This is a genomic window from Sphingopyxis sp. PET50 (assembly GCF_025244705.1).
Classification (GTDB): domain Bacteria; phylum Pseudomonadota; class Alphaproteobacteria; order Sphingomonadales; family Sphingomonadaceae; genus Sphingopyxis.
The window spans coordinates 2,757,692-2,815,362 of sequence record NZ_CP104207.1 but is presented as its reverse complement, the minus strand read 5'-3'; the positions used below and the strand labels follow the sequence as shown (position 1 = coordinate 2,815,362).

Below are 57,671 nucleotides of genomic sequence, written 5' to 3'. Positions count from 1 at the left end.
CCAAGGACCCGGACTGGATCGCCAATTCGGTGACCATGCCGTCGCGCCGGATCGAGCCGAACAACTGGCAGACGGGCTCGACGGTCAACGGCACCGCGTCGAACAGCAACGCGACCGTGGTGGCCGACTGGTCGAATGTGAGCCCGTCGCAGACGATTTCGAACAAGAACAGCACGACCTGCCCGCAGACCACCAAGGCCAATTCGACGGCAACGACGAGCGGATCGTCGACCACCACCCAGACCAGCCAGACGATCAACAGCAGCGGCGAACGCGTGACGACGAACGACGTCAAACAGAACTACCGCTATTATGAATATCGCTATGTCTGGGTGTCGAGCAACAGCACCTGCCGGCTTCCAGAGCCGGACGATGGAATATACGCGCACGACGCCTCAGACGATCACCCAACCGCCGACGCGCTACAATTATCTGAACCGCAGCTTCGACGTCACCAGCGCGAAGTCGGGCGGCGAGCTGGTCACCGATACGGGCGTCAACGGGACCCAGGAATCCCATTATTGGGGCGGGTGCATCTTCGAGCGCAAGACGACGGCCTTTGCGGCGAACGCGACGGCGCCATCGACCGCGCTGGACATGGATATCGATTCGAAGCCGGGCACCAGCGACGACAGCCGCTGGAAGGTCATGATCCCCGAGATCGCCTATGCCCGCGCGCAGCAGGTTGGCAGCAAGCCGTCGACGACGGGGACGCTGAACGTCAATGTCGGCAACGTCAAATATTCGAACAACAATCCGCCGATTCCCCTCTATATGAGCTATCAGGCGAACTGGCCGAGCGGCTGGGGGGTCTGCCCGGCGGCTGCAATGAAACTGACCGAGTTCGACGCGGACGACCGCACCGAATTCGACGATTATATCAAGTCGCTGCAGCCGGTCGGCGGTACCTATCACGATGTCGGCATGGCGTGGGGCGCGCGCCTGCTGTCGCCGACGGGGCTGTTCTCCGACGAGAATCAGACCGCGGACAACGGCCGCCCGATCGACCGCCACATCATTTTCATGACCGACGGCGCGATGTCGGCGAACATGGGCAATCTGACCTTTCAGGGATATGAATATCTCGACCAGAATGTCAGCGGCTCGATCGACACCAGCGACGCGACGCTGACCTCGCTCCACAACAACCGCTTTGCGCAGCTGTGCCAGGCGGCGCGCGACCGCAACATCACGGTGTGGGTGGTGGCGCTGAGCGTCAATCTCAACACCAGCCTGACCAACTGCGCGACGCCGGGCAAGGCTTACCAGACGCTGGTCAAGCCCGACGGGACCAAGGTGACGCTGAAGGACATCTTCTCGTCGATCGCCGGGCAGATCTCGCGCCTGAGGCTGTCGCAATGACCCGCCGCCAGACCCTCGTCCGCCGCCTGCGCCGCGACACGCGGGGCACCGCGCTGATCGAATTCGCGCTGACGGCGCCGGTGTTCCTGCTGCTCTTGATGGGCATTTTCGACTATTGCTGGCAGATGTATGCGCAGCAGGTGCTGCAGGGCGCGGTCAGCCAGTCGGCGCGCCTCGCAACGCTCGAGAACAATGCCGAGGATCAGAGCGACCTCGACGACAATGTGAAGGCCAGGGTTCTCGACGTGTTCAAGAACGCCGATGTCACCTTCTCCCGCAAGGCCTATGAAAGCTATGACCTGGTCGGCGAGCCCGAACCGCTGTCGGACAAGAACGGCAACAAGGTCTGGGACACGGGCGAGTGTTTCGAGGACATGAACGGCACCGGCAGCTGGGAGGCCGATCGCGGCGCCAACGGCAATGGCGGCGCCGAGGACGTCGTGCTCTATACCGCGTCGATGAAGTTCAACCGCATCCTGCCGGTTTGGCGGATGCTGGGCCAGCCGCAGGAAACGACGCTGCGCGCGCAGACCGTGCTGCGCAACCAGCCCTATGGCACCAACACCGCGACGCGGGTGGTCATATGCAACAAGTGACCCGCATCCTTCGCGGCGCCAGCATGGCGCCGAAGCGGCTGGCGCGCCGGGTGCGGTTGCTGCGCGAGACGCGCGCGTCGGTGATGATCGAAATGGCCTTTTGCATCCCGCTGCTGGTGCTTGTCGGCTTCGGCGGGCTGGAAATGGCCAATCTGACGCTCGTCAACACGCGGATCAGCCAGATCGGGCTGAGCACCGCCGACAATGCCTCGCGCATCGCTGTCGGGTCCAGCCTGTCGCTGCCGCGCGTGCGCGAAGTCGACATCAACGAAGTGTTCACCGGCGCCGACGAACAGGGGCGCGGGCTGAACCTCGCGACGCGCGGCCGCATCATCCTGTCGAGCCTCGAACGCAATCCCGAGGACGGCCAGTGGATCCACTGGCAGCGCTGTTTCGGCGCGCTCGACGCCGCTTCGAGCTATGGCGTCCAGGGCGACGGCGCGACCGGGGTCGATTTTCCCGGCATGGGCCCGGAGGGCAGGGAGGTCACCGCGCCGCCGGGGTCGGCGGTGATGTTCGTCGAGATCTTCTATGAATATGACGCGCTGCTCTATGGCAAATGGCTCGGCCCGCGGCGGATCCACTCGACCGCGGCGTTCAACATCCGCGAGGGCCGCGACCTGACGCAGGTCTATCAGGTATCGGGCGTGACGCCTTCGACCTGCACCTGAACCCGCCGCCGCGCGGGACAATCAGCCATTTATCGCGGGCCGCGCGGCTGCTATCGCGCAGGCCGATGACGACCGCCCCGCCTCCCGACAGCCAGATGCGCGGTCTCGTCGCGCTGCTTCCCGCGATGGCGCGGCCCTATGCCCTGCTCGCGCGCTTCGACCGGCCGATCGGCTGGTGGCTGCTCTATTGGCCCTGCGCCTTCGGGCTGGCGCTCGCGGGCGGCGCGGCGAGCCATTGGCCGCTGTTCCTGTGGCTGCTGCTCGGCGCGATCGTCATGCGCGGGGCGGGCTGCGTCTATAACGACATCGTCGACCGCGACCTCGACGCGCAGGTCGCGCGCACCGCGTCGCGGCCGGTGGCGAGCGGCGCGGTGACCGTGCGGAACGCCTGGCTGTGGACAATATTGCTGGCGCTCGCCGGGCTGCTGGTGCTGCTGCAACTGCCGCTGCGCGCGCAGCTGATTTCGCTGCTCAGCCTGATTCCGGTCGCGGCCTATCCCTTCATGAAGCGGCTGACCTGGTGGCCGCAGGCGTGGCTGGGGCTGGTGTTCAGCTGGGGCGCGCTCGTCGGCTGGGCCGCCGTCGGGCCGCCGCCGGCGCTCGCGCTGCCCTTGCTCTATGCGGGCTGCATCGCCTGGGTGATCGGCTACGACACCATCTATGCGCTGCAGGATATCGAGGACGACGCGCTGGTCGGCGTGAAGTCGAGCGCGCGCGCGATGGGGCGGCACGTGAAGGCGGGGGTGGGGCTTTGCTACAGCCTGGCGCTCGCGGGATGGGCGGGGGCTTTGTGGTCCGTGCGGCCCGATCCTTTGGTGTTCGTCGCGCTGGTGCCGGCGGCGCTGCACCTGACCGGCCAGGTCGTGACGCTCGACCCCGCGAGGGGCGAGGATGCGCTGGCGAAATTCCGCAGCAACCGCTTCGCGGGGCTGCTGGTGTTCGCGGCGATGCTGGTGGTGGGGGGCGCGCCCTAGACCGGCGTGCGTTAAATCTGCATCATTACCCAAACCCGTTCGTGCTGAGCTTGTCGAAGCACCGCCCTTCTCTTCGACGCTGAAAGAAAGAACGGCCCTTCGACAAGCTCAGGGCGAACGGTTCATATTTAACGCACGCCGCCCCAGAATTTATCCTGTTCAGATTGAACCGTAGCGCTGAGCCCGCGGTGAAGAGCCGACCAATTTCCCCTATTCCGCCGCGAGCAGTTCCTCGGCGCCGCCGAGGTCGACCGAGACGAGGCGGCTGACGCCCTTTTCGATCATCGTCACCCCGAACAGCCGGTGCATGCGCGCCATCGTCACCGCATTGTGGGTGACGATCAGATAACGGGTGTTGGTCTCGCGTGTCATCCGGTCGAGCAGGTCGCAGAAGCGCTCGATATTGGCGTCGTCGAGCGGCGCGTCGACCTCGTCGAGGACGCAGATCGGCGCGGGGTTGGTGAGGAAGAGGCCGAAGATCAGCGCGACCGCGGTCAGCGCCTGCTCGCCGCCCGACAGCAGGGTGAGCGTGCCGAGGCGCTTGCCCGGCGGCTGCGCCATGATTTCGAGCCCGGCTTCCAAGGGATCGTCCGAATCGACGAGTTCCAGATGCGCCTGGCCGCCGTTGAACAGCGTCGCGAACAGGCGCTGGAAATGCCCGTTCACCGTCTCGAAGGCGGCGAGCAGGCGGACGCGGCCCTCGCGGTTGAGGTTGCCGATCGAGCCGCGCAGCCGGTTCACCGCCTGTTGCAGCTCCTCGATCTCGGCGGCGCTCCTTTCGCGCTCGGCGTCGAGCTCGGCGAGTTCGTCGGCGGCGACGAGGTTGACCGGGCCGAGCCGCTCGCGGTCGGCGATGAGCCGGTCGTGCTGCGCCGATTCGGACGCCGCGTCGCCGACGCTCGCGCTTTCGAAGCCGGCCTTTTGCGGCAGCAGCGGCGGCGGGCATTCGAAGCGTTCGCCCGACAGGCGGCCCATCTCGATGCGGCGCAGCTCGGCGTTTTCGGAGCGCGCGGCGGCGCCGGCGCGGGTTTCGCGCGCGCTGGCGAGCGTCTCGCGGATCGTGCCGAGCGCGGCCTCGGCCTCGCGCAGCGCGGCTTCGGCGGCGCGTTCCTGTGCTTCGGCGGCGGCCGCCGCTTCGCGCAATTCGGCCTGCCGCGCCTCGGCCCCGGCGCGTTCGGCGGCGAGCCTTTCGGGGATGTCGGCGAGCGTCTCGGCTTCGGCGGCGAGCGCCTCGGCGCGCCTGTCCATTTCGGTGACGCGCCGCGCGGCCTCGCCGGCGCGGGCTTTCCAGCTCTTGATTTCGGCGGCGACGACCGCCTGGCGTTCGCTGAGCGCCGCGAAGGCGCGTTCGTGCACCGCCTGTGCATCGCGGGCGGCGGCAGCGTCGGTACGCGCGCGCTCGGCGGCGGCCTCCTGCGCGTCGAGCGCGGCGCGCGCGATGGCGTCGTCGGGGAGCGCGGCGAGCGCCGCCTCGCGGTCGGCGAGCTCCTTTTGCGCTTCGGCGGTGGCGACGGCGAGTTCTTCGCGGCGGCGGTCGAACAGGCTCGCGGCATCGCGATGGCGGTCGAGCGCGGCCTGCGCCTGGTCGGCTGCGCGCAGCGCGGCGCGGCGGCGTTCGTCGGCTTCGGCGAGCGCGCGGCGCGCGGCGGCGACCGCCCCGGTGGCTTCGGCGAGCGTGGCGGCGGCGGCGGCGCGGCGGTCGCCGAGCTGCATGACGCCGAGCTCGACCTGCGGGCGCTGCGCCGCGAGTTCGTCGAGGCGGTTCCGGCGGACGAGGCGTTCGGTCGCGGTGGCGCCGTCGCCGCGCGCGACGAACCCGTCCCAGCGGCGCATCACGCCGCCCTTCGTGACGAGGCGCTGGCCGACCGCGAGCGGCTGGCCGCCGTCGCTGTCGGCGACCGCGATCTGGGTCAGGCGGCGGAGCAGCGCGGCGGGCGCCCGCACGACGTCGGCGAGCGCGGTGGTGCCGGCTGGGAGCGCGGGGTCGCGCGCGTCGCGTTCGGCGCCGCGCCAGCTGCGCTGCGCCCCGGTATCGGTGCCGGCGTCGAGGTCGTCGCCGAGCGCCGCGGCGAGCGCGGCTTCGTAGCCGGGGGTGACGCGGAGCTGGTCGAGCACCGGATTGGCGTCCGATTTCGCGGCGGCGAGCGCGCGGGTCAGCGTCGCCGCCTCGCCCTCCAGCGCGGCGAAGGCGGCGCGCGCCTCGGCGAGGCCCGCCTCGATTTCGGCGAGGCTGGCGGCGCCCGCTTCGCGGTCGGCCTCGGCGCCCTGCAGCGCGGCTTCGGCGGTACCGATCGCGGCTTCGGCTTCGGTCGCGGCGGCGGTCGCTTCGGCCTGCCGCGCGGCGAGGGCGCCGCTGTCGCCGAGCGCCGCGACCTCGGCCTCGACGCGCGCGCTGTCGGCGGCGAGACGGCGGAGCGCGGTCTCGGCGCTGTCGCGCGCCGAGACCGCGATGCGGCGGTCGGCGGCCTCGCTCGCGGCCTGCGCGCGCGCCTGCGCGAGCGCGACCTCGGCGTCGCGGAGCAAGGCCTGCGCCGCCTGGCTGGCCTCGACGAGCGCGGCCCTGCCCGCCTCGTGGTCGGCGAGCTCCTGCGCGAGGCTTTTCGATTCGGCGTCGAGAGCGGTGAGCGCGCCATGCGCCTCGCGCGCGAATTCGCCCTCGCGCGCGCGGTCGTCGGCGAGGCGCGCCTGCTGCGCAGCAAGGTCGTCGAGGCGCTGGCGCGCGGCGCGTTCCTCGCCGGCGAGGCGGACCTGCGTCGCGGTCGCCTCGGCGAGCGCGTCGCGCTGCGCCTGCGCCCTGCCGCGCGCCTCGGCGACGCGCGCTGCGACCTCGGTTTGCGCCCGCGCGAGCGTGTCAAGCTCGTCCTGCGCGGCCTTCACCGCGGCCTCGGCGGCGTCGGCGTCGCGCTTCGCCTGGTCGGCGGCGGCGGCGGCATCGCGCCAGCGCGCGTAGATCAGCCGTCCCTCGGCGACGCGGATCTGCTCGGTCAGTGCCTTGTAACGTTCGGCGGCGCGCGCCTGGCGGCGCAGCGCACCCGCGCGCACCTCCATGTCGGCGACGATTTCGGAGAGGCGGGCGAGGTTGGTCTCGGTCGCGCGGAGCTTCTGCTCGGCATCCTTGCGGCGGACGTGCAGGCCCGCGATGCCCGCCGCCTCCTCGAGCATCGCGCGGCGGTCGGTGGGCCTGGCGGCGATGACGTTGGCGATCTTGCCCTGGCTGACGAGCGCCGGGCTGTGCGCGCCGGTCGCGGCGTCGGCGAAGATCAGCGCGACGTCCTTGGCGCGCACGTCGCGGCCGTTGGCGCGATAGGCGCTGCCCGCGCCGCGTTCGATGCGGCGGATGATCTCGAGCTCGCGGCCCTCGCTGGCGTCGGCGAGGCCCGCGACGATATCGCCCTCGGTGTCGCAATGGATCGCGACCTCGGCGAAATCGCGCGGCGGGCGCTGCGACGTCCCCGCGAAGATGACATCCTCCATGCCGCCGCCGCGCATCGATTTGGGGCTGGATTCGCCCATCACCCAGCGGATCGCCTCGAGCAGGTTCGACTTGCCGCAGCCGTTGGGGCCGACGACGCCGGTCAACCCGGGTTCGATGCGCAGTTCGGTGGGTTCGACGAAGCTTTTGAAACCGGTCAGGCGCAGGCGTCTTATCTGCACGGGCGGGTCCCGCGCAGCCGGTCGAATCGGCGATGGTGCAACCTTGGTGTCACAAAACCCCCTGACGCGTCATGCCGCGCGGGCAGGGGAGTCGCAAGGGGGCATGGCCCGCCCTGCAGGAGATGCCACGCTCCTAGAGCGGCGTGCGTTTAATCTGCAACGCCCCTTGCCCGTTCGTGACCCTAATGCCCCATATCCGCCATCGACGCCTTCTCGGTCCCCGGCTTCGGCGGGCGCAGCAGCAGCACCAGCGGCACCGACGCCAGCGTCACCCACATCATCAGCCAGAAATCGTCGATATAGGCGACCATCGCCGCCTGCCGGTTGATCTCGGCATTGACCATCGCCATCGCCGTGTCGCCCGCGATGCCGAAGCGGTCGGCGGTCGACGGATCGAGCAGGCTCGTCGAGCTGTTGGTGACATGCGCGACCAGATCCTCGTGGCTGCGCTGAATGTTCGCACCGAGCAGGGTCGTGACGATCGAAATGCCCACCGACGCGCCGATGCTGCGGAACAGGTTCAGCAGGCTCGACCCGTCGGTGCGGAAATGCGGCGCGATCGTCGCAAAGGCCATGGTGTTCAGCGGAATGAAGACCAGGCCCATGCCAACCCCCTGGATCATGCCGCTGACGATCACCGGCTGCATCCCCATTTCCAGCGACCAGTGGCTCATCTGCCACAGCGAATAGGATGCGATCAACAGGCCGATGCCGACCATCCAGCGCGCGTCGATCGTGTCGAGCGTGCGGCCCGCGAACCACATGCTGGCGAGGATGCCGATCCCGCGCACCGCGAGCACGACGCCGGTGTCGATCACCGGCCAGCCGAACAGATTTTGCAGCATCGGCGGCAACAGCGCCATCGATGCGAACATCACGATGCCGATCACGACCAGAAAACCCATCGCGGTGACGAGGTTGCGGTCGGCGAGCATCGCGCGGTTGAACAATGGCGCGCGCGCGGTGAACATATGGACGACGAACATCCACAGGCACGCGATGGCGACCCCGCATTCGATCCAGATTTCGATGCTGTCGAACCAGTCCTCATGCGCGCCGCGGTCGAGCATCAGCTGCAGCGACGCGAGCCCGAGCGCGAGCATCGAGAAACCGAACAGGTCGAATTTGCGGCCCGCCGCCCGCGTCGCGGGCAACAGCGCCCACATCATCGCCAGCGTCAGCAATCCGACCGGCAGGTTGACGTAGAAGACCCAGCGCCAGTTGACGCTTTCGGTCAGCCAGCCGCCGAGCAGCGGCCCCATGATCGGCCCGATCATGATCCCCATGCCCCAGATCGACATCGCGCGCGCCTGCCGCTCGGGCGGATTGATGTCGAGCATCACCGATTGCGACAGCGGCGCGATGAAGGCGGCGCTGATCCCTTGCAGGAATCGGAATACCACCATCTGTTCGAGCGACTGCGCGGCGCCGCACGCCATCGAGGTGGCGATGAAGCCGGCGATCGCGCCCAGGAACAGCTCGCGCCGCCCGATCCGGTCGGCGAGCCAGCCGGTGATCGGCATCGCGATCGCGCTGGCGAGGATATAGCTGGTCAGTACCCAGGTCACCGTCTCGCTCGTCGCCCCGAGCGCCGACTGCATGTGCGGGATCGCGACATTGGCGATGGTCGTGTCGAGAATCTGCATGATCGACGCGCCCATCACCGCGACCATCAGCAGCCCGCGAAAACGCACACGCTCGTGCAGCGGCACGCCGTCTTCGGCGGGCGGCGCAGCGGCGGAGCGGCGAGGGAGGGAACGGGAGGCCATCAGCCTGCCTTTGCCCTCTCCCCTTCAGGGGAGAGGATACGCAGGCTTGCGAGCTTGCTCGCTAGCCGGAGTTGGAGAGGGGATCGAAGGCCGAGGCCCCCTCTCCAAGCTTCGCTAGTCCCTTGGCAACAAGCTTCGCTATCCTCTCCCCTGAAGGGGAGAGGGCGGGTAAGTGACTCGACGGTCACCCCTACTTCCCCGCCACCGCACCGCCGTCGGTATAAACCCGTACATCGGCCGACAGCCCCGCGATCATGTCGCGCGAGGGCTTTTCGTCGAAGGCGATCTTCACCGGCACGCGCTGCGTCACCTTGACCCAGTTGCCGGTGGCGTTCTGCGCCGGCAGCACCGAAAATTCGCTGCCCGTGCCCGCGCCGATCGACAGCACATGGCCGCGGATCTTCAGCCCCGGATAGGCGTCGAAGCTGATCTCGGCGCGCTGGCCGATGCGCATATTGGCAAGGTCGGTTTCCTTGAAATTGGCCTCGACCCACGGATGCGCGGTATCGACGATCGTCACCGCGGGCAGGCCCTGCACCATCATCTGGCCGATCTGCAGACGGTCGGCCTGCGCGACGCGACCGGCATAGGGCGCGCGCACCTCGGTACGGCTGAGGTTCACCTGCGCCTGCGCGCGCTGGACGCGCGCCGCCTCGACCTGCGGGTTGATCCCGCTTGCGGGGCCCGCAGCCAGCTTGACGCGCGCTTCGGCGGCGGCGGCTTCGGCCTGGCGAACGCGCTCGCGCGCCTGTGCGACCGCGTGGCGCGATGCGTCATAGGCCGCTTTGGTCGTAAAGCCCTTTTCCATCAGCGCCGCCTGGCGGCCAAAATTGACCTCGGCGAACTTCACATCCTCGCGCGCCGCGGCGATGTCGACCGCGCTGGTGTTCGCGCTCGCCGACAGATTGCCGACCTCGACCTCGGCGGCGTCGATCGCCGCCGTTGCCTGCGCGACGCTCAGCCGATAGGGCTCGCCGTCGATGCGGAACAGCAATTGCCCCGCCGTCACATTCTGCCCGTCCCTGACCGCGACTTCGGTGATGCGGCCACCGACTTCGGCGGCGACCGACACCTTGTCCATCTGGACATAGGCATTGTCGGTCGACACCGACCCGCCGCTCGTCAGCCACCAGACCGCCCCGCCCGCGATCATCAGCGCGGGCAGGCCGAACAGCAGCAGCCGTGTCCGCCACGTCGGCTTCGCGGCGGCTTCGGGCGCGGCCGCCACCTGCGGGGCGGGCACGGGGTCGGCCTTGGGCGCCACCTTCGGCGGCTTGACCTCTTCGGCTTTCGGCGGGGTGGCGGCGGAGAGCTGGGGCATCAGATCGTCTCTTTTTCTTTTTGGCATTCGCGGCGGGACAGGTTGGCGCGGACGCGCTCGACGAGTTCGGAGAGCATCTCGCGTTCGGCCTCGCTCATCCCTTCGGTGGCTTCGGCGACGACCGCCCTTGCGGTCTGGCGCAGATGGTCGAGCAGCGGTTCGGCCTGCGTCGTCAGATACAGCTGCCAGGCGCGGCGGTCGGTCGGGTCGGCGCGGCGCTCGACCAGTCCGCCTTCCTCCAGCCGGTCGATCATGCGCGACAGGGTGATCGGCTCGACCTCGATAAGTTCGGCGAGCGGTCCCTGCCGGATTCCGGGGTAGCGCGCCAGATAGGTCAGCACGCGCGACTGCAGCGCGGTGATCCCGCTGTCGCGGGTGCGCGCGTTGAAATCGCGGCGAAACATCCGCGCCGTGTCGTTCAGCAGGAACCCGATCGTATCACTCATGGCATGTGATATAATAGCAATTGCTACTATATGCAAGATTGCGCCGCTCGGCACTTTCGACAACTTCCGCGACATGCGCGATGATCGACAAATTGCGCCCAGCCGCTAAACTGCCGCCATGACCCTCACCGCCGACCTCTTCTGGTCCTTCCGCTCGCCCTACTCCTATCTCTGCACCGGCCGCTACCGCGCGCTCGCGGCTAGCCACCGTGTCGAAATCAACCTGCGCCCCGTTTACCCGCTCGCGATCCGCCAGCCCGACTTCTTCGAACGCAACCATCCGAACTGGCTGAGCTACACGATGCGCGACATGATCCGCGTCGCGCAGTTTCACGGCATCCCCTTCGGCCCGCCGCGCCCCGACCCGATCGTCCAGAATGTTGCGACGCGCGAAATCGCGGCGGACCAGCCGTACATCTACCGCCTCACGCGGCTCGGCCAGGCGGCCTCGCGCCGCGGCCGGAGCCTCGCCTTCGGCCACGAGGCCGCGCAACTGATCTGGGGCGGGGCGCAGGACTGGCATCTCGGCGATCACCTCGCGGGCGCCGCGCGCCGCGCCGGGCTCGACCTCGCCGAGCTCGATGCCGAGGCGGAGCGCGATGCCGAGGCGCTCGACACCGAAATCGCCGCCAACCAGGTGGCGCTCGAAATCGCGGGCCACTGGGGCGTGCCGACGCTCGTGTTCGACGGCGAACCCTTTTTCGGGCAGGACCGCATCGAGATGGCGCGCTGGCGGATGGAACAGAAGGGGCTGCAGCCGCGATGATCGAACCGCGCTTTTTCGACGCGCGCGACGGCACCCGCCTCGCGTGGCGCGAGACCGGTGCCAGCCTAGCCGGTCGTGCTGCTCCACGGCCTCTTTTCCAGCGCTGAGGTCAACTGGATCAAGTTCGGCACCGCCGCGGGCATCGCCGCCGAGGGCTTTCGCGTCGTCATGCCCGACCTGCGCGTCCACGGATCGAGCGACGCCCCGCACGACGCCGCGCTTTATCCGCCCGATGTGCTGGTGAACGATTTCGCGGACCTGATCGCCCATCTCGGCCTCGACGATTTCGACCTCGGCGGCTTTTCGCTCGGATCGCGGACCAGCGTGCGCGCGGTGGTGGCCGGGATGCGGCCGCGCCGCCTGATCCTCGGCGGCATGGGCCTGTCGGGCCTCGCCGGCTGGCAACGGCGCGGGGAATTCTTCAAGCGAGTGATCGCCGAATATGAGAGTGCGAAGCGCGGCGACGACACCTGGCTGTCGATCCAGTTCATGAAGACGATGAAGATCGACCGGATCGCCGCGGGCCATCTGCTCGACAGTTTCACCGATACCTCGCCCGACGCGTTGAAGGTGCTGACGATGCCGGTTCTGCTCGTCTGCGGCGAGCAGGATCACGACAATGGTTCGGCCCCCGAACTCGCGGCGGCGCTGCCCGACGCGCGGCTGGTGACGATCCCCGGCACCCATATGTCGAGCGTCACCCAGCCCGAAATGGGCGAGGCGATGGCGGCCTTCCTCGCCGCTTGACCCCGTTCGCGGGCGGGTCCAAACTGGTGTCATAGCGCCATAGAGCGCCGCCACCAGGACCCGAGGATCGCACCCCCATGAAAGCCATGATTTCGACGCTGTCGCTTGCCCTGTCGCTCGCGCTTGCCGGCCCCGCGCTGGCGGCGGACAAGGCGAAGGAAGCCCCCGCCCAGAGCGCCAAGCCCACCGCCGCCGATGCCGACGCCTTCGTCGCGGCGGCCGAAAAGGACCTGTTCGACTATACGGTCGAGTCGAGCCAGGTGAACTGGGTCAATGCGACCTATATCACCGAGGACACCGACGCGATGGCGGCGCGGATCAACGCCGTCGGGACCGAGAAAGCCGTCAAATATGCGCTTGAGGCGGCCAAATATGCGACCGTTCCGGGGCTCAGCGCCGACACCAGGCGCAAGCTCGACATATTGCGCAACGGCCTTGTCCTGCCCGCGCCGACCAAGCCCGGCGCCGCGACCGAGCTCAACCAGATCGCGACCAATCTGCAGTCGCAGTATGGCAAGGGCCGCGGCACGCTGAACGGCAAGGAAATCTCGGGCTCGGACATCGAGGCCGAGATGGGCAATCTGCAGCATACACCCGCCGAATATGCCGAAATGTGGACGAGCTGGCACGACAATGTCGGCAAGCCGATGGGCAAGGACTATGCCCGCATGGTCGCGATCGCCAATGAAGGCGCAAAGGAGCTGGGCTTCGCGGACACCGGCGCGATGTGGCGCTCGGGCTATGACATGCCGCCCGAGGACTTCGCCAAGACCACCGAGCGCCTGTGGCAGGAAGTGAAGCCGCTCTACCTGGCGCTGCACACCTATGTCCGCTGGAAGCTCAACGAGAAATATGGCGACGCGGTGCAGCCCAAGACCGGCCCGATCCGCGCCGACCTGCTCGGCAATATGTGGGCGCAGGAATGGGGCAATATCTATCCGCTCGTCGCGCCGCCGGGCGCGGGCGACCTCGGCTACGACATCGGCGACCTGCTCACCGAAAAGGGCAAGGGGCCGCTCGACATGGTCAAGGCGGGCGAGAATTTCTATTCGTCGCTCGGCATGGAGCCGCTGCCCGACACCTTCTGGAAGCGCAGCCAATTCACCAAGCCCGCCGACCGCGAAGTCATCTGTCACGCCTCGGCCTGGGATATCGACAACAAGGACGATATCCGCATCAAGATGTGCATCAAGGTGAATGCCGACGACTTCGTCACCATCCATCATGAGCTCGGCCACAATTATTATCAGCGCGCCTACAAGGACCAGCCGCTGCTCTATCTCAACGGCGCCAACGACGGCTTCCACGAAGCGATCGGCGATTTCGTCGCGCTGTCGATCACGCCGCAATATCTGGTCGATATCGGCCTGCTGGGCGCCGACAAGGTGCCGAGCGCCGACAAGGATATCGGCCTGCTGCTGCGGCAGGCGATGGACAAGGTCGCCTTCCTGCCCTTCGGCCTGCTGATCGACCGCTGGCGCTGGGGCGTGTTCGACGGCACGATCAAGCCCGCCGACTACAACAAGGCGTGGACCCAGCTCCGCACCCAATATCAGGGCATCGTCCCGCCGGGCGTGCGGCCCGCCGACGCCTTCGATCCGGGCGCCAAATATCATATCCCGGGCAACACGCCCTACACCCGCTATTTCCTCGCGCGCATCCTGCAGTTCCAGTTCTACAAGGCGGCATGCGACCAGGCGGGGTGGACAGGGCCGCTTCACCGCTGTTCCTTCTATGGCAACAAGGAGGTCGGTGCGAAGCTCAATGCGATGCTCGAAATGGGCGCGTCGAAGCCGTGGCCCGATGCCTTGGAGGCCTTCACCGGCGAGCGCGAGATGTCGGGCAAGGCGATGGCCGAATATTTCGCGCCGCTGAAGGAATGGCTCGACGAACAGAACAAGGGCAAGCCGTCGGGGTGGTGAGCGCCGCTGCCGGATGAAAAGCCGATGGCCGGGGAAGCGATTCCCCGGTCCTTTTCATTGCGCCTCGACGCTCTGCTTGAACCGCGCCAGCCGGGCGGTCGCGGCGGCGGCGTGGGGGCCGATCCAGCGGTCGTGAATATCCTGGATCGGCATCGCGTTGAGATGATTCCAGCGCTCGCGGCCGCGGCGTTCGGCGATGACGAGCCCCGCCTCTTCCAGAACCTTCAGATGCTGCATCACCGTGCAGCGGTCGATGTTGGCGAAGTTGCCGCACAGCGTGCCGGTGGTCAGCGGCTGATCCTTGAGCGTGTCGAGCATCTGGCGGCGGACGGCCGACGCCAGGGCCTTGAAAACACGGTCATATTCTTCGTGGATTGACATGTTATAAATATATAACATAATGGCGGAGAATCAAGCGGAGAGTGTCATGGAGCTGAAATTCCGGGTGGCGGCGCGAATCGCGAAGCCGGTGCACGAGGTGTTCGAGGCGGTCGCCGACCCCGGCAAGCTGTCCGGCTATTTCACGACGGGCGGCGCCAAGGGCCGGCTGGAGACCGGCGCGACGGTGACATGGGATTTCCACGATTATCCCGGCGCCTTTCCGGTCGAGGTGATCGAGGTGGTGCCCGACGAGAGGATCGTCCTCGAATGGGCGGCCTATGAGGGCGAAGCACCCGGTGTCGAAGGCGGCGCGATGCAGGACGCCCGGTACAGCACGCGCGTGACGATGAGCTTCAAGGCCCTCGACGATGGCCGCACGCTGGTCGAGATCGCCGAAGCGGGCTGGCGCGAGACGCAGGCGGCGCTCGACGGCAGCTATGGCAATTGCCACGGCTGGACGCAGATGCTCTGCGCGCTGAAGGTCTGGCTGGAGCATGGCTTCAACCTGCGCGCCGACTTTTACAAATGACGTCCGATCCGCCTCGCCCGCTGCGGCGCGGGAAGGATTTAATCGGGATATTCCAGCCTGAGTTCGCGTGTGCCCAGCGGCGCGCCGGTGTTGGCGTCGATCACCACCGGGCGGATCGGCTCGCCGGTTTCGACGTCGATCTGGCGCGTCAGCGCGCCGCCGCCATTATGCTTGCGCCCCCAGGCGCCGATCGCGGCGAGGATGGGGAGGAAGTCGCGGCCCTTTTCGGTGAGCAGATAGTCGTCGCGCGGCGGCCGCTGGCTGTAGCGGCGCCTTTCGAGCAGCCCCGCCTCGGTGAGTGCGGCCAGCCGCCGCGCGAGAATGTTCGGCGCGATGCCAAGGCTCGTCCGCATCTGGTCATAGCGGGTGAAACCGCGCTGCACGTCGCGCAGCACGAGCATCGACCAGCGGTCGCCGATCAGCATCAGCCCGCGGTCGATGGGGCAGGTGCCGAAGTTTTTTTCATCGCCGGTCATTGAAGTCATATGGGTCAGTCACTATCATTTTGCAAGTGAACCGTTCGGGGCCAGCAAAGGAGACATACGATGACCGACATTTTCCAGGGAACCGCCCTCATCACCGGCGCCTCGACGGGCCTCGGCGCCGTTTACGCCGACCGGCTCGCCTAGCCGCGGCCACGACCTGATCCTCGTCGCGCGCAACGGCGCGCAGCTCGAGGAGCGCGCGGCGAAGCTGCGTGCCGACCATGGCGTCGCGGTCGACGTGATCGCCGCCGACCTGACCAATGGCGACGAAGTGACGCGGATCGAGCAAAGGCTGATCGACGACGGTGCGATCACGCTGTTCGTCAACAATGCCGGCATGTCGCTGAACGGCGGGACGCTGGAAAACAGCGCGTCGGAAATCCAGACGATCATCGCCCTGAACATCACCGCGGCGGCGCGGCTCGGCATCGCGGCGGGCAAGGCATTCGGCGCGCGCGGCAAGGGCAGGATCGTCAACATCGCCTCGGTCCTCGCGCTCGTGCCCGAGATGTTCGAAGGCGTGTACAGCGGGTCGAAGGCCTTTCTGCTCAACCTGAGCCTGTCGCTGGCGAACGGCCTGCGCGAACAGGGCGTGCAGGTGCAGGCGGTGCTGCCGGGCGCGACGCGCACCGAAATATGGGAACGCTCGGGCAAGGATATCGACGCCTTCCCGGCGGAGATGGTGATGGATGCCGGCGACCTGGTCGATGCGGCCCTGCTCGGCCTCGACCGCGGCGAGGAGGTGACGATCCCGCCGCTCGCCGACGAGGGCCAGTGGCAGGCCTATCAGGCCGCGCGGCTGGCGATGGGTCCGGGGCTGTCGCGGCGCGACGTGGCCGAACGGTACCGGGTGAGCGAGGCGGTTTGAGGTAACGGGCGGGTGGTCGGTTTCCGGGCGGGAGCGGCCATAAAGCCCCCCCTTCAGGGGAGGGGTTGGGGTGGGGTCCATCGGCCTTGCGCAAGGCCGATGGACCCCACCCGCTGCGACTAACCAGCAAGCTGGAAAGTCTCGCTGCCCTCCCCTGAAGGGGGAGGGCGTGATATGATCCAACGTCCGCTCCCCACCCCCTATGTGGTCGTTGACTGCATTGCGTCTCGAGCCGGTGGACCGGAATGGGCCTTCGCCCACCCCGTCCCTCTCAAATCCCGTCGACCGCCTTGCTGACCAGGATATTCACCGCGACGCGGCGGTTCTGGGCCTTGCCCTCCGGCGTGCTGTTGTCCGCCGCCGGGTCGGCTTCGGCCATGCCGGTCGGGGTCAGCATGCGATAGGGCTTCCAGCCGCACGCCTGCTGCAGATGGTTCACCACGCGGCTGGCGCGCTTTTCGCTCAGTTCCTGGTTGAGTTCCTGGCTGCCGGTCGAGTCGGTGTAGCCGACGACGAGCAGCAGGGCATTGTCGGTGCTGTTGGCCTGGTTCGCCACCGCGCAGAGGTCGGCCTTCGCCTGTTCGGACAGCACCGCCTTGCCGGTGTCGAAGTTCACATTGGTCGTGGCCTTGACATTATATTGGTCGATGTCGCCGACGCGGCCGCGCAGCGCCTCGGTCGCCGCGGTCTGCTCGGCGAAGCGCTGGTCGGTGCCGGTGCGGATCATCGACGCGGTGCGCAGATCCTTGGTCTTGAGCGCGATCTGGTTCGCGACGAGGCCGCCGTCCCATTGCAGCGTGTCGATGGTCACCGGCAGGCCGTTGAGCAGCGAATCGGCGGCGAGCTTGTCGCGGTCGAGGCCGAGGAAGCCGCCGCTGCCCTTGATCTTCGTATAGTCGGCGATGGCGACGGTCTGGTTGCTGCCGTCGGCGGTGGTCACCTGCATCCGGCCGTCGGTGCGCGCCGAGATGATGCCTTCGACCTTGGGACCCTTGGTCATCTGATCGGGCGACGGCAGCATGCCATAGACGGTCGCGATCACCTCGCCCTCGGACGAGTCCTGCGGCTGCGCCGAAACGCCGGCTGTCGCGGTTCCGGCCAGCATCGCCGCCAGCAGCAAAATTCCCGGTTTTTTCGAAACGACGCCCATATGCTACTCCTTCAATGGGATCAGCAGGGCCGCCGTGTTTCAGATGACCCCTTCTGGCACAGGAATACTCCCGGCCGGGCCCCGAGTTGCGCGGGTTATCGGTCGCCGTGCACGGCTTACCCCATCATGGCCGCTCAGGCGTTGCGCGCCATCAGCCCGCCATCGACCGGGATCACCGCCCCGGTAATGTAGCTCGCCGCCGGGAGCACGAGGCTGAGCGTGACATGCGCGACCTCCTGCGGCTCGCCATAGCGGCGCAGCGCGGTGCGCCGCTTGGCGAAGATAGCCTTATCTTCCTCGGGCACCTTGTCGGTCATGCCGGTGCGGATCGGGCCGGGGCAGATGCAGTTGACCGTGATTCCCTCCTTGCCGAGGTCGACCGCGAGGCCGCGCGTCAGGCCGGTGACGCCGGTCTTGGCCGCCACGTAAGGCGTATCGCCCGGGGTCGCGCCGAGGCCTTCGGTCGAGGCGATGTTGACGATGCGGTCGGCGTCGCTGCGGCGCAGCCACGGCAGCGCGGCGCGGACCATGCGCTGGTGCGCGGTGAGCATCACCGCGATCGCCCGGTGCCAGATCGCGTCATAGTCGTCCCCGGCGTCGAGCGGGCAGAAGCTGGAGACGCCGGCATTGTTGACGAGGATGTCGATGCCGCCGAAGGCGGCGGCGATGTCCGCCACGACCGCCTTGATGGCGTCGCCGTCGGAGACGTCGAGGGCGAAGGCCCTGGCATGGGGGCCCGCTTCGGCGGCCACTGCCTGGCAGGCGGCGAGGTCGAGATCGGTGACCGCAACCTTCGCGCCTTCGCTCGCGAACAGCAGCGCGGTCGCGCGGCCCATGCCGCTCGCGGCGCCGGTGACGATCGCGACGCGGCCGACGATCGAGCGGGAGAGGGTGGGGATCGAGTTGGTCATGGCTGTCCTATGTCGCCGCCTCGCCTTCGCCGGGGCGACGTTTACCGGAACGGCGGCTCGTTGAACGCGCGCAGTTTGCGGCTGTGCAGCTTGGCGCCCTCGTCGCGCATCGTTTCGCACGCGCGGATGCCGATCTGGAGGTGGGCGGCGATCGCTTCCTCGTAGAAGCGGTTCGCCTGTCCGGGCAGCTTGAGCTCGCCGTGGAGCGGCTTGTCGCTGACGCAGAGCAGGGTGCCATAGGGGACGCGGAAGCGATAACCCTGCGCCGCGATCGTCGCCGATTCCATGTCGATGCCGATCGCGCGCGACTGCGAAAAGCGCAGCGCGCTGTCGGTGTAGCGCAGCTCCCAATTGCGATCGTCGGTGGTGACGACGGTGCCGGTGCGCATGCGCTTCTTGAGGTCCGCGCCGCTGGTCCCCGACACCGCTTCGGCGGCGCTCGCCAGCGCCTGCTGCACCTCGGCGATCGGCGGGATCGGGATTTCGGGCGGCAGGACGCCGTCGAGGATATGGTCGTCGCGGAGGTACGCGTGCGCAAGCACATAGTCGCCGATGCGCTGGCTGGGGCGAAGGCCGCCGCAGTGGCCGATCATCAGCCACGCCTCGGGACGCAGCACCGCGAGATGGTCGCAGATCGTCTTGGCGTTCGACGGGCCGACGCCGATGTTGACGAGGGTGATGCCGTCGCCGCCCTCCGCGATCAGATGATAGGCCGGCATCTGATGCCGGCGCCAGGCGCTGTCGGCGACGAGCGCGCTGGCATTGACCCCCGCCCGGTCGACATAGAGGCCCGCGGCGCCCGCGAGCGCAGTATATTTGCCCTGGCCGACCTGCGACCCCGCCCAGGCGACGAATTCGTCGACATAGCGGTGATAGTTGGTGAACAGGATATAGCGCTGGAAATGCTCGGGCGCGGTGCCGGTATAGTGGCGGAGGCGCGCGAGGCTGAAATCGGTGCGCAGCGCGTCGAACAGCGCGAGCGGCTGCGGCACCGCGGGGTCGAGCCCGAACAGCCCGTCGGCGAGTTCGTCGCCGATGTCGGCGAGCTCGGTGGTCGGGAAGTGGCGCGCGAGTTCGAGCGGGGTGACGCTCCCCATGTCCGACCCGTCGCTGGCGTCGAGCACATAGGGAAAAGGGATCTGCTGCCCGGTGCGCGTCACCTCCAGCGTCACGTCATAATGGCGGACGAGCAGGACAAGCTGGTCGCGCAGATAGTCGGCGAACAGGTCGGGGCGGGTGACGGTGGTTTCGTATATGCCGGGATGTTCGAAGCGGCCGAAGGAAAGATTGTGCCCCTTCTGCCCCTCGCGCGGCTCGCCGGTGGTGACGAGGCGGATCGCGGGATAGTCGAACAGCCCGGTCGCCGCGGCGTCGGCGGGCGGCAGCGTACTGTCATGGACATAGGCGGCGATGGCGGACTTGAGGTTGGCGACCGCGGTGCGGAACTTGCCCTGCAACTGGGCGATGATCGCATCGACGAGGATGGCGGGGTCGGCGGTTTCGGAATTTTGCGATGAGTTGGATGTCATCGCGACGCTGTTGCACGAAATTGTGACAAAAGGGAAGGGGCGAGGACGCTGCTCTCTCCCCTTCAGGGGAGAGATACGGAGGCTTGCCGAGCTTGTCCGGCTAGCCGCAGTTGAGAGGGGGCATGCCGCGCGAGCGCCCCGCCCCTCTCCAAGCTGCGCTGGCTCCTTCCGGAGCAAGCTGCGCTATCCTCTCCCCTGAAGGGGAGAGAGCTTCGTTCGGTCCTACAACTGCTCCAGCATATGGTCGGCGCTCGACACCTTGAACTCGCCCGGCGCTTCGACGTTCAATTGTTCGACGACGCCGTCGTTGACGATCATCGAGAAACGCTGGCCGCGCTTGCCCATGCCGAACGCCTTGCCGTCCATGGTGAGGCCGACCGCTTCGGCGAAATCGCCATTGCCGTCGGCGAGCATCGTCACCGCGCCGCGCGGCTTCGGCGTTCCTGGCCCAGGCGCCCATGACGAAGGCGTCGTTCACCGCGGTGCAGACGATCTCGTCGACGCCCTTCGCCTTGAGTTCGCCGGCCTTGTCGACGAAGCCCGGCAGGTGCTTGGCCGAGCAGGTCGGGGTGAAGGCGCCGGGGACCGAGAAGAGCGCGACCTTGCGGCCCTTGAAATAATCGGCGGTGCTGACCTGCTCGGGGCCGTTTTCGGTCACCTTGACCAGCGTGGTTTCGGGCAGCTTGTCTCCGGTCTGGATCGTCATCGTCGGCATCCTTCTTGCTTTGAGGGGATTGGGATCGGCGCAGACATTGGTTTGCGGCGCGCGGGAGTCAAGCGTCGCGGAGGAATTGGCATGGTGGAGAAATCGGGCAAGGGACTGGACCGCGACGCCCCGGCGAGGCAAGACGGGGCGATGGAAAGTGCGCGCCCCTGGTTCACCGGCCAATTGCTGCTCGCGCTGCCCGGCATCGGCGATCCCCGCTTCGAGCATTCGGTGATCGCGATGATCAGCCATGACGAGGACGGCGCGATGGGGATCGGCATCTCCGACCCGATCGGCGGCATGACCGTCGGCGCGGTGCTCGATCAGCTCGATATCGCGCACGACGGCGATCCGCTCGACGCGCCGGTCTTTCTCGGCGGGCCGGTCGAGCAGACACGCGGTTTCGTGCTGCACAGCAGCGACTGGGGCGGCGAAGGCGCGGTCGAGGTGGCGGGACGCTGGACCGTGTCGAGCTCGCACGACATCTTGCGCGCGATCGGCGAGGGGCGCGGACCGTCGCGCTGGCTGGTCGCGCTCGGCTATGCGGGATGGGTCGGCGGCCAGCTCGAGGACGAGATGGTGCGCCACGGCTGGCACGTGACGCCGGGCAGCGACGCCCTGCTGTTCGACACGCCGCCCGAACAGCGCTGGCAGGCGGCCTTCGCCGAGGCTGGGATCGATGCGCGCTTGCTGACGACCGAGGGCGGCGAGGCATGATCTGCGTTGGCCGGGATTCGCGCCAAGAGAAAATCAAAAAATGGCCGTTCGCCCTGAGCCTGTCGAAGGGCCGTTCTTTCTTTGCGACGGAGAAAGGAAGAATGGTGCCCTTCGACTGCCTTGCAGGCGCTCAGGAGAACCTTCGACAAGCTCAGCACAAACGGCCGATAATTTGGCTTTGATCAGCGCGCCAGCGCGAGCAGCGGGCGGCCTTCGGTCAGATTGGCGAGAGCGGTGCGCGCCGCCCAGCGCGAGTCGACATAGCGGCCGTCCGACAGTTCGAGGTCGTAGCGGATCGGGCTGCCGATCGCCGCTTCATAGGCGGCGGCGGCCTCGTCGGTGCGACCCAGACGGGCGTAAGCGGTGCCGAGATTGATGAGCCGCGAGGGGTCGCGGGCATCGACGGCGGATTCGCCGGTCAGCTTGGCGACGGCGGCGCGATTGTCGCCGGCCTTGAGCTCGGCATAGGCGACCGGCAGCGCATCCGAATCGGCCTGCGGACCCGTGACGACGATGATCGATTGCGCGGCGGCCGGGGTCGCGAAAGCGAGGGCGACGAGCGGCAGCAGAATTTTTTTCATCTCTGGTATCTCCCCGAAAACTTGGGAGGATTTTCCGCCCGGACCCGGGAAAAGTCAATATTTCGAGCTCTTTGTAACACTGATGTCACAAAGACGAATTAGGCTCATCGCCAAGGCGTATTATAAGTCTGGATTTTCAGAATCTTGTCTGCCGGGATTCGCTGTCACATTCGGGGCACGCGGATTGTCACAATTGCGCCTGCCGAAAATTTATTTTCGCCGCTCCGCGATTCCGCGGCGGTTTTCACGTGCCGTTGCGACGGGATTCGCTGGGGCGCCATGGGCCCGCCCTTCGGTTCGACGAAGCGGATTTGCGAACGCGCGCCGCCCCGGCCAGATGCTCCGGACTTGCGATATAAAGAAAAGTTTATATTTGATCGCGGGCGCGCTTTGAGCTAGGGCGCGCACGATAATTTCGTGGCCGCTCGCCTGCGGTCGTACTTGCCAGACTGGAGAATCCCCCGTGGCCACTCTTGCCGCCGACACCCGCGATTATGTCGTTGCCGACATCGGCCTCGCCGATTTCGGGCGCAAGGAAATCAACATCGCCGAAACCGAAATGCCGGGCCTGATGGCGCTGCGCGCCGAATATGGCGCCGCGCAGCCGCTGAAGGGCGCGCGCATCACCGGCTCGCTGCACATGACGATCCAGACCGCGGTGCTGATCGAGACGCTGACCGCGCTCGGCGCCGAAGTCCGCTGGGCGACGTGCAACATCTTCTCGACGCAGGACCATGCCGCCGCCGCGATCGCCGCGACGGGCGTGCCGGTGTTCGCGATCAAGGGCGAGAGCCTGGCCGATTATTGGGACTATGTCGGCCGCATCTTCGACTGGGGCGTCGAGGACGGCACCACCGCCAATCTGATCCTCGATGACGGCGGCGACGCCACCATGTTCGCGCTGTGGGGCGCGAAGCTCGAGGCCGGCGAGACGATGCCGGCGCCCGAGAATGAGGAAGAGATCGAGATGCAGCGCGCGCTGAAGGCGTTCGTTGCCGCCAACCCCGGTTACCTCACCAAGACGGTCAAGGCGATCAAGGGCGTGTCGGAGGAAACGACGACCGGCGTCCACCGCCTCTATCACATCGCCAAGAAGGGAGAGCTGCCCTTCCCCGCGATCAACGTCAACGACAGCGTCACCAAGTCGAAGTTCGACAACCTCTACGGCTGTAAAGAGTCGCTCGTCGACGCGATCCGCCGCGGCACCGACGTGATGCTCGCGGGCAAGGTCGCGACCGTCAGCCGGCTTCGGCGACGTCGGCAAGGGCAGCGCCCAGAGCCTCCGCAACGGCGGCGCGCGCGTGCTCGTCACCGAGATCGACCCGATCTGCGCGCTGCAGGCGGCGATGGAAGGGTTCGAGGTCGTGTCGATGGACGAGGCCGTCCAGCGCTCGGACATCTTCGTCACCGCGACCGGCAACGCCGACGTCATCACCGCCGAGCATATGGCGGCGATGAAGAATATGGCGATCGTCTGCAACATCGGCCACTTCGACAGCGAGATCCAGATCGCGGCGCTCGCCAACTACAAATGGACCGAGGTGAAGCCGCAGGTCGACCTGGTCGAATTCCCCGACGGCAAGCAGATCATCATCCTGTCGAAGGGCCGCCTCGTGAACCTCGGCAATGCGACGGGCCACCCGAGCTTCGTGATGTCGGCGAGCTTCACCAACCAGACGCTCGCGCAGATCGAACTGTGGACGCGCAGCGAGCAGTACAAGAACGACGTCTATGTCCTGCCGAAGCATCTCGATGAAAAGGTCGCGGCGCTGCACCTCGAAAAGCTGGGCGTGCATCTGTCGAAGCTGACGCAGAAGCAGGCCGACTATATCGGCGTGCCGGTCGACGGGCCGTTCAAGCCCGATCATTATCGCTATTGATCGAAGAAGGGGTTCTTGCCCCGTCGTTCGGTCCATCCTCGTCATTGCGAGGACCCCGGACTTGATCGGCGATTATGCCTTTCCGACAAGTAAGCGTTCCCCGGCGAAAGCCGGGGTCCAGATGGGGCAGCGCCATTCCTCGTGGACCCCGGCTTTCGCCGGGGAACAGGCTCTATCCTTGTTTGGAGGGTATATACGCCGACTTGATCCGGGGGACGCGGCAATCCAGAGTGGGCGTAAACCGCCCTGGATTGCTTCCCCCGGCTTTCGCCGGGGTCGCAATGACGATGGGGTGAGACGAAATCTGTGGACGGCGCGCTCATCGGAAGATGTAGCGCGCCGTTTCGCTGTGACATGCGATTGAAACATGACTCCATCGCCTTTACGGCTGGCGATCATGGCACGGGCGTCGGCGGGCAAGCAGCGGGAGCGTGACGGAGGATGAGCGGCACGCTGTCCCCGACCCTGACGTTCGCGCTCGGCGGCTTCGCGGCGCTGTGGCTGATGCTCGGCATCTGGGCCGCCGGGCGCGGCCTCGCGATGCAGCGCCGTTCGGCCTTTGCCGCCGCGCAGACCGAACGGCTCGCGAGCCTGGTCGAGGCTTCTCCCTATCTGCCGGTCGTGGTGCGCGGCGACTGGCGCATCGAGGCGAGCGAGCGGCTCGGGCGCTGGCTGGGTCTCGAGCGCGGCCCGCGCAATTTCGACGAGCTGCGCGGACTGAACGCGGGGATCGAGGCGAGCGAGCATGAGGCGCTGCGCCAGGCGATCCTCGGCGCGCAGCGCGGCGCCAAGCCCTTCCGCATGAGCCTGCGCCCGCAGGGCGGCTCGCGCACCATCCTGGTCCATGGCGGTCCCGCTCCGGCCGCGATCGGCGGGTCGGGCAGCGTGCTGCTGTGGCTCGACGACGCCACCGAAAGCCTGTCGTCGCAGATCGCGCTCAAGGCCGAGCGCGACGAGGCGATGGCTGCGTTCGAGGCCCTGTCCGGATTGATCGAGGTCGCGCCCTTCCCGATGTGGTTCCGCGACACCCGGCTCGAGCTGGCGCTGGTCAACCAGGCCTATGTCAGCGCGGTCGAGGCGAAGAGCGCCGATGCCGTGATCGAACAGGGCATCGAACTGCTCGAACCCGTCGCCGGGGTCAGCCCGGGCGAGGCGGCGGCGGCGGCGCGGGATGCGGGCGCGGCGCAGCTGCGCACCGTGCCCGTCACCATCGCGGGCGAGCGGCGGATCATGCGCGTCGTCGATGTGCCGCTCGCACCGCAGGGCGGGCAGCCGATCGGCGTCGCGGGCTATGCGATCGACGTGCAGGAACTGGAGAGCGAACGCGGCGCGCATCGCCGCTTTGCCGAGACGCAGCGCGAACTGCTCGACCGGCTGTCGGCGGCGGTCGCGCAATTCGGCCCCGACCAGGGCCTCGTCTTCGCCAACCAGCCGTTCCGGCGGATGTTCGACCTCGACGCCGACGGCATCGCCGAGGCGCCCGCCTTTGCGCGATTGCTCGACGCCTGGCGCGATTCCGGGCGCACGCCCGAGGTGCGCGACTTTCCCGAATGGCGGCAGGCGCATGTCGACTGGTTCGCGAAGGCCGAGGCGAGCGAGGAGGAGTGGCTGCTGCGCGACGGCACGCATCTGCGCGTCGTCGGTCAGCCGACCCCCGATGGCGGACTGCTGCTCATCGCCGAGGACCGCACCGAGCAGGTCCAGCTCGCGGGCGCGCGCGACACGCTGCTGCGGGTGCGCACCGCGACCTTCGACAATCTGTTCGAGGCGGTGGCGGTGTTCGCCCCCGACGGGCGGCTGCACCTGTGGAACCAGCGGTTCCGCCGCCTGTGGGGCGTCGACGAACCGACGCTGGCGGCGCATCCGCGCGTCGATGCGCTGATGGGCGGGCTCGCCGACCGGCTGGCAAAACCGAACCAGATCAGCATCGTGCAGGAGGTGATCCGCGCCGCGACGCTCGAACGCACCCAGCGCGCCGGCGAGATCCGTTTCGCCGACGGGCGCCATTTCGACTTCGCCGCGATCCCGCTGCCCGACGGCAACGCGCTGCTCATCATGCTCGATGTGACCGCGAGCCGGAAGATGGAAGGGGCGCTGCGCGAGCGCAACGAGGCGCTGGAGGCGGCCGACAAGGTGAAGACCGCCTTCCTGTCGCGGATGAGCTACGAACTGCGCACGCCTTTGACGTCGATCGGCGGCTTCGGCGAGATGCTGCAGGCGGGCTATGCAGGCAAGCTCAGCGAGCAGCAGCGGGTCTATGTCGATGCGATCATGGATTCGGTCGGCGTGCTGGGCCGGCAGATCGACAATGTGCTCGACCTCGCGCAGGGTGAGGCCGGAACGCTGGCGGTCGAGCGCGCGCCGGTCGATGTCGCGAATTTGCTGACCGGCGCGCTCGACGAAGCCAGACCCTTTGCGACGGCGGAAGGGGTCGAGCTGGTCGGAAATCTGTCGGCGGACCTCGGCAGCATCGCAGGCGATGCCGCCCGCCTGTCGCGTCTGGTGGCTAGCTTGCTCGACAATGCGGTGCGCTACACCGCGCCGAGCCGCAAGAAGGGCGGGCGGGTGCTGCTGCACGCCGATGGCGACGCAAGGGGCGTGGACATCATCGTGTCCGACAATGGCCCCGGCATGCCCGACGCGGTCGCGGCGGTGACGAAGGGCCAGCAGGCCGGGACGCAGAGCGGCGGCATCGGCCTCGCCCTCGCGCGCCAGCTCGTCGCCGCGCACGGTGGGACGATGGAGGTGGTGAGCGAGAAGGGGCAGGGGACGCTGGTGCGCGTGAGCCTGCCGCGGGGTGGATGAAGATGCCCTATGTTTCGCTTTGCCGCGTGCGTAGAACAGATTCGCGCAGAGGCGCAGAGGACACGGAGAAATGGATTGGGTTCACGCGGAGACGCGGAGGCGCGGAGATGTGGCGCCCGCCGCGAAGCGGTTTTCTATCTGCGACGTCGCATCCTGACGACAGCTTCAAGATGGAATGGGACCTATCGGCCCAAGAGTCCTTCTCCGCGTCTCCGCGTTTCCGCGTGAACAAAAAATCTCTGCGCGCTCTGCGCCTCTGCGCGAATCCCCTCCGCGGTTCCGGCTTAGCAATCCCGCATATGAATGTCACCATTCCCTACACCCTGGCCGAGGCCGAACGGATCGGCGCGGCGATCGGCGCGGCGCTGATGCCCGGCGATGTCGTGCTGCTGTCGGGCGACCTCGGCGCGGGCAAGACGACGCTGGCGCGCGCGATGCTGAAGGCGCGCGGGCTGGCGGGCGAGGCGCCGAGCCCGACCTTCGCGATCGTCCAGCCCTATGCCCCGCCCGAGGTCGATTTGGCCGTAGCGCATGTCGACCTCTACCGGATCGAGGAGGAGGACGAGCTGATCGAGCTCGGGCTCGACGATTATCTCTACGACGGTGCGCTGCTGATCGAATGGCCCGAACGGCTGGGGACGCAGGGCTGGCCCGACGCGCTGTCGCTGACGATTTCGGGCAGCGGCGGCACCCGCATCTTGACAGCCGCGGTGCCGGCGTCTTGGGGGAGCCGATGGCCGCTCCGATGATTCCGCCCGCGCATGCGCCCGCCTTCCTCGCCGCGCATGGCTGGGGCGGGGCCGATATCTTGCCGCTGGCGGGCGATGCGTCGTTCCGCCGTTATTTCCGCATCGTCGATGGCGACCGCCGCGCGGTGCTGATGGATGCGCCGCCGCCCGAGGAAGACCCGCGGCCGTTCGTCGCTGTCGCCGAATTTCTGTGCGAGCAGGGGCTGAACGCCCCGACGATCCTGGCGCGCGATCTGGAACGCGGCCTGCTGTTGATCGAGGATTTCGGGGATGTGCGGCTGCGCGAGACGGTGGACGCCGCGCTGCAGGATGAAATGCTCCACTATGCCGGGGTGACCGATTTGCTGGTCCACCTTCACGCGCGGCCGCCGATGGCCGGCCTGCCGGTGCACGGGCTGGACCAATGGCTGGACGAGGTGATGCTGTTCAGCGACTGGTATTGTCCGGCGCTGGGGCTGGAGGTCGATCGCGACGCATTCCGCGCGGCGTGGGAGGCGGCGCTGACCCCCGTCGAAAAGGACGGACTGCCGCGCGTCACCGTGCTGCGCGATTTCCATGCCGAGAATATCATGCTGGTCGCCGGCAAAGAGGGCGTCGAGCATTATGGCTTGCTCGATTTCCAGGACGCGCTGGTCGGCCATCCGGCCTATGACCTCGCTTCGGTGCTCGAGGACGCGCGCCGCGACGTGAGTCCGGCGGTCGAGGCGGCGATGCTCGCGCGCTATCAGGGTGCGACCGGGCGGGAGATCGAGCACGCCTATTGGGCGCTCGCGGCGCAGCGCAACACGCGCATTCTCGGGGTTTTCGTGCGGCTGTGGAAGCGCGACGGCAAGCCCGGATACCGCCAGTTCCAGCCGCGGATGTGGGGGCTGCTCGAACGCGATCTCGCGCATCCGGCGCTCGTCCCCGTCCGGCAATGGTTCGATGCCAATGTGCCGGCCGACAAGCGGGCGGAGGCATGGTCGTGACGGCAAAGATCGAGAGCGCGATGGTGATGGCGGCGGGGCTGGGCAAGCGGATGCGGCCCTTGACCGCGACGCGGCCCAAGCCGCTGGTGCGCGTCGCGGGCAAGCCGCTGATCGACCACAGCCTCGACCGGATCGAGGCGGCGGGGATCGGGCATGTCGTGGTCAATGTCCATTATCTCGCCGATGCGCTCGAAGCGCATCTCGCGGCGCAGAAACGATCGTTCACCATCGTGACTTCGGACGAGCGCGCGCAATTGCTCGAAACCGGCGGCGGGATGGTCAAGGCGCTGCCCCTGCTGACCGGCGACCCGATCCTGATCGTCAACAGCGACAATATCTGGACCGACGGGCCGCAGGACAGCATCGGGCAGCTCGCGCGCCACTGGGACGGCGACCGGATGGATGCGCTGTTGCTGGTGATCCGCCAGGCGAGCGCGACGGGACATGGCGGCAAGGGCGACTTTCACATGGATCCCGTTGGCCGAGCTGTCGCGCCGCAGGCCGGGACGGATCGCGCCCTTTGTCTATACCGGCATCCAGCTCGTTTCGCGGCGTTTCCTGAAAGACGCGCCCGAGGGGCCGTTTTCGACGATGATATTGTGGGAACGTTCGATCGCGGCGGGGCGGCTGTTCGGCCTGTCGCACATGGGCCAGTGGTTCGATGTCGGCACCCCCGCGAGCATCGCGCCGACCGAAGCCGCGCTGACCGATGGCTGACGCCAAACCGGCCATCTTCTCCATCCCGGTCCACCGGGCGTTCGCCGATGCGCTCGCCGCGGGGCTGATCGCGCGCTTCGCCGACGGTGCCTTGGGGCTCGCCGAGGGGCTCATCCTGCTGCCGAGCAACCGGGCGCGCAGCGCGGTGCAGGCGGCCTTCGTGCGCGCGGGCGGGCAGGGCCTGCTGATGCCGCGGCTCGCGGTGATCGGCGACGCCGACCTCGACGAAGAGGTCGCGCTGGCGCTCGACGCGATCGACGATGACCAGCCGTTGCCGCTGCGGCGATCGACCCGCTGCGCCGCCGGCTGATGCTCGCCGCGCTGATCGAGCGGTTCACGCCCGAAGGTCAGGCGCCGATCGCGGGCGCCGCGGCGTTCCAGCTTGCCGACGGGCTCGCGCGGGTGATCGATCAGCTTCATTACGAGGAAGTCGCCGTCCCCGAACTCGTCGATCTCGATCTCGGCGCCTTTGCCGGTCACTGGCAGGCGTCGCTCGGTCGGCTGCGGCTGCTCGTCGATCATTGGTCGCAGCGGCGCTGGCGGGGACGGGCGCCATCGATCGGGCGGAACGGCGCAACCGCCTGCTCGACCGCGTGGGCGCGGCATGGCGCGCGGCGCCCCCGGCGCGGTTCGTCGTCGCGGCGGGCGTGACGGCGGCGGCGCCCGCGATCACGCGGCTGTTGCGTGACGTCGCCGATCTGGAGCGCGGCATGGTCGTGCTGCCGGGGCTCGACCGGGCGATGAGCGCGGGCGAATGGGAGGCGCTCGGCCCGTTGCGTCCCGATCCCGACGATCCGGCGCGGCCGCTGGAAACGCATCCGCAATATCATCTGAAACTGCTGCTCGATCGTATGGGCGTGGCGCGCGGCGAGGTGGCCGAGTGGGCGGCGGCTTCGCCCTTCGACGGGCCGGAGGCGCGCACGCCCTTCGTTTCGCTGCTCTTCGCGCCCGCCGACTATAGCGTCGAATGGCAGGCGGCGGGCGACCTGTCGGAGGCGCTGGCCGGGATATCCGGCGCGGTCTTCGCCGACGACGGGCAGGAGGCGCAGGGCATCGCACTCCTGATGCGCGAGGCGATCGAGACGCCGGGCCGGACCGCGGCGCTGGTGACCCCCGATCGCGCGCTTGGCGAGCGCGTCGCGGCGGCGCTGACGCGCTGGGGCATATCGGTTGACGACAGCGCCGGTCAGCCCTTGTCGCGGACGCCGCCCGGCGCGCTGCTGCTGCTGCTCGCCGAGCTGGCGGCGGCGTTCGATCCGGTGGCGCTGGTCGCCTTGCTCGGGCATCCGCTGGTCCGCGCAGGCGGCGAACGCGGCGGCTGGCTCGATCAGGTCCGGCGGCTCGACCTGCTGCTGCGCGAACCGGGGCTGGTGCCCGGCTGGGACGGCATTTCGCAGCGGATCGCGGCGCGAGTGGCGGACCCCAAGGCGCGCGGCCATGGTCTTGCGACACAGATACAACCCTGGTGGGACGAGCTGGCGGCGGCGCTCGGCGAGGCGCTCGCTCCCTTTGCCGCGCCCGCGCCGCCCGCGACCCTGCTCGCGGCCTTGCAGGCGGCGCTCGGCTGGCTCGCGGGCGACGGCGTCTGGGCCGGGCCGGCCGGCCGGTCGCTCGGCGGCCTGTTCGACCGCTGGGCGCTGGCCCGCGGTGACGGGCCGGCGCTCGTCGAGCCGCAGGATTTCCCCGACATGCTGCGGCAATTGCTGGCGCAGGAAAGCGTCAGGCCGCCCTATGGCGGACATCCCCGCCTGTTCATCTGGGGCCTGCTCGAAGCGCGGCTGCAGCGCACCGACCTGATGATCCTCGGCGGGCTCGACGAAGGACGATGGCCCGCCGCGGCGACCCCCGACCCCTGGCTCGCGCCGGGGATCAGGCGGCTGCTGGGCCTGCCCGCGCCCGAGCGGCAGCAGGGGATGGCGGCGCATGATTTCGCCGGGGCGCTCGGCGGGCAAGAGATCGTCGTGACGCGCGCGACGCGCAGCGGCGGCGATCCCGCGGTCGCCTCCCGCTTCTGGCTGCGGCTCGCGGCGCTCGGCGGCGCGCTGCCCGAACCCGCACCGGGCGGGGTGCCGCTGACCCGGCTCGCGGCGCAGCTCGACCTGCCGCCGGGCGATCCGCAGCCCGCCGGCAAGCCGCGGCCCGCGCCGCCCGCCGCCGACCGCCCGCGCAGGATCAGCGTTACGGGAGTCGATAGGCTGGCGCGCGATCCCTTTGCCTTTTATGCCGACCGGATGCTCGGCCTGTCGGCGCTCGACCCGCTGAGCGCCGCGCCCGATCCGCGCTGGTACGGGACGCGGCTGCACAAATTGTTCGAAAATTGGGTGCTGGCCGGGGCGAGCGCTGCGGCCTTCGAGGCCGAGCTCGATGCGCTGGCGCACGACCCCGCGCTCGATCCGATCGCGCGCGCCTTCTGGCTGCCGCGCGTCGAGCCCGCGCTGCGCTGGGCCGCCGAACAGGTCTGGGCGGCGAAAGCGGAAGGGCGCGAACCCGTCGGGGTCGAGGTGAAGGGCGAGCATGTGGTGCGGGGCATCACGCTGCACGGCAAGGCCGACCGCATCGACCGCGACCGCGAAGGCCAGCTGTCCATCGTCGATTATAAATCGGGCGCGGCGCCGGGCGCGAAGGCGGCGTCCGACGGGGTCGACAACCAGCTCGGGCTGCTCGGCCTGATCGCCGAAATGGGCGGGATGGAGAAAATCGACGCCGCCCCGGTCGGCGCGCTCGAATATTGGAGCCTGCGGCCCGACCGCCGTCGCCGGCGGGGCGGGCAGGATTTCGCTGACCTATCATGCGCGCAGCGACCTCAAGAGTGCCGAGGATGCCATAGCGCGGGCCGCCGACGTGCTGTTCGAGATCAGCGCCGACTATCTGACCGGCGAGGCACCCTTCGCGCCGGGCGACGCGCGGGGCTATGGCGATTACGACCAGCTGATGCGGCGCGACGAATGGTTCGGACGGGGCGAGAGCGAATGAGCCGACCGTCCGGCCTCGCCACGCTCGACGCGGGACAGGGCGCCGCCGCGCATCCCGCGGAGCATGTCTGGCTCAACGCGTCGGCGGGCACCGGCAAGACGCAGGTTCTGTCGGCGCGCGTGCTGCGGCTGATGCTCGACGGCGTATCGCCCGAGGCGATATTGTGCATCACCTTTACGAAGGCGGGCGCCGCCGAAATGGCGCATCGCATCCACGAACGGCTCGCCGCCTGGGTGCGGATGGAGGATGGCGAGTTGCGGCTCGACCTGAAGGCGCTGGGCTTCGACCTCGATCTGCTCGGTTACGATGCGGGGGTGCCGAAATTGATGGCGCGGGCGCGGGCGCTGTTCGCGACGGTGATCGACAGTCCCGGCGGCGCGATCCGGGTGCAGACGATCCACAGCTTCTGCCAGACGCTGCTTGCGAGCTTTCCGCTCGAGGCGAAATTGCTGCCGGGCTTTCGCCCGATCGAGGAGGACGAAGCCGCCGCGTTGCAGCGGCGCGTGCTCGGCGAGGTTCTGGCGCTGCCGGGCGAGGAGGGCGCCGCCTTGCGCGCCGCGGCGGCGCAACTCGCGCGGCGGCTGGGGCAGGAGGCGGCATTGTCCTTCCTGTCGCGCTGCGCGGCGGTGTTCGGCGGACCGGGGGCGTCGCTGTCGCCGGGCGCGCGCGACCTGCGCGATGCGTTCGGGTTGCCGGCGGGCGATGCCGATGCCTGGATCGGCGATGAGCTGGCCGCGGGTGCGATCGACGATCGCGATATCGCAGCGGTCGCGGCGAGCGGGGCGGCGTGGGGGACCAGGACGGGCCTCGCGCGCGCCGACCTGATGGCCGCATGGCTGGGGGCCGATGCCGCGAAACGTAGCGCGATGCTCGGCGAATTGCGCGGCTGTTTCCTGACCGGCGCGGGCGACATGCGCGCCGATTTCGCGGGCGACAAGGGCCGGATGCGGGACTGCCTCGACCATGCGGCGCGCATCGTCGCGGCCGCCGACCGCCTGTCCGGCACCGCCGCCGCGATGCGGCTGGCCGACGAACTGGCGGCGGCATGGCGGCTGGGGAGCCGTTTTGCCGAAAGTTATGCGCTGGCGAAGCGCGAACAGGGGCTCGCCGATTTCGACGACCTCATCACGCTGGCGGGGACGCTGCTGCGCGTCAGCAGCTTCGGCGAATGGGTCCGCTTCAAGCTCGACCAGCGCACCGACCACATCCTCGTCGACGAGGCGCAGGATACGAATTTGCGGCAATGGGGGATCGTCGAGGCGCTGGCGCGCGAATTTTTCGCCGGGCTGGGCGCGAAGGAAGACCGCAACCGCACGCTGTTCGCGGTGGGCGACCGCAAGCAGGCGATCTTCGGATTTCAGGGCACCGATCCCGAGGCGTTCGAGCACGCCAGGACGCTGTTCCAGCTGCTCGGCGAACAGGCCGAGCCGGCCGGTGAAAGAGGTCGATCTCGTTTCCAACTATCGCTCGACCCCGGCGGTGCTCGGCGTCGTCGATGCCTGGCTGGCGGCGGGCGGCGCGGCGGCGATGGGCCTCGACGGCGACGAACCGCCGCACTACCCCATCCGCGACGCGCACGCCGGGCAGGTCGAGGTCTGGGCACCCTTGCCGGTCGACAAGGCGCTCGACGCCGGCGCCGAGGAAGCGGGCGAGGACGGAACGACCGGCGATTCGACGGTTCCCGCGAGCGATCCCGCCTCGATGCGGCTCGCGCGGGCGATCGCCGACGAAGTGCAGCGCTGGATCGCCAACGGCAAGGACGGGCGGCCGGTGGCGCCGGGGGATATCATGATCCTCGTGCGCCGCCGCCGCGACCTGGCGGCGCGGATCGTCGCGCGGTTGCAGGCGCTGCATGTCCCGGTCGCGGGTGTCGACCGCTTCGCGCTGACGCAGCCGCTGGCTGTGCAGGACCTGATGGCGGCGATGCGCTTCGCGGTGCAGCCGCTCGACGACCTCAACCTCGCGTCGTTGCTCGTTTCGCCGCTGATCGGCTGGACGCAGGACGAGCTTTATGCCCGCACGCACCGGCGCGGCCGCGCGGCCCTGTGGGAGCATCTGCGCAGCGCCGAAAGCGATATGCCGGCCGCGACGATGGACGCGCTGCGCCAGTTGCTGCGCATGGGCGATTTCACGACGCCGTTCCGGTTCCTGGAAGCGGTGCTGTCGGGGCCGATCGACGGGCGCCGCAAACTCTATGCGCGGCTGGGGCGCCAGGCGCGCGATCCGGTCGACGAATTGCTGAGCCAGGCGCTGGCGTTCGAGCAGCGCGAGACGGTGTCGCTGCTCGGCTTCCTGACGCAGATCGAGGACAGCCGCAGCGACGTCAAGCGCCAGACCGAAGCGCGCAGCGACGTCGTGCGGGTGATGACGGTGCACGGGTCGAAGGGGCTGCAGGCGCCGATCGTCATCCTGGCCGATGCGACCGACGATCCGGGGGTCGGGCATCGCCCGTTCAGCGTCGATATTGCGGGCTGGGAAAAATTGCCCGTCTTCGCGGTGCCGACCGACGAACGCCATGGTGCGATCGCCGCGGCCTATGAAGCGGCGGCGAAGGCGGCGTCGGAGGAACATTGGCGGCTCTTCTATGTCGCGATGACCCGCGCCGAGGAAATATTGGTCGTCGCGGGCGTGACGAAAAAGGCCGACCTGACGGTACCGGAAGACAGCTGGCACGCCGCCGCCGAGCGCGCGCTGCTAGGCATGGGAAGCGACGTCGAGCCGGCAGGCGGCGATTGGGGCACGCGGCGCGTCCATCGCGCGAACGCCGGAAAATGGGCGCCGCGCGCCGGCAAGGCGGCGGCGGTCGCGCCGCCGCCCGCCGCGCTCCCCGAATGGGCGCATCGTCCCGCGCCGGAGGAGGCGCGTCCGCCGCGTCCGCTGGCTCCTTCGGCGCTGGGCGAGGACGATGTCGCGGTGCCGCCGCAGGGGTCGGGACGCGCGGCGGCGGTCGAGCGCGGGGTCTTGCTGCACGCCTTGTTCGAACGCCTGCCGCCGGTCGCGCCCGGGCGGCGGCACGCCGCGGCGCTGCGTTGGCTGGACGCGCAGGCAGCGGGGCTGGACGCCGCCGCGCGAACGGCGATGGCGGACGAGGTCCTCACGGTGCTGGACGATCCCGCCCATGCCGCGCTCTTCGGGCCGGGCAGTCTCGCGGAGGTGCCGCTGTCGGCGGTGGTCGACGGCGCGGTCGTTGCGGGCATCGTCGACCGGCTGCTGGTGACCGACGATGCGGTGGCGGTGATCGACTACAAGACCGGGCGGCATGTGCCCGGGCGCGCCGAGGATGTCGCGCCGGCGTACCTCAGGCAGATGGCGGCCTATCGCGACGCGCTCGCGGTGATCTTTCCGGGGCGGCAGGTTACGGCCGCGTTGCTCTACACCGCAGGGCCGAAGCTGATCGTGCTGGATGATGCGACGCTGGCGCCGCACAAGCCGGGCTTGCCGAGCAACCAAGGCGAATTTGCCGGGTTCGGGGCTTGAGCCGGGCGCGCCGACTGCCTAGCTAGGAACCAAGCAGATTTTCAGGAGACCTTGGATGGGTACCAAAGCGATTACCGACGCCAGCTTCCAGGCCGACGTCCTCGACAGCGACACCCCCGTGCTCGTCGATTTCTGGGCCGAATGGTGCGGTCCCTGCAAGATGATCGGCCCCTCGCTCGAAGAGATTTCGGACGAACTGGCGGGCAAGGTGGTGATCGCCAAGCTGAACATCGACGATCATCCCGAAGCGCCGGGCAAATATGGCGTGCGCGGCATTCCGACGATGATCCTGTTCAAGAATGGCGAGATCGCCGACACCAAGGTCGGTGCGGCGCCCAAGAGCGCGCTCAAGGGCTGGCTGGAAGGGGCGCTGGATGCGCCGGGTGCGCAGACCGCCTAGATCAAATTGCGTGAAATCTGAATCACTCCGTATCCCCGAGCGAAGACGAGGGGCTCGTTCGAGCGAAGCGAGAACCTGCTCACTGCCTCGACTTCGCTCGGCATAGCCCCTCGTCTTCGCTCGGGGAGGCGGTTCAGGTTTAGCGCACGATGCTCTAATTTCTCGCTTTCGAAATAGCGAAGCCGGATATCCCATCGCCATCCCGGCGGGGTGGCGGTCGGAAGTTCTCAGCTCCGGTAATCGGCGTTGATGCTGATGTAGCCGTGCGTCAGGTCGCAGGTCCACACCGTCGCGCGGCCTTCGCCCAGGCCGAGGTCGGCGCCGATGCGCACCTCCAGCCCTTTGAGATGCGCCGCGACCGGCGCCTCGTCATAACCGTCGACCGGCAGGCCCTGTTTGGCGACCCAATGGTCGCCGAAACGGATCGCGAGGCGGTCGCGGTCGGCGGGTTCGCCGGCCTTGCCCACCGCCATCACGACGCGGCCCCAGTTGGCGTCCTCGCCCGCGATCGCGGTCTTGACCAGCGGCGAGTTGGCGATGGCGAACGCGACGCGCTTGGCGCTGTGATCGTCGGCCGCGCCGGTGACCTGGATCTCGATGAATTTCGACGCGCCTTCGCCGTCGCGCACGACCTGGTGCGCGAGGTCGAGCGACACCGCCTTGATCGCGGCATAGAGTGCGTCGGTTCCCGCATCGTCCCAGGATTCGAGTACCGCATTGCCCGCCTGTCCGGTGGCGAAGAGCAGCACGGTGTCACTGGTCGATGTGTCGCTGTCGACCGTGATGCTGTTGAAGCTGCCCCCGGTCGCCTCGGTCAGCATCTGTTGCAGCAGCGCGGGCGCGACCGCGGCGTCGGTGAAGATATAGCCGAGCATCGTCGCCATGTCGGGGGCGATCATGCCCGATCCCTTGACGATCCCCGCGACCTGCACCGTGCGGTCGCCGACGATGGCGCTGGCGGCCGAGCCCTTGGCGAAGGTGTCGGTGGTGCAGATGGTTTCGGCGGCGGCCTTCCATGTGCAGGGCGCCGCGGTGAGCGCGGCCGCGACTCCGGCGCGCGCCTTGTCCTTGGGCAGCGGCACACCGATGACGCCGGTCGAGCTGACGAAAACCTCGCTGGCAGCGCAGCCGAGATGATCGGCGACCTGGCCCATGATCTGCTCGACCGCCTTGCGCCCGCGATAGCCGGTGAAGGCGTTGCTGTTGCCCGCGTTGACGATCAGCGCGCGCGCCGTGCCGTCCCTGACCTGTTCGCGGCCGAGTTCGACCTCGGACGAGCAGCAGATATTGCGCGTGAAGACGCCCGCGACCGCGGTGCCCGGCGACAGCTCGACATAGGTGAGGTCGCAGCGGTCCCATTCCTTGTACCGCGCGCGCGCGATGCGGAGCGTCACGCCGGCGATGTCGGGGAGCGCGGGAAAGGCGGCGGGGGCGAGCGGGGAGCGGGTGGTCATGATGGGGGTGCCTGTAGCGGGTGGCCGTCCAAAGCAAAACCCCTCCCGCAGGCGGGAGGGGCAGTGAGACTTGGGCGCGCGCGCCCTAGTCGCAGCGGGGTGGGCAAGGCGACGTAGCTTGCTCGCTACGCTCGCGCCCACCCCTTAATCCCCTCCCGCCTGCGGGAGGGGAGACCCGGTTATGCCGGAATGCCGCTGATCGCCTTGATTTCCATAAAATCCTTGAGCCCGAACAGACCGCCCTCGCGGCCGTTGCCCGAGGCCTTGTAGCCACCGAAGGGTGCGCCCGGAGCCGGGCCCCAGCTGTTCACCGCGACCATGCCGGCGCGCAGCTTCGGCGCGACGTCGGCGGCCTTCGCCGGGTCGCCCGAGATCACAGCCGACAGGCCGTACTCGGTGTCGTTGGCGATATCGACCGCCTGGTCGAGGTCGTCATAGGCCATCACGGTCGCGACCGGACCGAAGATTTCCTCGTTCGCGATGCGCATGTCGCGCGTCACGCCCGAGAAGACGGTCGGCTTGATATAATAGCCGCGGTTGACATTCGACGGCAGGCCGGTGCCGCCGGTCTCCAGCGTCGCGCCCTCGTCGATCGCCGACTGGATCAGGCCCTGGATCTTGTCGAACTGCGCCTTGTTGACGACGGGGCCGATATGGCCGCCCTCGGCCATCGGATCGCCGACCTGGGTGCCGTCGAACATCGCCTTGATGACGCCGACCGCTTCATCCTTGCGGTCCTTGTGGACGAGGATGCGCGTCGGCGCGATGCAGCTCTGGCCGGTGTTGACGAGCACGCCCTGCACCGTCGGGGGCAGCACGGTTTCGAGGTCGGCGTCGGGCAGGACGAGGTTCGGCGACTTGCCGCCCAGTTCCTGATGGACGCGCTTGACCGTGTCGGCGGCCGCCTTGGCGACGAGGATGCCGGCGCGGGTCGAGCCGGTGAAGCTGACCATCTCGATGCCGGGGTGCGATGAGATCGCGTTGCCGACGGTCGGGCCGTCGCCCTGCACCAGATTGAACACGCCCGGCGGCACGCCCGCGGCGTCGAGAATCTCGGCGAAGATCACCGCGTTGCCGGGGCATTCCTCCGAGGGTTTCAGGATCATCGTGTTGCCGCCGGCGAGTGCCGGGGCAACCTTGAGCGCGATCTGGTTGAGCGGCCAGTTCCACGGCGTGATCATGCCGACGACGCCCATCGGTTCATAGACGACGGTATTCGGCCCGTGTTGTTCCTTGAACTCGAAACTCTTGAGCGCGGCGATCGTGCCGAGAAAGCCGCCGATGCCGGCGCCGACCTGCGCGGTGCCCGCGAAGCTGACGGGCGCGCCCATTTCGGCGGCCATCGACTTGGCGAGATCGGCCCCGCGCTTCTTATATTCCTCGACGATGCGGTTCAGCAGGTCGAGCCGTTCCTCGCGGGTGGTCTGCGAGAAACTCTTGAAGGCTTCCTTCGCCGCGGCGACCGCGTCATCGACGTCGGCCGCGGTGCCGAGCACGACGGTCGAGGCCGCTTCCTCGGTCGCGGGGTTGATGACGTCGTGGAGCTTGCCGCCCTTGCTGTCGACCCATTGGCCGCCGATGTAATTTTGTTTCAGGTGCGTTTCGGTATCGCTCATCGTCTTTCTCCCATCGGCGGTTACGTATCGGATTGCTACCTAATCACGGCGGCGGATGAATCAAGCGCACTCTGGCGCTAAATTTGGCGCGCTCAGCGCTTTTCAGCAGCCAGACGTGACATCAGGATGGCAGCGCGGGTCGCCTGCCGCTCGATGCTCGGCAGGTCGACCGCCTCGCCGGGGGCGTGGTCCCCTGTGCTGTAGGGACCGAGTCCCGCCAGCCCGTCGACATCGGCGGCGACGAAGCTGATGTCGCCCGCGCCGCGCTTCAGCGGGTCGAGCGGCGCCATTTCGGCAAGGCCGAGGTCGCGGTTCACCCCGTTGAGTTTTGCCAGAAGCGCGCGGTTGCCGTCGGTCGGCGCCATCGGCGGATAGCCGCCGGGGTCGAAGGCGAGGGTCGCGCCGGTGCCGGGGGCATGGTCCGCGACGATCGCCGCCATCCGGGCCTTCACGCGCGCCGCCTGTTCGGCCGACAGGGTGCGCAGGTCGCCGCGGGCGATCGCGATGGGGGCGATGATGTTGGTCTTGCCGCTGGCGGTGGCGCGGATGCCGCCGGGGTCGAGTTCGGCCTGCTGACCGCCCGCGATCAGCCCGACGTTGAAGGTGAGGTTCGGTTCGGGAAGCTCGGTGCGGAAGCGCGCGATGATGCGGGTGAGTTCGTAGATGGCGCCGTCGCCCGCCGCTTCGCTGAAGATGCCCGAGCTGTGCGCCGACTTGCCCGTTGCGGTGACCGTCCAGCTTTCCGACGAGCGCCGCGCGACCGAGCCCATGTCGGCTCCATTGTCACGAACCAGCCCCTCGAAATCGAGCGCGACGTCGCTGCGCTTGCCCGCCTCGATCAGGTCGGCGCGCGCTTTCTCGATCGGGTCGCCGGCATCCTCCTCGTCGCCGGTCATGTGGATTTCGATATTGGCGTCCTTCAGCGTCCCCGCCGCCTTCATCGCGCGCAGCGCCGCGACGATGACGACCATGCCGCCCTTGTCATCGCCCGCGCCGGGGCCTTCGCCCCTATCGCCCCTGCGGACGAAGGTCTGGAAAGGCGAATCGGGTTCGAACACCGTGTCGAGGTGCGCGATGAGGAGAAGGCGCTTGTTGCCTTCCTTGCCTTTGTGCACCGCGATCAGATGGCTAGGCGCGCTTCGTCTCGGGAGTCGGTTTCCAGGTGACCGCGAAACCCAGCGGTTCGAGTTCGGCGCGCATCATCGCGCCGACCTTTTCGACGCCTTCGAGGTTCAGCGAGCCGCTGTTCTGGTTGACGAGGCGTTCGAGCAGCGCGACCGAACGCTCCTGCTCGGCGGTCACCGTTTTCGCCATCGCCGTTTCCGCCTTCGACAATTTCGCCTGCGCGGCGGGCGCGAGCACGAGCGAAGCGGCGAGGAGGGCGGCGAGCGGCAGCGATTTCATGAAGGGGGCTCCTGAGCGGGGAGCCACATAGTGGCGCGCGATGCGCGGCGCCGCAAGCCCGGGTCAAGCGGCGTCCTTGACCTCGTCGAAATCGTCGAGCTTTTTCAGCGCCTCATAGGCGATCGCGTGCAGCTTCGCGGTATTGACCGCCAGCCCCTCGGTATCGTGGCCCTTGAGTTCGTCGACGTTGAAGACGACGCGCGTCCTGTCGGGCGCCAGTTCCTCCAGCGTGAATTTCAGCCCGGTGGACACCGCGCCGTCGTCGATGCTGTAAAGGATGTGCATCTCGCGCGGGATTTCCATCGCGACGGCATATTTGACCTTATGGGCGTCGGGCCGCTGTTTCGGGGCGACCGCTCGACCATTCGGGATCGTTCCTTTCGACCACCAGCTCATAAAGCTTGGTCGACCCGCCGTTGGTGACGAGCGGCAGGCCGGTGTCGGTGCCGTCGCCGAACATCCGCGCGAACACTTCCTCGCGCGGGGCCGCGACCGTGCGGGTCTGGCTGACCAGTTCGATCGCCTTGCCGCAGCCCGCGAGGAACAGCATCGCCGCGATCATCGTGAATTTGCGCATCATCGACCGTGCCCCTGTCCGCCGTGCGGCCGCTTTAGCAGCCGCGGGTTAGGAAAGGGTGAGCGACACCTGTAAAGAATGTTTGACAGGCAGTACAGGACGGGTGTAAAGAGTATTTGACAGGCGTGAGGATGGCAGTTGGAAAATCGGGTGCGCGATTATCGTGAGGCGGCGGGATGGAGCCAGGGCGAACTGGCGCGCCGGCTGCGCGTGTCGCGGCAGACGATCAATGCGGTCGAGACCGATAAATACGACCCCAGCCTGCCGCTCGCGCTGCGCATGGCGAGCCTGTTCGGACTCGAAGTGCGCGAATTGTTTATCGATCACTGGATGCCGGAGAAGGAATGATGGGCATGGCGATGACGGCGGAACGCACGGCGAAACTGCGTAAGACGCTGCTGAGCAGCCTGGTCGGCGCGATCGTCGGCGCGGGATGCGTGGCGGGGCTGTTCTGGCTTGCCGGACAGGACCTGCTCGATGCGATGGGGCTGTCGCGGATCGTGCTGGCAGCGATCGGGGTCATCTATCTGCTGATGACGGCGATGATCGGTTTCGGCCTTGCCGCGCCGCGGGCCGGGGCGAAACTGCTCAACGTCGCGGATGCCGAGGAACTGGTCGAGGAGCGTGCCAATCTCGGCATGTCGGCCGCCTTCACGGCGGCGCTCGGGCTGACCCTGATGCTCGTCGCGCTCGCTCGCGCGCCCGGTTTCGCCGCAGGCATCGTGCCGGGCGGGGTCGCCATGGCGGCGGTGCTGCTGCTGTTCGCCGCGGCGACGCTGACCTGGCGCTGGCAGAAACGCTACGACGAACTCAGTCAGCAGCTCGGGCTCGAAGGCGCCTAGCTGGGCCTTGCTGCTCGGCTGGCTGGTCCTCGTTCCGTGGGCGGCGGCGGCGGCTTTCGGCTGGGCCGCGCTGACCGCGATCGACGTGATCGCGGTGCTTGCCGCAACACTGCTCCTCGGCTCCTTCGTCGCGATCGGCAAGCGCGGGATGATGGTGCGCTAAAGTTAGAGTCCGTCCTGTTCAGGTCGAACCCTTCGTTACCGTAGCCCTGAGCCTGTAGAGGGGCGCTTCTCGGCGAGGCGCCCCTTCGACTGTCTTGCAGGCGCTCAGGACAGGCTTCGACAGGCTCAGGGGCCACGGTTCGGTTTGAACAGGACCGACTCCGGCTTCAGGGCTTGATGCCGTAATCCGCATATTCGGCGTCGATCCGCGCATTCTGCAGCCGCGCGAGCGCGAGGTCGCGCTGGCCGCCGTCGCGGTCGTCGCCGCGCAGGCGGAGGATGCCGCGCATGTAGAGCGACGCCGGCATGCTCGGGCTGATCTTGAGCGCGGCGTCGAGATCGGCGCGCGCCTCCTCCATCCGCCCCAGGCGGAAAAAGACCAGTGCGCGGCTGTCAAGTACGGCCGACGATTCGTCGCTCAGCTCGATCGCGCGGGTGCAGTCCTTGAGCGCCGATTCGAGCTCGAACGACCGCGTGCCCTTGAGCCAGCAGAGATTGTTGAGAAGCCCCGGATCGCCCGGCCGCTCGACGAGCGCTTCGGCGAGGAGCGTGGCGCCTTCGGCGGCGCGCCCGGCCTTGCCGAGCGTTTCGGCCTTCAGCCCGACCCAGCCGCGCTTGTCCTTCGAACCTGCCATCTGTTCGTCGGCGAGCGCCAGTGCGTCGTCATACTGCTTGAGCTCGGTCAGCAGATAGACTTTTTGCGCAAAGGCGGTCTCGTCGCCGGGGTCGAGCGCGAGCGCTTCCTCGACGTCGGCGAGCGCGGTTCTGAAATCGCCGATCTGGGCGTGGAGACCAGCGCGGCGCCGGTAGATTTCGGCGTTGGCCTCGTGCTCGATCGCGTTCGTAAGATCCGCGATCGCCGCCTTGGGCTCGAAGATGCCGATGTTGAACGCGGCACGGTTCAGATAGCCGTTTGCCGCTTCGGGATCGTCGTCGATCGCCTTCTGATAGGCGGCGAGCAGCGGCCCGAGGCGCTTTTCCTTCTTTGCGGCGGCGATCTCCTCGACCCGCGTGGGATAGGCGTCGGGCGCGCGAAGGCGGAACTCGCGTTGCCTGGCCGCGGCGACCTGCGCGCGGACCGCGGGCAGCTGGTTGACCGCGACCTCGCTGCCGCTGGTCCAGACCGTCTCGGTCTTTTCGAGCTTCCCGGCGGCGAGCCGCGCCTGGCGGCGCAGCGCAAAGCCGGCGATCATCATGTCGGCCTGCACATCGCCCTCCATGACGAAGCCCGCGCGCTGCGGAAGCTTGAGGCTCATCGAGCGCACGATCAGGCTCGGCGATCCGCCCGACACCGGGATGTTGCGCCACGCCGCCCGCGTCCGGTCGGCCTTGATCTCGAAATCGCTGACCAGCCCGTCGAGCGCGAGATAGGGGCGCGGTTCGTCGCGTATCCAGCGCAAATTGCCGATGCCAGAGGCGTGGATGGTCGTCGTTCCCTTGGCCGCATCGACCTCGATCGAGCGGGTGTGAATCTGGCCGTTGTTGACGAAGTCGCCGAGCGCGCCCTGCGCCATGTCGCGCAATTGTTCGGGCGTCGCCTGTTCCTTCAGCGTCGCGAGCCGCGCCGCGAGTTCGCCGCGCATCGTGAAGCTGAGGTCGAACAGCGGCGGAAAGGCGGTGCCCGCCGACTGGTCATAGGCGATGTGGAGGTCGACGTCGGGCCGCGCGGGTTCGCGCAGCGGCAGCGCGGCAAGCTCGCTTCCCGCCGTCGTCAGCGGCAGGACATGGCGGAAGGGCGGGACGTCGGCCAGATCCTCGACATGGGTGCCTGCGGTCGTGCCGTCGAGCCAATAGTCCATGCCGCCGATCGACGCCTGGACGATGACATGGTCGAAGGCGGCAAGCGTCGGCAGCCGGTCGGGCAGCGCGTCGCCGACGGTCGAATGGACAAGCGTCGGCATCGCCTCCACGCCCAGCCGGTCGAGCACCGCGAGGAGCAGCAGCGTCTTGGCCTTGCAGTCGCCGTACCGCAGCGTCCAGGTCTGCTCGGGAGCCTGCGGCACATAATTGCCGTTGGCGAGACCGTTGTAGAGATAGCGTATCTCGTTCTGGACCAGCGCCAGCGCCGCGGCGGCGCGCGCCTTGGGGTTGCTGTTCGCCTTCGCGATTCCATCGACCGCCGCGGCGAGCGTGCCGCCCTCCTTGATCGTGCCCTGGGTCGCATAGAGCGGTGCGACGGTGCGCGACAGGTCGCTCCATGTCGGAAAAGTCGAAAATTCGAGGCCGGGCGGGCGCTGGAACCGGATCGGCGCGTCCTGTGGCATCTCGTCCTGTTTGACGATCGGCTGCGCCTGGGTGAGGATATGATAGCTGCCCTTCCCGCTTTCGACCGGCGCGATGCCCTTGCCGAACGCCTTCCATTTCACCGGCAGGGTGCGCGGCCACAGGATACGCACCGATCCCTGCGCGATCGCGGCGGGCTTGGCGGCGACATCGACGATCGCCTCGCCATTGCCCGCGAGCACGTCGCTGCGTTCGACGATGGTCGAGGAAAAGCGCACGATATCGCCGACGCGCAGATCCTCGATCGGCGCGGTCGCGGTGAGCAGGCCGTCGATCGTCTTCTGCTCGAAATCCTTTTCGCGGCGCAGCACGGTGAGCTTCAGCCCCTGGGCCAGCAGGTCGATCGTCTCGCCGCCGCGGACGATCTGCAGCTTGTGGACGATCAGGTCGTCGCGGTCGGGCTGCCACACAAATTGCAGGTCGTCCCAGTTGCGCAGCGCATCCGCGGTGGCGATGCGATAGGCGTGATCGGTGAAGGTCGAGCGCTTGTCGGCCTCGATCAGCACCTGCTGGTCGCCGAGCAGCCAGGGAGTCGCGGCGTCGCCCGCGGGCAGCGGGCCGGTGGCTAGGCACCACCCAGTCGGCAGGCGCGCCATAGGCGGGGGTTTCGGCGGCGAAAGCGGGCGTAGCGAGTGCCACGGCGGACGCGGCAAGTAAAACGACGGTGAAACGCAAGATGAAAACTCCCCTGATCGCTTTCATCTAGCTTGGATCGTGCGGGTTACCAACGTCTTTGCGGGAGCGTGGCGGTAAAAAGAGTCGGGGATCGTTCCATTTGCGAATTTAGTGGGGACTGCCGGTATCTGGCGATTGCGGCCATAAAGCCCCTCCCCTTCAGGGGAGGGGTTGGGGTGGGGTCCATCGGCGTTGCGCAGGGCCGATGGACCCCGCCCGCTGCGACTAACGAACAAGTTCGTAAGTCTCGCTGCCCTCCCCTGAAGGGGAGGGCGTGAGGTTGATCGGAACGTCCGCCCCAAACCTCCATCCACTGCCGTCCAACGCAAAAAGGGCGCCCGGTTCCCCCGAACCGGACGCCCTTCTTCGCGTCGCTGATCCGATGGATCAGGCGCTGTAATACATGTCGAACTCGACCGGGCTCGGGGTCTGTTCGAAGCGATAGACCTCGTCCCACTTGAGCTCGATATAGGCCTCGATCTGGTCCTTGGTGAACACGTCGCCCTTGAGCAGGAAGTCGTGGTCGGCGAGCAGGCTGTCGAGCGCTTCGCGAAGCGAGCCGCAGACGGTCGGGACTTCGGCCAGTTCCTCGGGTGGCAGGTCATAGAGATTCTTGTCCATCGGGTCGCCCGGATGGATCTTGTTCGTGATGCCGTCGAGCCCCGCCATCAGCAGCGCCGAATAGCAGAGATAGGGGTTCGCCATCGCGTCGGGGAAGCGGAACTCGACGCGCTTCGCCTTGGCGCCCGCGCCATAGGGGATGCGGCACGAGGCCGAGCGGTTGCGGCTCGAATAGGCGAGCAGCACCGGCGCCTCGAAGCCGGGGACGAGGCGCTTGTAGCTGTTCGTCGTCGGGTTGGTGAAGGCGTTCAGGGCCTTGGCGTGCTTGATCACGCCGCCGATGAAATAGAGGCAGAGGTCCGACAGGCCCGCATAGCCGTTGTCGGCGAACAGCGGCTTGCTCTTTTCCCAGATCGAGATGTGGGTGTGCATGCCGCTGCCGTTGTCGTCCTTGATCGGCTTGGGCATGAAGGTCGCGGTCTTGCCATAGGCGTTGGCGACCTGATGCACGACATATTTGTAGATCTGCATGCGGTCGGCGGTCTGGGTCAGCGTGCCGAAGGTCAGGCCCAGTTCGTGCTGCGCCGCGGCGACTTCATGGTGGTGCTTGTCGCAGGGCAGGCCCATTTCGAGCATGGTCGAGACCATCTCGGCGCGGATGTCGACGGCGCTGTCGACCGGCGCGACGGGGAAATAGCCGCCCTTGGCGCGCGGACGGTGGCCGAGGTTGCCGCCTTCATAGCTGCGGCCGGTGTTGGTGGGCAGCTCGATATCGTCGATTTCGAAGCCCGACTTGCTGTAGCTGGTTTCGAAACGCACGTCGTCGAACATGAAGAATTCGGCTTCGGGGCCGACATAGACGGTGTCGCCGATGCCGGTCGAGGCGACATAGGCCTCGGCGCGCTTCGCCGTGGTGCGCGGGTCGCGGGCATAGCCTTCGCCGGTCGCGGGCTCGACGATGTCGCAGAAGATGACGAGCATCGGCGTGGCCGAGAAGGGGTCGTCATAGACGGCTTCGAGGTCGGGTTTCAGGATCATGTCCGACTCGTTGATCGCCTTCCACCCTTCGATCGACGAGCCGTCGAACATCAGCCCGTCCTCCAGCGCATCCTCGTCGATCACCCCGGCGCACATCGTCAGATGCTGCCACTTGCCCTTGGGATCGGTGAAGCGCAGGTCGACCCATTCGATGTCATTGTCCTTGATGCGTGCGACGATATCCTTGGGCTTCGTAGCCATGATCTGAACTTCCTTCTTGCGATAATGACCGGCTTGGCCGGGGTTGATTGAACTTTGTAGTTTACTGCGTGTCCCCGCGAAGGCGGGGACCCATCATCTGCCCGAGCCACATGGAGCTAGGCCGGAGATGGGCCCCCGCCTTCGCGGGGGAACACGGTTATTTTTCGGATCTTTCTGGCGGCGATCATATTTTAGAGCGCGTCCTCGTTGCGTTCGCCGGTGCGGATACGGAGCGCGGTCTCGACCGGGATGACGAAAATCTTGCCGTCGCCGATGCGGCCGGTCTGCGCGGCGGCGGCGATCGCCTCGACCACGCGTTCGGCGAGGCCATCCTCGACGATGACCTCCAGCTTCACCTTGGGCAGGAAGTCGACGACATATTCGGCGCCGCGATAGAGTTCGGTATGACCCTTCTGCCGTCCGAAGCCCTTGGCCTCGGTCACGGTGATGCCGCTGACGCCGACCTCGTGCAGCGCTTCCTTCACTTCGTCGAGCTTGAACGGCTTGATGATCGCCTCAATCTTCTTCACGCGTCTTGTCCCCCACTTGGGCTATTATCGATGCTCGCGGCCAAAGCCGGACCAGGCCTGCCTGTCCGGTTCGCACCCACCTTGAGTCGCTGCGAGGCCCCGTCATGTTGCACCAATCAAAAGCCGTGCCAATTGCCGAATCGCAAGCTTTCGGTAAGAATTTTGAAAGCAAATTGCGCCGTTGCCCATGGGGTGGGCATTGGGTGGGTGCGGGTGCCTAAAAAAGCGGCAGATTGACATAAAGCCCCTCCCCTTCAGGGGAGGGGTTGGGGTGGGGGCCATCGGCCTTGTGCAAGGCCGATGGCCCCCACCCGCTGCGACTAACGAACAAGTTCGTAAGTCTCGCTGCCCTCCCCTGAAGGGGAGGGCGTGGCTTGGCTCACCGTCCCATCGGCGCGGCGGTGTCCGACAGGTTCGCCTTGGTCCAGTTCGACCGCTCGATCACATAGGCGCGGATCGCCTCCGCGTCCTGCGGGGTCAGCACGCGCGCGAAGCTGACCATGCCGCGGTCCTTGAGCGCGCCGTCGAGGATGACCGATTTCCACGCGTCGGCATTGGTCAGCGTGGCCGAGACGCGCAGGTCCGGCGTGAAGCCGTTGCCGATCGCGCTGTCGCCATGACAGACTTGGCAATAGCGGCCGAAATGCGCCTTGCCGGCGGCGATCTGTTCGGGGGTGCCGATCTTCGCGGGCGGGTTCCAGGCAAGCGTCGTCGTCGCGGGCGGGGCCGGAAATTTCACCGTGCCGCCGATCTTGAGCACGACGAGGCGCGGCAGGTTGGGCACCTTGCGCGTCGCGCCGCCCGCGACGCCGGCGACGAGCGGGAAGGCGCCGCCCTTGCCGGTCTGGAAGGCGACATATTGCACCCCTCCGACACGGAAGGTCGAGGGCGCGCTGACGATTCCCGACTGCATGTCGAGGTCGAGGAGCTGTTTGCCGGTGTCGGCGGCATAGGCGCGGAAGCGGCCGGTACTGGTCCCCTGGAAGACGAGGTTGCCGCACGGTCGTCATCGTGCCGCCGTTCCATGCCGCGGGATAGTCGACGCCCCACGCGACCTTGCCGGTGCGCGGGTCGAAGGCGACGAGGCGCCCGGTCGTCGCGGCGACCGCGGCCTTGAACGCCGCCTTGTCGTCGGGGAGCATCGTCTTGCCCAGCGACGTGCCGACGTTGAAGCCGAGCACCTTCCTTTTGTCGAGCTCGTCCATGTCCTGAAGATAGCCCTGCGGGATCTGCTGCGCGGGGATATAGACGAGGCCCGTCGCCGGATTATAGCTCATCGGATGCCAGTTGTGTGCGCCGAGCGCGCCCGGGACCGCGATGAAGGGTTTGCCCGTCCTGTAGAAGCGCGCCTCCGGATTCTCGATCGGCTAGGCCGGTTGCCATGTCGTATCCGGTCGCCCAGTTGATCCCTTCGACGAAGGGCTTGGCGTCCAGCAGCTTGCCGTTGGTGCGGTCGATGGTGAAGAAGAAACCGTTTTTCGGCGCGTGGTACAGGACCTTCACCGGCTTGCCGTCCACCTGCTGCTCGGCGAGGATGATCGGCTGGGTCGCGGTATAGTCCCAGGTTTCGGCCGGGGTTTCCTGATAATGCCATTTATAGGCGCCGGTCGACGCATCGAGCGCGACCACCGAGGAAAGGAACCAGTTGTCGCCCTCGCCGTTCGAGCGCGTGCCATGGTTCCACGGATTGCCGTTGCCGACGCCGAGGTAGATCTGGTCGAGATCCTTGTCGTAGACGATCGCATCCCACACGGTGCCGCCGCCGCCCGAGGTCTGCCACTCGCCCTTGTCGGACCAGGTGGCGTTGCCCTTGCTCGCGAAAATGTCGTCCGACGCCGCGCCGTCCTTTTCCTTGTTCGGATTGGGCGCGGTGTAGAAGCGCCAGCGCTCCTTGCCCGTGTCGGCGTCGTAAGCCGTGACATAACCGCGCACGCCGAATTCGGCGCCGCCGTTGCCGATCAGCACCATGTCCTTCACGACGCGCGGCGCGCCGGTGATCGTGTAGGGCTTCGCTGTGTCGAAGGTTTGCGTCGACCAGACTTCCTTGCCGGTCTTTCTGTCGAGCGCGATCAGCCGCCCGTCGAGCGCGCCGACGAACAGCTTGTCGCCCCACACCGCGACGCCGCGGTTGACGACGTCGCAGCAGGCGCTGACCGCGCGTTCGCCGGGCACCTTGGGGTCGAACTTCCAGAGAGGCTTTCCGGTCGCGGCGTCCCACGCGCTGACCTTCGACCAGGCGTGGGTGACATACATCACGCCGTCGACGACGACCGGGGTCGCCTCCTGACCGCGCGCATCCTCGAGGTCGGCGAACCAGGCGATGCCGAGTTCGCCCACATTCCTGTCGTTGATGTCGGTCAGCGGGCTGAAGCGCTGTTCGTCATAGCTGAAGCCGGTCGCGCCCCAATCGTCGCCGGTGCCGCCGGTCTTGAGCAGGGTCTCGCTGGCCTGTTCGGCGGGGTCGAGCGATCCGCCGCCCGCGCCGTCCTTCTTCGATGCGTTGCACGCCGACAATGCCAGCACCGCGCAGCCCAGCAGCGCGGCCTTCAAGACCCGTTTCGCCATCCCATGTCTCCCGTTCGACGCCTATGCTTGACGTTAACGTCAAGACTGCGCGCGAAGGGCGGGCGGTGCAAGCGCGAAATTGGGGGGTGGGACGGGTGGCGTCAGGCGGTACGGCGCAGCGTGTAAATGCCCAGCCCGAAGGGACAGCCGACGGCATCCTCGGGCGTTGCCGACGGGTGCAGGTCGCCGCGCTCATCGACCCAGTCGAAGCGTTCGAGCGAAAAGCCGTCGATCGCCTCGCCCCAGGTGAAGATGTCGCGTGCCGCGAACAGGCGCTGCGAGTTGAACTGCACCTTCGTCGTGCGGCTGATCGGCATCGAGATATAGAGGCGCCCGCCCGGCGCGACGAGCTTCGCGATATTGGCAAAACCCTTTTTATGCCCGTCGGGATCGAGGGGGTCGCCGTAGCGGCCGAGTCCGAAATGCTCGATCGCATGCAGGCACGACACCGAATCGGCCTGACCGAAGCCGCTGATGTCGCCGTCCATCAGATCGAGCACGCTGTAGCGGATATTGGCGTGGATGCTGGGCGGCATCGGGCGGATGTCGATCACCTCGATCGGCCGGAAGGCCGCGACATGCGCGACGAAACCATCGATACGCGACCCGATGTCGAGGTGGCGCGCGGGCTTTGCCTCATGGATCAACTGCGCGACGAGCAGGTCCTGGTGGAAATATTGGCCGGTGCCCGATCCCGCATTGGCGGTGAAATCGGTGAGGATCGGATAATCCTCGGCGATTGCGCCGCCCATCGCCTTGAAGGCGCTGCGGTCGCGGTAGAAGCGGCGGAACTGGCCGAGGTGACGCAGCTTGCGCGGGTCGAACCCGGTCGTCACGATGGCGGCCGCGATGCTGCGGAAAAAAGCGCGCATGGGGGAGAGTCCTCAGGCGAGGTGGGGCTGGTGCAGGCCTTTCGGGCTCGCGGTGAAGATTTCGCATCCCGTTTCGGTGATGCCGATGCTGTGTTCATATTGCGCCGACAGCGAACGGTCGCGGGTGACCGCGGTCCAGCCGTCGGCGAGCATCTTCACCGCAAATTTGCCGGTGTTGATCATCGGTTCGATGGTGAAGAACATGCCGGGGCGCAGTTCGGGGCCGGTGCCGGGGCGCCCGGCGTGGACGACCTCGGGCGCGTCGTGGAACATCTGCCCCAGCCCATGGCCGCAGAAATCGCGCACCACCGAATAGCGGTGCTTTTCGGCGTGGGTCTGGATCGCGTGCGCGACGTCGCCCATGCGGTTGCCGGGCTTCGCCTGCTCGATGCCGAGCATCAGGCATTCATAGGTGACCTCGACCAGCCGCCGCGCCTTGATGGGAACGTCGCCGACCAGATACATGCGGCTGGTATCGCCGTGCCAGCCGTCGATGATCGTCGTGACGTCGATATTGACGATGTCGCCGTCGCGCAGCGGCTTGTCGTCGGGAATGCCGTGGCAGACGACATGGTTGATGCTGGTGCAGCAGCTGTGGGTGAAACCGCGATAGCCGAGCGTCGCCGGAATGCCGCCGCCGTCGAGCATCATCGTGCGGACGAGGTCGTCGATCGCCGCCGTGGTCACGCCCGGCTGGACGAAGGGAACGAGCGCGTCGAGGATTTCGGCCGACAGCCGCCCCGCCCGGCGCATGCCGTCGAAGCCCGCCGCATCGTGCAGCTTGATCGTGCCGTCGCGCACCGGGCTGGGCGCGCCGGGCTCGCGGGTGGTGACGGAGACATAGTCGTACATCCGGCCAGCATAGCCGGTGGTGGCTCGAAAAGCGAGGGGTGGCGGTATCAGCTTGTGGCGAGATGCTCCTGAAACCACACGGCCAACTGCTCTTCGCTCAGCGTCCCGGCTGCGAGCGCGAGGACCGTTTCAATCGCGTCCTGCGGATCGAACCTAAGTTCGTGGCCGTTGAGACGCAGAAAGAGGCGAGCAAGCACCCATGCGGTTCGCTTGTTGCCATCCCCGAATGGATGGTTTCGCGCGATGCCGAAAGCATAAGCGGCGGCAAGCCAAGCCGGACTTTCTTGTCCGTAAACCCATTGATTGATCGGTCTTGCTAACGCCGATTCGAGCATGCCTTGATCGCGCACACCGGAAATGCCGCCATGCTCCGCGAGTTGCCGATCATGAATGGCGAGCGCGACATCGACGTCGAGCCAGACCGGCTCGACGCGATCCGACTGGGTCATTTCGCAAGTACGCGCAGAATGTCGCGATCTTGACGCATGATATCTTCGGCTGCGGCCATTTTTGCGGCGAAGTCGGGATTAGATGCCGTCAGACGAATGCCATCGGGGGATTCGGTAGCGAATAGCGTGTCGCCAAGCGATACGCGAAGGCGGGCCAGCAATTCCTTGGGCAGGATGACGGCGGCGCTGTTGCCGACCTTGGTGACCTTGAGCGGCGTGTTCATACGCGCGTTATAACATTGCCGCGCCACTGTATCAAGGCTTGCCGTCAGGACGCCCGGCTGAACAGCCCGAAGATGCCGCTGCGCGGCGCTTCGGGAACCGCGATCGCGTCGGGATCATCGCCGCATTTTTCGGCGCGCTGGCGTTGCCAGGCATAGAGCAGCATCTCATATTCATGGTCCGACAGCTCGTGCGACGGGCGGCCGTCGCCGAGGCCGGTGATGCTGTGGAACATCGCGTCCTGCGCGACGCTGAGGTCGATGAAGGCCTGCTGTTTGTCGGCGCGCAACTGGCGGCGGACGATCACGTTGCGGCGGTCGCGCCATTCGGCGATCTTCATCTCGGTCTCGGCGCGGAAACGCGCCCGGTTCGCCTCGTCGCGGGCGCCCAGGATCGAGGCGATCTTGCCGTCGTCGTCGCGCGCCGTCTCGCACCAATAGGCGGCCTCGAACCAGGGGTCGACGTCGTGCGCGTCGGCGAGCAGCACCATGGCGCGGGGCAGGCCCTCGTTGGCTGCGTCGCGCACCAGTGCCTGATGAAAGCGCAGGGTGAGGAAGAAGCGCCCCAGCCGGTCGGCGACGACCTCGACCGGCGCGGGTTCGCCGAACGGAATGCGGCCGGGCATATTGGTGCTGATCGCGGAATAGATCCGCCCGAGGCCGACGACGGTCAGGCTGTTCGTGATGTCGCGGAATTCGCCCTGCCAAGGGGTGTTCGTATCGGCCGCGGCGGCGTTGACCGCGTCCAGATCGCCGTCGCCGAAGGGGAAGGCCTCGTCGTCGTAGAAATTGACCTCGAGCGGCCAGGCGTCACCGTCGGGCTCGCAATGCGCCGACAGGTCGGCGCCGATCGCGGTGACGGGTCCGGCGGCCGAATGGCGCTCCTCGTCGCGCAGCACATCGGCGGCGAGATCGTCCCAGCCGGTGATCCGCACCGCCGCCAGCGGGCGGGCGAGGCAGAGCGAGGTGATCGGGTGCGGATGGGCGAGCATCTCCTCGGTCAGGAACGCGTCCAGTTCGTCGAAATTTCCGCCGCGCATCACGCCTTCGAACCAGCGGTCGAATTCGCGCAGCGCGTTCGGTTCGCCCAGCCATTGCTGCAATTGTGTCGTCATCGGTGCCCCGGTCCCGCTTGTCAGGAGGGTGGGCTTAGCAGCCGGGGGTTGCGATCCGCTTAATTTGGGAGCGGACCCGAAGCGGTGCGGAGCGATCCATGGGGCCGCACAAATATCGTCATTCCCGCGAAGAACGCGAAGGGAAAAGGAAAAGCTGGATTCCCGCCTTCGCGGGAATGACCGAGCAAGGATATCGCACGAGGTAAACGAAAAACGCCCTCCCCCGAAAGGAAGGGCGCTTTCGTTCCTTACTCCGCCGCCTTCGCTCGGCTTGTCGGCCTTGGGCCTGGCCTTCGCCTTGCTGCTCTTGGGCGGCGCAGGGGTGATTTCGAAGGTCAGCGGGTTGCCGACATTGGCGTCGTCGCCGGTCTTCATCTTCACCTTGACCTCGCCGCCATGGACGAGCTTGCCGAACAGCAGCTCCTCGGCGAGCGGCTGCTTGATCTTCTCCTGGATCAGGCGGCCCATCGGACGCGCGCCATAGAGCTTGTCATAGCCCTTGCCGGTCAGCCATTCGCGCGCCGCCTCGTCGAGCTGGATATGGACGTTGCGGTCGGCAAGCTGCATTTCGAGCTGCAGGATGAACTTGTCGACGACCCGCGCGACGACCTCGGGCGGCAGATAGCCGAAGGGCACGATCGCATCGAGGCGGTTGCGGAATTCGGGGGTGAAGAGATTCTTCACCGCTTCCTCCTGCACATCCTCGCGCGTCGACAGGCCGAAACCGATGCTTTCGCGCGCCATGTCGCTGGCGCCCGCATTGGTCGTCATGATCAGGATGACGTTGCGGAAATCGACGGTCTTGCCGTGATGGTCGGTCAGCTCGGCCATGGTCCATCACCTGCAACAATATGTTGAACAGGTCGGGATGCGCCTTTTCGATCTCGTCGAGCAGCAGCACGCAGTGCGGATTCTGGTCGATCGCATCGGTGAGCAGCCCGCCCTGGTCGTAGCCGACATAGCCCGGGGAGCGCCGATCAGGCGGCTCACCGAATGGCGCTCCATATATTCGGACATGTCAAACCGCTGGAGCGGGATGCCCATGATGTGCGCGAGCTGCTTCGCGACCTCGGTCTTGCCGACGCCGGTGGGGCCGCTGAAGAGGTAATTGCCGATCGGCTTTTCGGGATCGCGAAGGCCCGCGCGGGACAGCTTGATCGCCGACGACAGCACCTCGATCGCGGTATTCTGGCCGAACACGACGCGCTTGAGGTCGGTCTCCAGATTGGCGAGGGTCGCCTTGTCGTCGGTCGACACCGACTTGGGCGGGATGCGCGCCATCGTCGCGATCACCGCCTCGATCTCCTTGGCGGTGATCGTCTTCTTGCGCTTCGACGGGGCGACCAGCATCTGCATCGCGCCGACCTCGTCGATCACGTCGATCGCCTTGTCGGGCAGCTTGCGGTCGTTGATGTAGCGCGCCGACAGGTCGACCGCGGCGTTGATCGCATCCTGCGTATAGCGCACCTGGTGATGCGCCTCGAACGCGCTGCGCAGCCCCGCGAGGATTTTCTTGGTGTCCTCGAGCGTCGGCTCGACCACGTCGATCTTCTGGAACCGGCGCAGCAGCGCGCGGTCCTTTTCGAAATGGTTGCGGAACTCCTTGTAGGTCGTCGAGCCGATGCAGCGGATGACGCCGCCGGAGAGGGCAGGCTTGAGCAGGTTCGACGCGTCCATCGCGCCACCGCTGGTGGCGCCGGCGCCGATCACCGTGTGGATCTCGTCGATGAACAGGATCGCGTGCGGCAGCCCTTCGAGTTCGGTGACGACCTGTTTCAGCCGCTCCTCGAAATCGCCGCGATAGCGCGTGCCGGCGAGCAGCGCGCCCATGTCGAGCGAATAGATGACCGCGGGCAGCAGCACCTCGGGCACGTCCCCCTCGATGATCTTGCGCGCGAGGCCCTCGGCGATCGCGGTCTTGCCGACGCCGGGATCGCCGACATAGAGCGGGTTGTTCTTGCTGCGGCGGCAGAGGATCTGGATCGTGCGGTCGACCTCGGCGCTGCGGCCGATCAGCGGGTCGACCTTGCCGCCCTTCGCCTTTTCGTTGAGGTTGACGGTGAACTGGTCGAGCGCGGTCTCTTTCTTGTTTTTGCCGTCGGTCTTTTCCTTCGCCTCTTCCTTTTCCTCGGGCTCGGCCTGCGGCGAGGGCTTGCCGCCCTTGCCGACGCCGTGGCTGAGGTAGGACACCGCGTCGAGGCGCGTCAGGTCCTGCTGCTGGAGGAAATAGACGGCGTAGCTTTCGCGCTCGGAGAAGAGCGCGACGAGGACGTTGGCGCCGGTCACCTCGTCCTTGCCCGACGACTGGACGTGCAGGATCGCGCGCTGGACGACGCGCTGGAAGCCGCTGGTGGGGGAGGGGTCGCTGTGCCCCTCGACCTTCAGGCTGTCGAGTTCGGTGTCGAGATAATGGACCACCGCCGACTGCAGGTCGTCGAGCGCGACCCCGCAGGCGCGCATCACCTCGGCGGCATGCTCGTCGTCGATCAGCGCGTAGAGCAAATGTTCGAGCGTCGCATATTCGTGATGCCGCTCCGACGCGGCCTTCAGCGCATTATGGAGGGTCTTTTCGAGGCTTTCCGAAAAAGACGGCATGGTCCGTATCTCCTTGCGGGGACCAGGCCGGGGAGAGGCGGCCCCCTGGGAACCCAAGGTGGCGATGCCGCCGCCAGCCTGCAAGGGAAAAGCGGTCGGCTCTGTGAAATTACGATGACCGGGGTTGCACTATGGTTAACGGGGCGTTGAGAAATTGGCGGGGACGGGATTGCAGGCGATTCCAACGCTTTTCGTGCGCTGCTGTCGTCCGTTTCCCGGCGAAAGCCGCGGAGCGGCTACCCGCCCGAAGCGGACGATCGCCAACGAGGGTCGGGGCGGCGGGAACCGAAAGGGGACGTCCGGCCGAAAACAGATATACGATTCGGCAAGGGAAACCCGCCCCCTGGGGTCCATGTCCCCAGGGGGCGGGTCCTTGCGACCCGTCGGCGTTACCGATCAGGCGAGGTCGAAGCGGTCGGCGTTCATCACCTTGGTCCAGGCCTTGACGAAGTCGCGCACAAACTTCTCCTCATGGCCGCTCTCGGCATAGACTTCGGCGACCGCGCGCAGTTCGGCGTTGGAGCCGAAGACCAGGTCGGCGCGGGTTGCGCGCCATGTCTCGCCGCCGCTGGTGCGGTCGGTCGCGACATATTCCTCGTCGTCCGAACCGTCGACGGCCTTCCACACATTGGTCATGTCGAGCAGGTTGACGAAGAAATCATTCGTCAGCTGCCCCGACCGCTTGGTGAAATGGCCGTGTCCGCGCTCGCCGTGATTGGCGCCGAGCACGCGCAGCCCGCCGACCAGCACCGTCATTTCGGGCACCGACAGGCCAAGCAGCGAGGCGCGGTCGAGCATCATCTCCTCGGTCTTCACCGCCAGCTTCTTCTTGCCGAGATAGTTGCGGAAGGCATCGGCCTCGGGCTCCATCACCGCGAAGCTGTCCGCGTCGGTCTGTTCCTCGGTCGCGTCGCCGCGGCCGCCGGTGAAGGGCACCGCGACGCTGAAGCCCGCATCCCTGATCGCCTTTTCCAGCCCGACCACGCCGCCGAGCACGATCGCATCGGCGATCGACAGGCTGCCGCGCAGGCCGTCGAGCGTGTTCAGCACCTTGGCGAGCAGCGCGGGCTCGTTGACCTCCCAGTCCTTCTGCGGCGCGAGGCGGACGCGCGCGCCATTCGCGCCGCCACGGAAGTCCGACTTGCGGAAGGTGCTGGCCGAGGCCCAGGCGACCTTGATCAGCTCGCTGACGGTCAGCCCGCTGGCCGCGATCTTCGCCTTCACCGCCGCGACCTCGGTGTCGGACGGCGTGGTGCCCGCCGGGATCGGGTCCTGCCAGATCAGGTCTTCGGCCGGCACTTCGGGGCCGAGGTAGCGGACCTTGGGTCCCATGTCGCGGTGGGTCAGCTTGAACCAGGCGCGGGCAAAGGCGTCCTTGAACGCTTCATGGTCGCGCCGGAACTTCTCGCTGATCACCCGGAATTCCGGGTCGACCTTCAACGCCATGTCGGCGGTGGTCATCATCGTCGGAACCTTCAGGTTCGGATTCCAGGCCGCCGGGGCCATGTCCTCTTCCTTCTGGTTCACCGGCTGCCACTGCTGCGCGCCGGCGGGCGAGCGGACCAGTTCATAGTCATAGTCGAGCAGCAGGCGGAAATAATTCTC

At 67.5% G+C, this 57,671-nt stretch carries 43 protein-coding genes and 8 pseudogenes (2 of these 51 running past the window's edge); 24 read left to right on the top strand and 27 right to left on the bottom strand.

Going from position 1 to position 57,671, the window contains the following annotated elements; translation table 11 throughout:
• The 5 genes from N0A20_RS14685 to ubiA all read left to right on the top strand — a co-directional run.
• On the top strand, window positions 1-316 hold the final stretch of the coding sequence (locus N0A20_RS14685; RefSeq protein ID WP_260581083.1) for a pilus assembly protein. The gene continues 704 nt to the left of window position 1, outside the view; the window shows 316 of its 1,020 coding nt (coding positions 705-1,020); the start codon falls outside the window, past its left edge; it ends in the stop codon at window positions 314-316.
• 56 nt (window positions 317-372) lie between these two features.
• Window positions 373-1,362: a hypothetical protein gene (locus N0A20_RS14680; protein WP_260581081.1), complete on the top strand. Its 990-nt coding sequence runs from the start codon at window positions 373-375 to the stop codon at window positions 1,360-1,362.
• Window positions 1,359-1,958 (top strand): TadE/TadG family type IV pilus assembly protein, encoded by a 600-nt coding sequence (locus N0A20_RS14675; RefSeq protein ID WP_260581079.1) that lies wholly within the window; start codon window positions 1,359-1,361, stop codon window positions 1,956-1,958. The genes N0A20_RS14680 and N0A20_RS14675 overlap by 4 nt, the downstream gene beginning before the upstream one ends.
• Window positions 1,946-2,629: a TadE/TadG family type IV pilus assembly protein gene (locus N0A20_RS14670; RefSeq protein ID WP_260581077.1), complete on the top strand. Its 684-nt coding sequence runs from the start codon at window positions 1,946-1,948 to the stop codon at window positions 2,627-2,629. The genes N0A20_RS14675 and N0A20_RS14670 overlap by 13 nt, the downstream gene beginning before the upstream one ends.
• 65 nt (window positions 2,630-2,694) lie before the next feature.
• The gene (ubiA, locus tag N0A20_RS14665) at window positions 2,695-3,603 is read left to right on the top strand and encodes a 4-hydroxybenzoate octaprenyltransferase (protein WP_260581076.1); all 909 of its coding nucleotides are present in this window, start codon (window positions 2,695-2,697) and stop codon (window positions 3,601-3,603) included.
• A gap of 210 nt (window positions 3,604-3,813) precedes the next feature.
• On the opposite strand, the gene smc is transcribed toward ubiA, so the two are convergent.
• From smc to N0A20_RS14645, 4 genes are all read right to left on the bottom strand, one after another.
• Window positions 3,814-7,257: a chromosome segregation protein SMC gene (smc, locus tag N0A20_RS14660; RefSeq protein WP_260581075.1), complete on the bottom strand. Its 3,444-nt coding sequence runs from the start codon at window positions 7,255-7,257 to the stop codon at window positions 3,814-3,816.
• Window positions 7,258-7,439: 182 nt separating this feature from the next.
• Window positions 7,440-9,026, bottom strand: a complete 1,587-nt coding sequence (locus N0A20_RS14655; protein ID WP_260581074.1) for a DHA2 family efflux MFS transporter permease subunit — start codon at window positions 9,024-9,026, stop codon at window positions 7,440-7,442.
• Window positions 9,027-9,216: 190 nt separating this feature from the next.
• Complete coding sequence (locus N0A20_RS14650) at window positions 9,217-10,347, bottom strand: HlyD family secretion protein (protein WP_260581073.1); 1,131 nt, start codon at window positions 10,345-10,347, stop codon at window positions 9,217-9,219.
• Window positions 10,347-10,793: a MarR family winged helix-turn-helix transcriptional regulator gene (locus N0A20_RS14645; protein WP_260581072.1), complete on the bottom strand. Its 447-nt coding sequence runs from the start codon at window positions 10,791-10,793 to the stop codon at window positions 10,347-10,349. The genes N0A20_RS14650 and N0A20_RS14645 overlap by 1 nt, the downstream gene beginning before the upstream one ends.
• A gap of 118 nt (window positions 10,794-10,911) precedes the next feature.
• Here N0A20_RS14645 and N0A20_RS14640 point away from each other — a divergent pair, with 118 nt between their 5' ends.
• The 3 genes and pseudogenes from N0A20_RS14640 (at window position 10,912) to N0A20_RS14630 (ending at window position 14,228) form a co-directional block, all read left to right on the top strand.
• Entirely contained in the window at window positions 10,912-11,559 is a 648-nt protein-coding gene (locus N0A20_RS14640) for a 2-hydroxychromene-2-carboxylate isomerase (RefSeq protein WP_260581070.1), read from the top strand.
• A pseudogene (locus tag N0A20_RS14635) lies at window positions 11,556-12,306 on the top strand (alpha/beta fold hydrolase). The gene N0A20_RS14640 and the pseudogene N0A20_RS14635 overlap by 4 nt, the downstream one beginning before the upstream one ends.
• Window positions 12,307-12,383: 77 nt before the next feature.
• Complete coding sequence (locus N0A20_RS14630; RefSeq protein WP_260581069.1) at window positions 12,384-14,228, top strand: M2 family metallopeptidase; 1,845 nt, start codon at window positions 12,384-12,386, stop codon at window positions 14,226-14,228.
• 54 nt (window positions 14,229-14,282) lie between these two features.
• Here N0A20_RS14630 and N0A20_RS14625 read toward each other — a convergent pair whose 3' ends face one another.
• Window positions 14,283-14,609 (bottom strand): ArsR/SmtB family transcription factor, encoded by a 327-nt coding sequence (locus tag N0A20_RS14625; RefSeq protein WP_260581068.1) that lies wholly within the window; start codon window positions 14,607-14,609, stop codon window positions 14,283-14,285.
• A 46-nt stretch (window positions 14,610-14,655) separates the two neighbouring features.
• On the opposite strand from N0A20_RS14625, the gene N0A20_RS14620 reads away from it, so the two are divergent.
• A complete protein-coding gene (locus N0A20_RS14620; RefSeq protein ID WP_260581067.1) occupies window positions 14,656-15,138 on the top strand; it encodes an SRPBCC family protein in 483 nt (160 codons plus the stop codon).
• A 38-nt stretch (window positions 15,139-15,176) separates the two neighbouring features.
• Here N0A20_RS14620 and N0A20_RS14615 read toward each other — a convergent pair whose 3' ends face one another.
• Window positions 15,177-15,623 (bottom strand): winged helix-turn-helix transcriptional regulator, encoded by a 447-nt coding sequence (locus N0A20_RS14615; protein ID WP_260581066.1) that lies wholly within the window; start codon window positions 15,621-15,623, stop codon window positions 15,177-15,179.
• Between the two features lie 157 nt (window positions 15,624-15,780).
• On the opposite strand from N0A20_RS14615, the gene N0A20_RS14610 reads away from it, so the two are divergent.
• Window positions 15,781-16,491 (top strand): SDR family NAD(P)-dependent oxidoreductase, encoded by a 711-nt coding sequence (locus N0A20_RS14610; protein WP_312846653.1) that lies wholly within the window; start codon window positions 15,781-15,783, stop codon window positions 16,489-16,491.
• Window positions 16,492-16,762: 271 nt separating this feature from the next.
• Here N0A20_RS14610 and N0A20_RS14605 read toward each other — a convergent pair whose 3' ends face one another.
• The 4 genes and pseudogenes from N0A20_RS14605 to N0A20_RS14590 all read right to left on the bottom strand — a co-directional run bounded on the left by N0A20_RS14605 (window position 16,763) and on the right by N0A20_RS14590 (window position 20,787).
• Window positions 16,763-17,641, bottom strand: coding sequence for an OmpA family protein (locus N0A20_RS14605; RefSeq protein WP_260581065.1), 879 nt, complete (start codon window positions 17,639-17,641; stop codon window positions 16,763-16,765).
• Window positions 17,642-17,775: 134 nt separating this feature from the next.
• Window positions 17,776-18,552 (bottom strand): SDR family NAD(P)-dependent oxidoreductase, encoded by a 777-nt coding sequence (locus N0A20_RS14600; RefSeq protein ID WP_260581064.1) that lies wholly within the window; start codon window positions 18,550-18,552, stop codon window positions 17,776-17,778.
• A 41-nt stretch (window positions 18,553-18,593) separates the two neighbouring features.
• Window positions 18,594-20,081, bottom strand: a complete 1,488-nt coding sequence (locus N0A20_RS14595) for an AMP nucleosidase (RefSeq protein ID WP_260581063.1) — start codon at window positions 20,079-20,081, stop codon at window positions 18,594-18,596.
• Window positions 20,082-20,303: 222 nt separating this feature from the next.
• Window positions 20,304-20,787, bottom strand: a pseudogene (locus N0A20_RS14590) (peroxiredoxin).
• 150 nt (window positions 20,788-20,937) lie between these two features.
• On the opposite strand from N0A20_RS14590, the gene N0A20_RS14585 reads away from it, so the two are divergent.
• Window positions 20,938-21,504 carry a YqgE/AlgH family protein gene (locus N0A20_RS14585; protein ID WP_260583923.1) on the top strand — a complete coding sequence of 189 codons (567 nt, stop codon included), beginning with the start codon at window positions 20,938-20,940 and terminating at the stop codon, window positions 21,502-21,504.
• Between the two features lie 182 nt (window positions 21,505-21,686).
• Here N0A20_RS14585 and N0A20_RS14580 read toward each other — a convergent pair whose 3' ends face one another.
• Window positions 21,687-22,085, bottom strand: a complete 399-nt coding sequence (locus N0A20_RS14580; RefSeq protein WP_260581062.1) for a hypothetical protein — start codon at window positions 22,083-22,085, stop codon at window positions 21,687-21,689.
• A 463-nt stretch (window positions 22,086-22,548) separates the two neighbouring features.
• Here N0A20_RS14580 and ahcY point away from each other — a divergent pair.
• From ahcY to trxA, 10 genes and pseudogenes are all read left to right on the top strand, one after another.
• Window positions 22,549-23,965, top strand: a pseudogene (ahcY, locus tag N0A20_RS14575) (adenosylhomocysteinase).
• A gap of 441 nt (window positions 23,966-24,406) precedes the next feature.
• The gene (locus tag N0A20_RS14570) at window positions 24,407-26,770 is read left to right on the top strand and encodes a PAS domain-containing sensor histidine kinase (protein ID WP_260581061.1); all 2,364 of its coding nucleotides are present in this window, start codon (window positions 24,407-24,409) and stop codon (window positions 26,768-26,770) included.
• Between the two features lie 299 nt (window positions 26,771-27,069).
• Complete coding sequence (gene tsaE / locus N0A20_RS14565; protein WP_260581060.1) at window positions 27,070-27,519, top strand: tRNA (adenosine(37)-N6)-threonylcarbamoyltransferase complex ATPase subunit type 1 TsaE; 450 nt, start codon at window positions 27,070-27,072, stop codon at window positions 27,517-27,519.
• Window positions 27,516-28,487 carry an aminoglycoside phosphotransferase family protein gene (locus N0A20_RS14560; RefSeq protein ID WP_260581059.1) on the top strand — a complete coding sequence of 324 codons (972 nt, stop codon included), beginning with the start codon at window positions 27,516-27,518 and terminating at the stop codon, window positions 28,485-28,487. Before tsaE ends, N0A20_RS14560 begins: the two co-directional genes overlap by 4 nt.
• A pseudogene (locus N0A20_RS14555) lies at window positions 28,478-29,204 on the top strand (nucleotidyltransferase family protein). The gene N0A20_RS14560 and the pseudogene N0A20_RS14555 overlap by 10 nt, the downstream one beginning before the upstream one ends.
• A complete protein-coding gene (locus N0A20_RS14550) occupies window positions 29,197-29,514 on the top strand; it encodes a hypothetical protein (RefSeq protein ID WP_260581058.1) in 318 nt (105 codons plus the stop codon). The pseudogene N0A20_RS14555 and the gene N0A20_RS14550 overlap by 8 nt, the downstream one beginning before the upstream one ends.
• Window positions 29,514-29,855 carry a hypothetical protein gene (locus N0A20_RS14545; protein ID WP_260581057.1) on the top strand — a complete coding sequence of 114 codons (342 nt, stop codon included), beginning with the start codon at window positions 29,514-29,516 and terminating at the stop codon, window positions 29,853-29,855. The genes N0A20_RS14550 and N0A20_RS14545 overlap by 1 nt, the downstream gene beginning before the upstream one ends.
• Window positions 29,741-33,517 (top strand): annotated as a pseudogene (addB, locus tag N0A20_RS14540) (double-strand break repair protein AddB); the annotation flags it as partial. The gene N0A20_RS14545 and the pseudogene addB, both read left to right, overlap by 115 nt.
• A gap of 934 nt (window positions 33,518-34,451) precedes the next feature.
• Window positions 34,452-35,654, top strand: coding sequence for a PD-(D/E)XK nuclease family protein (locus tag N0A20_RS14535; protein WP_260581056.1), 1,203 nt, complete (start codon window positions 34,452-34,454; stop codon window positions 35,652-35,654).
• 55 nt (window positions 35,655-35,709) lie between these two features.
• Window positions 35,710-36,054, top strand: coding sequence for a thioredoxin TrxA (gene trxA, locus N0A20_RS14530; RefSeq protein ID WP_260581055.1), 345 nt, complete (start codon window positions 35,710-35,712; stop codon window positions 36,052-36,054).
• A 227-nt stretch (window positions 36,055-36,281) separates the two neighbouring features.
• Here the strand turns inward: trxA and argJ are convergent, their stop codons facing one another.
• The 5 genes and pseudogenes from argJ to N0A20_RS14505 all read right to left on the bottom strand — a co-directional run bounded on the left by argJ (window position 36,282) and on the right by N0A20_RS14505 (window position 41,108).
• Complete coding sequence (argJ, locus tag N0A20_RS14525; protein ID WP_260581054.1) at window positions 36,282-37,508, bottom strand: bifunctional glutamate N-acetyltransferase/amino-acid acetyltransferase ArgJ; 1,227 nt, start codon at window positions 37,506-37,508, stop codon at window positions 36,282-36,284.
• Window positions 37,509-37,687: 179 nt separating this feature from the next.
• Entirely contained in the window at window positions 37,688-39,124 is a 1,437-nt protein-coding gene (locus N0A20_RS14520) for an aldehyde dehydrogenase family protein (protein ID WP_260581053.1), read from the bottom strand.
• Window positions 39,125-39,216: 92 nt separating this feature from the next.
• Window positions 39,217-40,528 (bottom strand): annotated as a pseudogene (locus N0A20_RS14515) (M20/M25/M40 family metallo-hydrolase).
• A 63-nt stretch (window positions 40,529-40,591) separates the two neighbouring features.
• The gene (locus N0A20_RS14510; protein ID WP_260581052.1) at window positions 40,592-40,831 is read right to left on the bottom strand and encodes a hypothetical protein; all 240 of its coding nucleotides are present in this window, start codon (window positions 40,829-40,831) and stop codon (window positions 40,592-40,594) included.
• A 19-nt stretch (window positions 40,832-40,850) separates the two neighbouring features.
• On the bottom strand, window positions 40,851-41,108 hold the full coding sequence (locus tag N0A20_RS14505; protein ID WP_260581050.1) for a hypothetical protein: 258 nt from the start codon (window positions 41,106-41,108) through the stop codon (window positions 40,851-40,853).
• Window positions 41,109-41,243: 135 nt separating this feature from the next.
• Between N0A20_RS14505 and N0A20_RS14500 the strand changes: the two genes are divergently transcribed.
• The 3 genes from N0A20_RS14500 to N0A20_RS14490 are packed head-to-tail and all read left to right on the top strand — an operon-like array spanning window position 41,244 to window position 42,110.
• Window positions 41,244-41,453 (top strand): helix-turn-helix transcriptional regulator, encoded by a 210-nt coding sequence (locus N0A20_RS14500; RefSeq protein ID WP_260581049.1) that lies wholly within the window; start codon window positions 41,244-41,246, stop codon window positions 41,451-41,453.
• 5 nt (window positions 41,454-41,458) lie between these two features.
• Entirely contained in the window at window positions 41,459-41,947 is a 489-nt protein-coding gene (locus N0A20_RS14495; protein WP_260581048.1) for a hypothetical protein, read from the top strand.
• Between the two features lie 7 nt (window positions 41,948-41,954).
• Window positions 41,955-42,110, top strand: a complete 156-nt coding sequence (locus N0A20_RS14490) for a hypothetical protein (protein ID WP_260581047.1) — start codon at window positions 41,955-41,957, stop codon at window positions 42,108-42,110.
• 166 nt (window positions 42,111-42,276) lie between these two features.
• Here the strand turns inward: N0A20_RS14490 and N0A20_RS14485 are convergent, their stop codons facing one another.
• The 11 genes and pseudogenes from N0A20_RS14485 to katG all read right to left on the bottom strand — a co-directional run.
• Entirely contained in the window at window positions 42,277-44,988 is a 2,712-nt protein-coding gene (locus tag N0A20_RS14485) for a DUF3857 domain-containing protein (protein ID WP_260581046.1), read from the bottom strand.
• Window positions 44,989-45,454: 466 nt separating this feature from the next.
• Window positions 45,455-46,867, bottom strand: a complete 1,413-nt coding sequence (gene glnA / locus N0A20_RS14480) for a type I glutamate--ammonia ligase (protein WP_260581045.1) — start codon at window positions 46,865-46,867, stop codon at window positions 45,455-45,457.
• 191 nt (window positions 46,868-47,058) lie between these two features.
• On the bottom strand, window positions 47,059-47,397 hold the full coding sequence (locus N0A20_RS14475; RefSeq protein ID WP_058816207.1) for a P-II family nitrogen regulator: 339 nt from the start codon (window positions 47,395-47,397) through the stop codon (window positions 47,059-47,061).
• Between the two features lie 379 nt (window positions 47,398-47,776).
• Window positions 47,777-48,310, bottom strand: a complete 534-nt coding sequence (locus tag N0A20_RS20230) for a c-type cytochrome (protein WP_312846550.1) — start codon at window positions 48,308-48,310, stop codon at window positions 47,777-47,779.
• Between the two features lie 353 nt (window positions 48,311-48,663).
• On the bottom strand, window positions 48,664-49,962 hold the full coding sequence (locus tag N0A20_RS20225; protein ID WP_312846549.1) for a PQQ-binding-like beta-propeller repeat protein: 1,299 nt from the start codon (window positions 49,960-49,962) through the stop codon (window positions 48,664-48,666).
• A 101-nt stretch (window positions 49,963-50,063) separates the two neighbouring features.
• Window positions 50,064-50,834: a DUF268 domain-containing protein gene (locus N0A20_RS14465; RefSeq protein ID WP_260581044.1), complete on the bottom strand. Its 771-nt coding sequence runs from the start codon at window positions 50,832-50,834 to the stop codon at window positions 50,064-50,066.
• 12 nt (window positions 50,835-50,846) lie between these two features.
• The gene (map, locus tag N0A20_RS14460) at window positions 50,847-51,686 is read right to left on the bottom strand and encodes a type I methionyl aminopeptidase (RefSeq protein WP_260581043.1); all 840 of its coding nucleotides are present in this window, start codon (window positions 51,684-51,686) and stop codon (window positions 50,847-50,849) included.
• A 47-nt stretch (window positions 51,687-51,733) separates the two neighbouring features.
• A complete protein-coding gene (locus tag N0A20_RS14455) occupies window positions 51,734-52,135 on the bottom strand; it encodes a type II toxin-antitoxin system death-on-curing family toxin (protein WP_260581042.1) in 402 nt (133 codons plus the stop codon).
• Complete coding sequence (locus tag N0A20_RS14450; RefSeq protein ID WP_260581041.1) at window positions 52,132-52,359, bottom strand: AbrB/MazE/SpoVT family DNA-binding domain-containing protein; 228 nt, start codon at window positions 52,357-52,359, stop codon at window positions 52,132-52,134. Before N0A20_RS14450 ends, N0A20_RS14455 begins: the two co-directional genes overlap by 4 nt.
• A 1,388-nt stretch (window positions 52,360-53,747) precedes the next feature.
• A pseudogene (gene clpA / locus N0A20_RS14445) lies at window positions 53,748-56,066 on the bottom strand (ATP-dependent Clp protease ATP-binding subunit ClpA); the annotation flags it as partial.
• Window positions 56,067-56,462: 396 nt separating this feature from the next.
• Window positions 56,463-57,671 (bottom strand): annotated as a pseudogene (gene katG / locus N0A20_RS14440) (catalase/peroxidase HPI); it runs 991 nt beyond the window's last position.

Coding starts and splice junctions, on each gene's coding strand:
- N0A20_RS14680 (WP_260581081.1), top strand. CDS start 373: ATGGAATATACGCGCACGACGCCTCAGACGATCACCCAACCGCCGACG.
- N0A20_RS14675 (WP_260581079.1), top strand. CDS start 1,359: ATGACCCGCCGCCAGACCCTCGTCCGCCGCCTGCGCCGCGACACGCGG.
- N0A20_RS14670 (WP_260581077.1), top strand. CDS start 1,946: ATGCAACAAGTGACCCGCATCCTTCGCGGCGCCAGCATGGCGCCGAAG.
- ubiA (WP_260581076.1), top strand. CDS start 2,695: ATGACGACCGCCCCGCCTCCCGACAGCCAGATGCGCGGTCTCGTCGCG.
- N0A20_RS14655 (WP_260581074.1), bottom strand. CDS start 9,026: ATGGCCTCCCGTTCCCTCCCTCGCCGCTCCGCCGCTGCGCCGCCCGCC.
- N0A20_RS14650 (WP_260581073.1), bottom strand. CDS start 10,347: ATGCCCCAGCTCTCCGCCGCCACCCCGCCGAAAGCCGAAGAGGTCAAG.
- N0A20_RS14645 (WP_260581072.1), bottom strand. CDS start 10,793: ATGAGTGATACGATCGGGTTCCTGCTGAACGACACGGCGCGGATGTTT.
- N0A20_RS14640 (WP_260581070.1), top strand. CDS start 10,912: ATGACCCTCACCGCCGACCTCTTCTGGTCCTTCCGCTCGCCCTACTCC.
- N0A20_RS14630 (WP_260581069.1), top strand. CDS start 12,384: ATGAAAGCCATGATTTCGACGCTGTCGCTTGCCCTGTCGCTCGCGCTT.
- N0A20_RS14625 (WP_260581068.1), bottom strand. CDS start 14,609: ATGTCAATCCACGAAGAATATGACCGTGTTTTCAAGGCCCTGGCGTCG.
- N0A20_RS14620 (WP_260581067.1), top strand. CDS start 14,656: ATGGAGCTGAAATTCCGGGTGGCGGCGCGAATCGCGAAGCCGGTGCAC.
- N0A20_RS14615 (WP_260581066.1), bottom strand. CDS start 15,623: ATGACTTCAATGACCGGCGATGAAAAAAACTTCGGCACCTGCCCCATC.
- N0A20_RS14605 (WP_260581065.1), bottom strand. CDS start 17,641: ATGGGCGTCGTTTCGAAAAAACCGGGAATTTTGCTGCTGGCGGCGATG.
- N0A20_RS14600 (WP_260581064.1), bottom strand. CDS start 18,552: ATGACCAACTCGATCCCCACCCTCTCCCGCTCGATCGTCGGCCGCGTC.
- N0A20_RS14595 (WP_260581063.1), bottom strand. CDS start 20,081: ATGACATCCAACTCATCGCAAAATTCCGAAACCGCCGACCCCGCCATC.
- N0A20_RS14585 (WP_260583923.1), top strand. CDS start 20,938: ATGGAAAGTGCGCGCCCCTGGTTCACCGGCCAATTGCTGCTCGCGCTG.
- N0A20_RS14580 (WP_260581062.1), bottom strand. CDS start 22,085: ATGAAAAAAATTCTGCTGCCGCTCGTCGCCCTCGCTTTCGCGACCCCG.
- N0A20_RS14570 (WP_260581061.1), top strand. CDS start 24,407: ATGAGCGGCACGCTGTCCCCGACCCTGACGTTCGCGCTCGGCGGCTTC.
- tsaE (WP_260581060.1), top strand. CDS start 27,070: ATGAATGTCACCATTCCCTACACCCTGGCCGAGGCCGAACGGATCGGC.
- N0A20_RS14560 (WP_260581059.1), top strand. CDS start 27,516: ATGATTCCGCCCGCGCATGCGCCCGCCTTCCTCGCCGCGCATGGCTGG.
- N0A20_RS14550 (WP_260581058.1), top strand. CDS start 29,197: ATGGCTGACGCCAAACCGGCCATCTTCTCCATCCCGGTCCACCGGGCG.
- N0A20_RS14545 (WP_260581057.1), top strand. CDS start 29,514: ATGCTCGCCGCGCTGATCGAGCGGTTCACGCCCGAAGGTCAGGCGCCG.
- trxA (WP_260581055.1), top strand. CDS start 35,710: ATGGGTACCAAAGCGATTACCGACGCCAGCTTCCAGGCCGACGTCCTC.
- argJ (WP_260581054.1), bottom strand. CDS start 37,508: ATGACCACCCGCTCCCCGCTCGCCCCCGCCGCCTTTCCCGCGCTCCCC.
- N0A20_RS14520 (WP_260581053.1), bottom strand. CDS start 39,124: ATGAGCGATACCGAAACGCACCTGAAACAAAATTACATCGGCGGCCAA.
- N0A20_RS14510 (WP_260581052.1), bottom strand. CDS start 40,831: ATGGAAATCCCGCGCGAGATGCACATCCTTTACAGCATCGACGACGGC.
- N0A20_RS14505 (WP_260581050.1), bottom strand. CDS start 41,108: ATGATGCGCAAATTCACGATGATCGCGGCGATGCTGTTCCTCGCGGGC.
- N0A20_RS14495 (WP_260581048.1), top strand. CDS start 41,459: ATGGCGATGACGGCGGAACGCACGGCGAAACTGCGTAAGACGCTGCTG.
- N0A20_RS14485 (WP_260581046.1), bottom strand. CDS start 44,988: ATGGCGCGCCTGCCGACTGGGTGGTGCCTAGCCACCGGCCCGCTGCCC.
- glnA (WP_260581045.1), bottom strand. CDS start 46,867: ATGGCTACGAAGCCCAAGGATATCGTCGCACGCATCAAGGACAATGAC.
- N0A20_RS20230 (WP_312846550.1), bottom strand. CDS start 48,310: ATGCAGTCGGGAATCGTCAGCGCGCCCTCGACCTTCCGTGTCGGAGGG.
- N0A20_RS20225 (WP_312846549.1), bottom strand. CDS start 49,962: ATGGCGAAACGGGTCTTGAAGGCCGCGCTGCTGGGCTGCGCGGTGCTG.
- N0A20_RS14465 (WP_260581044.1), bottom strand. CDS start 50,834: ATGCGCGCTTTTTTCCGCAGCATCGCGGCCGCCATCGTGACGACCGGG.
- map (WP_260581043.1), bottom strand. CDS start 51,686: ATGTACGACTATGTCTCCGTCACCACCCGCGAGCCCGGCGCGCCCAGC.
- N0A20_RS14455 (WP_260581042.1), bottom strand. CDS start 52,135: ATGACCCAGTCGGATCGCGTCGAGCCGGTCTGGCTCGACGTCGATGTC.
- N0A20_RS14450 (WP_260581041.1), bottom strand. CDS start 52,359: ATGAACACGCCGCTCAAGGTCACCAAGGTCGGCAACAGCGCCGCCGTC.